Origin of the sequence: Nocardioides sp. cx-169 (assembly GCF_021083605.1) — a bacterium.
Taxonomy (GTDB): domain Bacteria; phylum Actinomycetota; class Actinomycetes; order Propionibacteriales; family Nocardioidaceae; genus Nocardioides.
The window spans coordinates 672487-729480 of the sequence record NZ_JAJNRO010000004.1; the positions used below are offsets into that span (position 1 = coordinate 672487).

The window sequence follows — 56994 nt, forward strand, 5'->3', positions numbered from 1 at the left end:
CGCCTCACCGTCGGCTTCGCGATGAGCGAGACCCTGCTGCCCGAGGACATCGGCCGGGTGGCCATGGTGACCAAGGTGGCCGACGCCGTGAAGGTCGCGATGGAGCGCGCCGGCATCACCGACGTCGCCGACGTCCACTACGTCCAGACCAAGACCCCCCTGCTGACGGTGCACACCATCCGCGACGCCAAGTCGCGCGGCAAGACGGTGTGGACCGAGCACACCCACGAGTCGATGGACCTCTCCAACGGCGGTACGGCGCTCGGGGTCGCGGTGGCGCTCGGTGAGATCGACATGCCCACCGACGCCGACGTCATGCACAACCGCGACCTGTTCTCGGCGGTGGCGTCCTGCTCGTCGGGCGTCGAGCTCGACCAGGCGCAGGTGGTGGTCGTCGGCAACGCGACCGGCGTCGGCGGGCGCTACCGGGTGGGCCACTCGGTGATGAAGGACGCGCTGGACCAGGACGGCATCTGGGAGGCGATCCGCTCCGCCGGCCTCGACCTGCCCGAGCGCCCCCGCACCGAGGACCTCGACGGCCGGCTGGTCAACGTCTTCCTCAAGTGCGAGGTCTCGCAGGACGGCCAGGTCCGCGGGCGTCGCAACGCGATGCTCGACGACTCCGACGTCCACTGGCACCGCCAGATCAAGGCCGCGGTCGGCGGTGTCACCGCCGCGGTGACGGGGGATCCGGCGGTCTTCGTGTCGGTGTCGGCGGCCCACCAGGGACCCGACGGCGGCGGTCCGGTCGCCGCGATCGTCGACCTCGGCTAGCCCGGTCGCGGCGCGCCGCGACCGGCGGGTGGCCTCGCGCTCGTCAAAGTGTGGTGATTCAGTATGATTACCCAACAATGAGGCGGGATCGTCCCGGCCGGACCCGAGGAGCACCGTCGTGACCGAGCGCAAGATCAAGCTGGGCGTCATTCCCTACGGCGTCGGTGGCCCCGGCTCCTACGAGCTCTGGCGCGACCCGGAGATCCCGGGCGACGCCTCGGTCGACATCGACTGGTTCGCACGGGTGGCGCGGGAGGCGGAGGACGCGCGGTTCGACCTGGTCTTCATCGTCGACAGCCAGTTCATCACCCCGAGCTCCCCGCCCCACTACCTCAACCGGCTGGAGCCGCTCACACTGCTCTCGGCACTGTCCGCGACCACCACGCACCTCGGCCTGGTCGGCACCGCGACGACGTCGTTCAACTCCCCGTTCAACCTGGCCCGCCGGTTCGCCTCGCTCGACCTGATCAGCCGCGGCCGCGCCGGGTGGAACGTCGTGACCAGCGGCGACCCCGGCGCCGCCGGCAACTTCGGGCTCGAGGAGCACTTCGACTACGCCACTCGTTACGGCCGGGCCCAGGAGTACGTCGACCTGCTGCGCGGCCTGTGGGACTCCTACGAGGACGACGCGTTCGTGCGCGACCGGGAGTCCGGGGTGTTCCTGGACGAGACCAAGCAGCACCCGCTGCACCACGAGGGGGAGTACTTCAAGGTCGCCGGGCCGCTCAACATCTCCCGCTCGCCGCAGGGTCAGCCCGTGGTGTTCCAGGCCGGCGACTCCGACGCCGGTCGTGACCTGGGAGCGCGCATCGGCGAGGGCATCTTCACGTTCGCTCCCAGCGTCCAGGCCGGTCAGGCGTTCTACGAGGACCTCAAGGGCCGGGCGCGACGCCTCGGCCGGCGCGACGAGGACGTCGTCGTCATGCCCGGGATCACGACCGTGGTCGCGGACACCGACGCGGAGGCCCGCGAGCTCGAGCAGCACTACCGCGAGACCGACCACGGCTTCGACCACTCGCTCTCGGACATGTCGCGCTCCTTCGGCTGGTACGACTTCCGCGCCCACGACCTCGACGCGCCGTTCCCCGCCGAGGCGCTCAAGCACGCCGAGCGCAGCTTCTTCACCCAGGCGCAGAAGGTCACCCAGCTGGCCCAGGAGCAGGGTCTGACGCTGCGCGAGACGGTGCTGGCCAGCCGGCGGCGCCCCACCGGTGAGTTCGTCGGCTCCGCGGCGACGGTGGCCGACCTGCTGCAGGAGTGGTTCGAGACCCGCGCGGCCGACGGCTTCAACATCGACTACTCCCACCCCGCGACGTTTCGCCGCTTCACCCAGGAGGTGGTCCCGATCCTCCAGGAGCGCGGCCTGTTCCGCGTCGAGTACGAGGCCGACACGCTGCGCGGCAACCTGGGGCTGTCGGTCCCGGAGAACCGGCACACGGCGGCCCGCCGCGAGGCCGAGCGTCCGGCCGAGGACGCGGTCTGAACGGCGCCGCCGGCGGCGTCGCCGGGCTCGGCACCCATGGAGGGCTCCTCGCCCGCGGCGGCCGGTGCGCCGCGCTCCTCGCCGGCCGGCCAGGTCGGTCCGACCCGGTGTCGGTGGCCCCTGGTTAGGTGGTCCCGTGAGCGCGCCGACCTACCACCTCGTCCGGCCGGAGGTGCGCGTCGACGTGCCCCGCCTGGACGAGCAGCAGCAGCGCGTGGTCGACCACCCCGGCGGGCCCCTGCTGGTCCTCGCCGGCCCCGGCACCGGCAAGACCACGACCCTGGTCGAGGCGATCGTGCGCCGGGTCGAGGACGGCGCCCGCCCCGACGAGCTCCTGGCTCTGACGTTCTCCCGCAAGGCCGCCGAGCAGCTGCGCGACCGGGTCACCGCGCGCCTGGGCCGCACCATGGCGACCAGCCTGTGCGCGACGTTCCACTCCTTCGCCTACGGCCTGGTGCGCCGCTACGCGCCGGCCGAGATCTACGCCGCCCCGCTGCGGCTGCTCTCCGCCCCCGAGCAGGACGTGGTGCTCCGCGAGCTGCTCCGCGACCACCCCGAGTCGGTGGCCTGGCCCGACTCGCTGCACCGCGCGCTCGGCACCCGCGGCTTCGCCCGCGAGGTCAACGCGGTGCTCTCCCGCGCCCGCGAGAAGGGCAAGGACGGCGCCGAGCTGCAGGCGCTGGGGGAGGAGCACGAGCTGCCGGAGCTCGTGGCCGCCGGCCTCTTCCTCGAGCAGTACCTCACCAACCTCGACTACGTCGGCGCCACGGACTACTCCGACCTGATCCGGCGCGCGACCATCGAGGCGGCCGAGCACCGCGACGAGCTGCGCGCGGCCTACCGGCACGTCTTCGTCGACGAGTACCAGGACACCGACCCCGGCCAGGTCGCGCTGCTGCGCCAGCTCGCCGGCGACGGCCGCGACCTCACCGTCGTGGGCGATCCGCACCAGTCCATCTACGGCTTCCGGGGCGCCGAGGTGCGCGGCATCCTCGACTTCCCGGCCGCCTTCCCCCACGCCGACGGCAGACCGGCCGACGTCGTCGCGCTGCGCACCACCCGCCGCTTCGGACCGCACCTGCTGCTCGCGTCCCAGCGCGTCGCCTCCCGGCTGGCACTGCCGGGCTCGATCCCCGACACCGCCAAGCAGGCGTTCCTGGAGCCCCTCGCGGACGCGCCGGGGCTGGGCAACGGCAAGGTCGTGGTCCGCACCTTCGACACCGACCGCGCCGAGGCCGAGCACCTCGCCGATCTGCTGCGGCGCGCCCACCTCGAGGACGGCATCGCCTGGGACGACATGGCGGTCCTGGTGCGCTCGGGCCGCACCTCGATCCCGCCGCTGCGCCGCGCCCTCGGCGCCGCCGGCGTGCCCGTGGAGGTCGCCAGCGACGAGGTGCCCCTGGTCCGCGACCCCGCGGTGCTGCCGCTGCTCGACGCCATGCTGGCCGTGGTCAACCTCGACAACGACGACCCCGACCACGTCGACTACCTCCACCCCACCCGCGCCGAGGCGCTGCTGCTGGGCCCGCTCGGCGGCCTCGACTCCGGCGACGTGCGCCGCCTGGCCCGTGCGCTGCGGGTCCGCGCCAAGGAGCGGGCCCACGCGGACGCCACCTCGCCGGCGCCCTCGCGCGACCTGGTGCGTCGCGCGGTCGTCGACCCGTCGTGCCTCGACGGGCTGCACGGACCCGAGATCACCCGGGCCCGGGCGCTCGGCGAGCTGCTCGCGGGGGCGCGGGCCACACTCGACGCGGGCGCGTCCGCGGAGGAGGTGCTGTGGCATCTGTGGGCCGGGACCTCCTGGCCGGCGCGGTTGCGGCGATCCGTGGAGGCCGGCGGCGGTGCCGCGCGACGCGCCCACCGGGACCTGGACTCGATCTGCGCGCTGTTCGAGGTCGTCGCCCGGGCAGAGGAGCAGCGGGTCCACCTCGGCGTCGCCGACCTGCTGGCGACGCTGACCGCCCAGCAGATCCCGGCCGACACGCTGGCCGAGCGCGGCGCCCGCGGTGCCGCAGTGCGGCTGCTGACCGCCCACCGCGCCAAGGGGCTCGAGTGGCGCCTGGTGGTCGTCGCCCACGTCCAGCAGGACGCCTGGCCCGACCTGCGCCGGCGCACGACGCTCCTCCAGGCCGACCGCATCGGCACCGACGGGCTGGTGCCGCCCGTGACCGCCCGCGAGCTGCTGCTCGAGGAGCGCCGCCTGTTCTACGTCGCGTGCACCCGCGCCCGCGAGCGACTGGTCGTCACGGCGGTCCAGTCTCCCGAGGACGAGGGGGAGCAGCCGTCGCGCTTCCTCGAGGAGCTGGGCGTCAACGACGTCGCCCACGTCGTGGGGCGTCCGGCGCGGCCGCTCTCGATGGGCGGCCTCGTCGGCGAGCTGCGCCGTACCCTCGCCGACCCGGAGACGCCGGAGCCGCTGCGCGACGCCGCGGCGCGCCGGCTGGCCCGGCTCTCCGCCGAGACCGCCGGCCCCCGGCCGCTCGTGCCCCAGGCCGACCCCGGCTCCTGGTGGGGCACCCGCGCGCGCTCGCGGTCCCCGGAGCCCGTGCGCGACCCCGACCTGCCCGTCCCGGTCTCCGCGAGCGTGCTCGAGTCGCTGATGGTGTGCCCGACCCAATGGTTCCTCGAGCGGGAGGCCGGCGGGGTCGCCCGCGCCCACCAGTCCGCCAACCTCGGCCAGCTGCTCCACGCGCTCGCCGAGCGGGTCGCCTCGGGCGAGATCGACGCGGGGCCCGGCGACGTCGATGCGCTGATGTCGCACGTCGACGACGTGTGGGACCGCCTGGACTTCCGCACGCCCTGGTCGAAGGCCCGCGAGCACGAGCGGGTGCGCGCGGCGCTGGCGCGCTTCTTGCAGTGGCACCACGCCAACACCCGCACGCTGCTCGCGACGGAGCACCCGTTCTCCGCGGTCGTCACCCTGGGGGGCGAGGACGAGGAGCCGGTCGAGGTGCAGCTCACCGGCTACGCCGACCGGGTCGAGCTGGCCTCCGACGGGTCCGTGGTCGTGGTCGACCTCAAGACCGGGCGTGCCAAGCCGAGCGACAAATCGGTCGAGCAGCACGTCCAGCTCGGCCTGTACCAGTACGCCGTCGACCGTGGCGCCGTCGAGGACCTGCTCCCCGAGGGCATCGAGGCACGGGCCGGGGGAGCCGAGCTGGTCCAGCTCGGCATCCTCGACGACTCGACGGCGGCCGCGGTGCAGACCCAGGACGCCCAGGCCGACGACGGGCCCTACCGCGGCGCCCTGCGCTCCGAGCTCGTGCGCGCCGCCGACCTGCTGCGCACCGAGCGGTTCCCGGCGATCGCCGGGAGCCACTGCCGCGACTGCTCGTTCGTGCCGATCTGCCCGATCAAGAGCGCCGGGTCGGTGACCGACCAGTGACGACGACCTCGCAGCCACTGCGCATCGAGACGCCCGAGGACCTGCAACGGGTGATGCGGACGCCCTACGCACCCAGTGACCAGCAGTGGGCGGCGATCTCCGCGCCGCTGAGTCCCGCGGTCGTCATCGCTGGCGCCGGCTCGGGCAAGACCACGCTGATGGCGGCCCGGGTCGTCTACCTGGTCGTGACCGGCCAGGTCCGTCCCGAGGAGGTCCTGGGCCTCACGTTCACCACCAAGGCCGCCAGCGAGCTGCGCCGCAAGATCCGCGAGGCCCTCGTGGCGGCGGGCGCACTGGACGCCTCGGTCCGCGACGGCGACGAGGAGCCGATCGAGCCCACCGTCCTGACCTACAACGCCTACGCCGCCAACCTGCTCACCGAGCACGGCCTACGCATCGGGCACGAGCCGGACACCCGGGTCGTCACCGACGCCGCGCGCTACCAGCTGGGCGCGCGGGTGGTCGACCGCTTCACCGGGGAGGTGCGCCACCTCACCGACCACCCGGCCACCGCCATCCAGAACCTCCTCGCGCTCGACGGCGCCATGAGCGAGCACCTGCGCAGCGCCGCCGACGTGCGCGCCGTCGACGAGGAAGCGCGGCGCGGCTTCGAGCGCGCGATCGTCGAGGAGCGGGCCGGCAAGGACCGCAAGGGGCACCGCGAGGCGTGCGAGAAGGCGATCTCCGCGATCGCCCGCCGCGCCGAGCTCCTCCAGCTGGTCGCCGGCTACCGCCGGCTCAAGCGCGACCTGGGGCTCATGGACTTCTCCGACCAGATCGAGCTCGGCGCCAGGCTCGCCGAGGACCAGCCCGACGTCGGCGCCGCAGAGCGGGCGAAGTTCAAGGTGGTGCTGCTCGACGAGTACCAGGACACCTCGGTGGCCCAGGCGACGATGCTCTCGCGGCTCTTCTCCGGACCGACCCCCGACACCGGGCTGGGTCACGCCGTCACCGCCGTGGGCGACCCCAACCAGGCCATCTACGGCTGGCGCGGCGCCTCGGTGTCCAACATCCTCAACTTCGCCGAGACCTTCCCGGCCGCCGCCGGCACCTGTCCGACGTACCACCTGACGGTGAGCCGGCGCTCCGACGAGCGGATCCTCGAGGTGGCCAACCGGCTGGCGGCGCCGCTCTACGAGGCCTACGACCAGGTGCAGCCGCTGCTGGCCAAGCCCGGCGCCGAGCGGGGCACGGTCCGGACCGCCGTCTTCGAGACCCACGCCGAGGAGCTCGAGCACCTGGTCTCGGCCGTGCAACTCGCCCACACCGGCGCCTGGTCGGACATCGGGGTGCTCAGCCGCGACAACGCGCACGCCGAGGACGTCTTCGACGCCCTGACCCGGGCGTCGATCCCCGTCGAGATCGTCGGGCTCTCCGGACTGCTGCGCCTGCCCGAGGTCGCGGAGGTGGTGGCGACCCTGCACCTGCTGCACGACGTGACGTCCAACGCCTCGATGCTCACGCTGCTCACCGGGCCGCGCTGGGCCATCGGCCCGCGCGACCTGCGCCTGCTCAGCCGGCGCGCGCAGGAGCTCGCCGGGCGCCACTTACGACGAGCAGAGTCACCATCGATCGGCGAGCAGCTCGTCGAGATCGCCGACGGCATCGACCCCGCCGAGATCCCGGCCCTCGACGACGCGATCGCCGACCCGGGCGAGGCGCCGTACTCCCCGGAGGCGCGCGAGCGCTTCGCCCTGCTCGCCGCCGAGCTGCGGCAGCTGCGCACCCACGTCGGCGAGCCGCTGCTGGACGTCGTACGCCGGATCCTGGAGACCACCGGCGTCGACGTCGAGCTGGCCTCGGCGGTCAGCCCGGCCGCGGCGGCGCGGCGCGACAACCTCGACCTGTTCGTCAAGGCCGTGGCGGACTTCCAGGCCGTGGACGGCGACGTGACGCTGCCGGCGCTGCTGGCCTACCTCACCGCGGAGGACGACCAGGGCAACGGCCTCGACATCGCGACCCCGAGCGAGGCCGACTCGGTCAAGCTGCTGACCGTCCACCGCGCCAAGGGCCTGGAGTGGGCGTCGGTCTTCCTGGTCGGGGTGTGCGAGTCCCGCTTCCCCTCCAACCGCTCGCGGACCCTGTGGACCTCCTCGCCCTCGGTGCTACCGGCGCCGCTGCGCGGCGACGCGGCGGACCTGCCGCAGCTGCAGGGCTCCGACAAGGCGGCGCTCGACGCCTACCGGGCCGCGACCCGCGCCCACGACGCGGAGGAGGAGCTGCGACTGGGCTACGTCGCCTTCACCCGCGCAGCGCACCTGCTCTCGGTGACCTCCTACTGCTGGGGCACGCGGGCCACGCCCTACGGCCCCTCGGACTACCAGCGCGTGGTGCGCGAGCAGCTCGCCGCGTGGGGCGAGCCGGTCGAGACCTGGCGCGACAAGCCTGTCAAGGGCGATCCCAACCCCTACGACGCGCTCGACCCGGCCCGGCCCTGGCCGCCGACCGACCGCGGCATCGAGGCGCGGCTGCGTCTCGACGCGGCGGCGCGCGTGCGAGCCGCCGAGGCCGACGCGCCCGACGAGGGCCTGGACATGGTCCAGGCCGCGCAGGTCGCCGACTGGGACGCCGAGATCGACCGGCTGCTGACCGAGGCCCGGCAGGACCGGGCCGCCGACGTCTCGGTGCCGCTGCCCTCCAGCCTGTCGGCCACGGCGCTGGCCAGGCTGCGCGACGACCCCGAGGCCTTCGCCCGCGACCTGGCACGCCCGATGCCGCGCCAGCCATCGCCCGCCGCCCGCTTCGGCACCCGCTTCCACGCGTGGGTCGAGGCCCGCTTCGGCCAGCAGTCGCTGCTGGACCCCGACGAGCTCTCGGGGCGCGGCGACGCCGACGTGGCCGACGACGCCGAGCTGGCCGAGCTCGTCGAGCTGTTCGAGAAGGGCAGCTTCGCCGACCGGGTGCCGCACGTGGTCGAGCCGGCGTTCGCGCTGGTGCTCGACGGCCAGGTGGTGCGCGGGCGCATCGATGCCGTCTATGACGAGCCCGGCGGTGGCTTCCTGGTGGTCGACTGGAAGACCAGCCGCAGCCACGACGCTGACCCCCTGCAGCTTGCGGTCTATCGGCTGGCCTGGGCCGAGCTGCACGGCGTGCCGCTCGAGAAGGTCCGGGCCGGCTTCTACTACGTGCGCAGCGACCGACTCGTGGAGCCCGACGACCTGCCGGGTCGTGACGAGCTGGAGCGGCTGCTCAGGCCGTAGCCTGCGCGCGCTCGACCCAGGCCACCACGCCTCGCGCCGCGGTACGGCCGGCCCGGTTGGCGCCGATGGTGCTGGCCGAGGGACCGTAGCCCACGAGCTGCACCCGCGGGTCCGCGACCGCGGTGGTGCCGTCCAGCCGGATCCCGCCGTGCTCGCTGCGCAGGTGCAGCGGCCCGAGGTGGGTCACCGCCGGGCGGAAGCCGGTCGCCCACAAGATGACCTCGGCCGGCTCGAAGGCGCCGTCGGCGAAGCGGACGCCGTCGGGCTGGACCGAGGCGAACATCGGGTGGCGCTCGTACGCGCCGAGCCGGGCGGCCTCCTGCTCCTGCTCGCGCAGGGCCAGGCCGGTGACGCTGACGACGCTCGCGGGCGGCAGGCCGCGGCGTACCCGGTCCTCGACCAGTGCGACCGCGGCCCGTCCGGCCTCGGGGGTGAAGTCGTCGGTGCGCCAGACCGGGGGGCGCCGGGTGACCCAGAGGGTGTCGGTGACCAGGGCGATCTCGCCCAGCAGCTGGACCGCGGAGGCGCCGCCGCCGACCACCACCGTGCGGCGGCCGCGGAAGTGCTCGGGGCCGGGGTAGTCGGCGGTGTGGAGCTGCTCGCCGGCGAAGGTCTGCATGCCGGGGTAGCGGGGCACGAAGGGGTGGCTCCAGGTGCCGGTCGCGTTGACCACGGTCCGGCTGGTCCAGGTGCGCTCGCCGGCGTGGGTGACGAGCAGGCCGTGGTCGTCGGTGACCCGGTCGACGCGGACCGGGCGCAGCACCGGGATGTCGTGGGCGGCCTCGTAGGCGCCGAAGTACGCCGGCAGCACGTCGCTCGCGCGGCGCTCGGACCCACCCGGGGCGGCCGAGTCCGGGAGTGCGGCGATGCCGTGGACGTCGCGCATCGTCAACGAGTCCCAGCGATGCTGCCAGGCGCCGCCCGGGCCCCCGTCGGCGTCGAGCACCACGTGGGACATGCCGTGGCGGCCCAGGTGGTAGGCCGTCGACAGCCCGGCCTGCCCGGCTCCGATCACCACCGCGTCGAGGATCTCCACACCGGGAGAACGCGCGGGCCCGGCCGGATATTGCCGCTAGTGCTCCGGTGCGGCGAGGCCGGCCGTGAGGGCGATCTCCACCATGTCGCCGAAGGTCTGCTCTCGCTCCTGGGAGGTGGTCTCCTCGCCGGTGACGACGTGGTCCGACACCGTGCAGATGGCCAGCGCCCTGCGGCCGTGCTTGGCGGCGAGGGTGTAGAGCGCGGCCGCCTCCATCTCGACGGCGAGCACGCCGTACTCCACCATCCGCGCCGACAGCTCGGGACGGGCGGGGTAGAACGAGTCGCTGCTGAAGACCAGCCCGACGTGGACCGATGCCTCGGTCTCGAGGGCCTCGGCCGCGGCGGCCGCGTCGCGCAGCAGCGAGAAGTCCGCGACCGGGGCGTAGTCCAGGCCACCGAACGCGATCCGGTTCATCGCGGAGTCGGTGCACGCGCCGGAGGCGATCACCAGGTCGCGCACGGCCAGGCTCTCGGTCAGCGCGCCGCAGGAGCCGACCCGGATGACCGACTGCACGTCGTACTCGGTGAGCAGCTCGTTGAGGTAGATCGCCATCGACGGCTGGCCCATGCCGGAGCCCTGCACCGAGACCCGCTGCCCGCGCCAGGTGCCGGTGAAGCCGTACATACCCCGCACCTCGCTGTAGCACCGGGCGCCCTCGAGGAACGTCTCGGCGATCCACTTCGCGCGAAGCGGGTCGCCGGGCATCAGGACGACGGGCGCGATCTCGCCGGGCTGCGCGCCGATGTGGGTGCTCATGGGCATGGACCCTAGGACTAACTTCGGGGTCGTGACATATCCCCACCTGCGCCTCGCCTCACCCGCCCACGACCGCCTCGGGCAGCAGCGCAAGGACGACAGCTGGCTGGCGGAGCGCTGGGGGGAGCCGGGGACCCGGGTGCTGGTGGTGGCCGGGACCCGCGTGCGGCCCCGCAACGGCACGCTGGAGTGGGTGTCCCCGGCCGAGGCGCCCGAGGGCACCCGGGTGCTGCTCGGGCAGCGCGACGCGACGACGTGGTGGGCGGTCATCGCCGACGGCGCCCTGGCCGCCGAGGAGAAGGACGCCTGGGTCCCGCTGCGAGGGCTGCTGCCGGCGCTCGCGGGGAGCTCGACGGACGAGGCGCCGCTGGTCTTCCACGCGCTCGGCCTCGCCGAGTGGCTCTGGGCGACCCGGTTCTGCCCGCGCTGCGGCGGCGCCCTCGAGCCCCAGGCGGCCGGACACGAGTTGCGCTGCACCGCGTGCGGGCGCCCGCAGTTCCCGCGCACCGACCCGGCCGTGATCATGCTGATCACCCACGGCGAGCCGGGCGCGGCCGACGAGCGGTGCCTGCTGGGCCGTCAGGCCGTCTGGCCGGAGGGACGCTTCTCGACGCTCGCCGGCTTCTGCGAGCCGGGCGAGACCCTCGAGGACGCCGTACGGCGTGAGGTCGCCGAGGAGGTCGGCGTGCGCGTCGGCGAGGTGACCTACTTCGGCAACCAGCCCTGGCCGCTGCCGGCCAGCCTGATGCTCGGCATGGTGGGGCGCGCGGAGACCACCGAGATCGTCGTCGACCGGGACGAGATCGAGGAGGCCCGCTGGTTCACCCGGGCCGCGATGCGCGAGCAGGCCGAGGCTGGCACCGTCCTGCTCCCCAGCGGCGTCTCGATCAGTCGCAGCCTCGTCGAGCACTGGTGCGGCGCCCCGCTCCCCGGCAGCCACTGGTGACCCCGTCACCCACTGCACGGTGGGTCAGGCGAGCGAGGCGACCTTCTCCTTGACCTGGGCCAGGGAGGGGTTGGTCTGGGCGGTGCCGTCGGAGTAGACCAGCGTGGGGACGGTCTGGTTGCCGTCGTTGGCAGCCTCGACGATCTTGACGGCGTCGGGCTGCTGCTCGATGTCGACCACGTCATAGGTGATGCCCTCGCGGTCGAGCTGGCTCTTCAGCCGGTGGCAGTAGCCGCACCAGGGGGTCGTGTACATCGTGAAGCTGCTCATCTGGGGTTGTCGCCTCCGGCGTCTAGGGTCGTGACTGCAACCGATACAACCATCTCGACGCAGGAGTTGTTCCTTTGTCCCACGACCTGCTCGCCGCGCTCGACCCCGAGCAGCGGCGTGTGGCGGAGGCGCTGCGCGGCCCCGTGCGGGTGCTCGCGGGCGCCGGCACCGGCAAGACCCGCGCGATCACCCACCGCATCGCGCATGGCGTGGCCACCGGCGTCTACGCGCCCTCGGAAGTGCTCGCGGTGACGTTCACGACGCGTGCCGCCGGGGAGATGCGCGGGCGCCTTCGCGGGCTGGGCGCGGGCGGGGTCCAGGCCCGCACGTTCCACTCCGCGGCGCTGCGCCAGCTGCGCTACTTCTGGCCCCACGTCCACGGCACCGAGTTGCCCACGCTCATCGAGTCCAAGATCGGGATGCTCGCCTCGGCCGCCCGCCGGCAGCGACTCAGCTCGGACCAGGCGCTGCTGCGCGACCTCGCCTCGGAGATCGAGTGGGCCAAGGTCAGCAACGTGCACCCCGACGACTACGCCCGCCTCGCCGAGGCGCGCGGGCGCGCGGTGTCTGGCCAGGACCCCGAGACCGTGGGCCGGGTCTTCGCCGCCTATGAGGAGGTCAAGCGCGCCCAAGGCCGCATGGACATGGAGGACGTGCTGCTGCTGACCGCCGGCATCCTGGCCGAGGACGAGCGAGTGGCGGCGCAGGTGCGCCGCCAGTACAAGTGGTTCGTCGTCGACGAGTTCCAGGACGTCTCGCCCCTGCAGTCGGCGCTGCTGGACCTGTGGCTGGGCGGGCGCGACGAGATCTGTGTGGTCGGCGACCCGGCGCAGACCATCTACTCCTTCGCCGGCGCCAACGCCGACTACCTCACCGGCTTCACCACCAAGTTCCCCGGCGCGACCTCGGTCGAGCTGGTGCGCAACTACCGCTCCACGCCGCAGGTCGTCGAGGCCGCCAACACGCTGCTCGCGGGCTCCGCCACCCAGTCGGTCCAGCTGCGGGCCCAGCGTCCGGCCGGTCCCGCGGTCACCTTCACCCCCGCGCCCGACGAGGTTGCCGAGGCCCACCAGGTGGCCCGGCGAATCCAGGCCCTGCGGGGGAGTGGACGCGCGCTGTCGGAGATCGCGGTGCTGTTCCGCATCAACGCCCAGTCCGAGGCCTACGAGGAGGCCCTGTCCGACCTCGCCATCCCGTACGTCGTCCGCGGCGCCGCCCGCTTCTTCGACCGGCCCGAGGTGCGTGAGGCGGTGACCCGGCTGCGCGGCGCCGCCCGCTCGGGCAGCTCGGAGGTCGACGGGGGAGTGGGCGAGCTGGTCGACGTCGTCCGCGCCACCCTGGCCGGCATGGGCTGGACCGCGGAGCCGCCCACCGGGCGCGGCCAGACCCGCGACCGCTGGGAGTCCTGGCAGGCGCTGGTCAGCCAGGCCGAGGAGTTCGCCCGGGGCGAGGGCGCCACGCTGGGGACGTTCGTGGACGACCTCGACCGCCGCGCCGCCGAGCAGCACGCGCCGGTCGCCGAGGGGGTCACCCTCGCCACCTTCCACGCGGCCAAGGGCCTGGAGTGGGACACGGTGTTCCTGTGCGGTCTGCAGGACGGCACGCTCCCGATCGTCTACGCCGACACCCCGGCCGCGATCGAGGAGGAGCGCCGCCTGCTCTACGTCGGCATGACCCGCGCCCGCGTGGACCTCGCCCTCTCCTGGGCGCAGGCGCGCAACCCCGGCCAGGCCGCCCGCCGCAAGCCCTCGCGCTTCCTCGACCCCCTGCTTCCCGACGCCGTCCGCAGCGAGCCCGCGACCGCCCGCCGGAGCAGGGTGGCCAACTGCCGCGAGTGCGGCAAGCCGCTGCGCACCGGTGCGGAGAAGAAGCGCGGACGCTGCACCGACTGCCCGGCGTCCTACGACGAGGCGCTGTTCGACCGCCTGCGGGAGTGGCGCAAGGAGCGCGCCGGCGAGGACGAGGTGCCGGCGTTCGTCATCTTCACCGACGCGACGCTGCAGCTCATCGCGGAGCACCGGCCCCAGTCCCCGCAGGCGCTGCTGCGCATCAGCGGGGTCGGCGAGAGCAAGCTCGAGCGCTACGGCGAGGAGCTCCTGGAGCTGCTGGTCTAGAGCGGTTCGCAGGAAATGCCGGAAATAGCCATAAAATCGTTTGCTCATTACATCGCGGTGGCGGTAACTTCGTCGTCATCGAATAAGCCGCGCACCACGGTCCTGACAAGGCCGGCGCCCGAAGCACCGAAGGAGGTGGCCCGCATGATCACCAACACCATCACGATGACGACCCCGTCCAACCCGGGGATGGCGTCCGGCTTTGGCATGCCCATGTGCGGCCACGCCGCCTTCGCCACCCCGGCGACGGGCCGGTGGTCCGTCGATCTTCGAGGTCTGGAGATCGTCCGCGATCGCGCCGTCGTCAAGGGACAGGTGGCTCGCGTCGCCGCCGCCTACGTCCCGGGGACCCACGCCTGGAGTTCGCCACCCTGTTGAGATAACAGACTGGCTCACCTCCAGGCCGCGGAACCCACCAAGGGATCCGCGGCCTTTGTGTTTGTCAAAGGCCTCGATCCCCCGCCACACCGCACCACCCACCGCGATCAGGTCACCGACAGGAGGTGAGATGGATGACCATCAGCGTTCTCGACCGCACCGCCGGGCAGCAGGAGCCGGGCCCCGAGCTCTCCTCGGAGACGTCCCTGGGCCACCTGCACGACCAGGCCGGTCACGTCGACCACGAGCGGCTGCCCTGCCGGGTCAACAACCCCGAGCTGTGGTTCGCAGAGCTGCCGTCCGACGTGGAGTTCGCCAAGGCCCTGTGCCAGGACTGCCCCGTCCAGGCACTGTGCCTCAGCGGAGCCCTCGACCGGCGTGAGCCCTGGGGCGTCTGGGGAGGCGAGCTGTTCCTGCAGGGAGCAGTGATCCCTCGCAAGCGTCCGCGCGGCCGACCCCGCAAGAACGAGGCGGCCGCCTAGGCGGCCGCCTGTCCCGACCAGAGCACCGCCCTCGGAGAAGCACCACCCACATCCATGAACCTGGACCAGAACCGGAGTACCGACATGAACCACCTCCTGACCGAAGACCTGGCGCGCGCGCATATGGCCGCGCGCCTGGGAGAGGCGCAATCGCTGCGCATGGGCAGTCGTCTTGCCCGTGCGCGCCGGCTCAGCCGCAAGGCCGAGCTGGCCGCGCAGCAGGCACGCCTCGCCCTCGCTCGCGCTCTGTAGGACCCGGGTGATCGTCTCGATCACCTCCACCCTGATCGCGGGTGAACCCGGAGCCGGGTACGACGCACCGCGTCGTGCCCGGCTCCTCCCATGCCCGGGCATCTCTGGCCAGGTCCGGCCGGCTCCGGGCCGGCGGCGCTAGCCTCGCATCCATGGTGACGTGCGACTTCTGCGGGCGTCAGGAGCCCGACGCCTCCGCCAGCCCGACCTGGACCACCTCCGTCGAGGGCCGGGTCACCCGCCGCTACTGCGACACGTGCTCGCGCGAGCACCTGCGCGCGATGGAGGCGAAGCTGGACCGCGAGCACTGGTGAGCGGGGCCGCCGATCCTCAGATCGCGACGGTGAGCAGGTCGTCCCAGGCGCAGCCGCAGTGCGGGTGGCGCGGCCAGCGGCGCGGCTGCGGTGCGGCGAGCGGGCCGAGGTCGTAGGTGGTCGACCAGGTGGAGGGGCACTCGCCCTCGACGTAGCGCAGCAGGTCGCGCACCGCCCAGCCGACGGCCAGGTGGGTGAGGGCCGGGTCGCGCGGGGGACCGGGGACGCCGGGGTCGAGGGTGGTCTGCGCGACCACCAGCGCGCGGCGCGGATCGCTCTCGGCCAGCGCCGCGTCCACGCAGCGCAGGCACGCGGTGGTGCCGGGCGCCACGAACGGGCCGAGCCGCACCGCGCCCAGCGACGAGGCCATCGCGAGGTGCGGGACGCCGTCGCGCACGAGGTCGTCCAGCGCGCCCCGGCTCAGCTCGCCCTCGGACGCCACCAGCCAGACGTCGGCCTCCTCGCCGGGCTCGCGCACGCCGACACCGGCGTCGCGCAGCAGTCGTGCCGCCGGCTCACGGACCTCCGGCGCGGCCCAGACCCCGACCCGTGCGACGGCACGAGCCTCGAGGCGCTCGGCGGCCGATGCGCCGAACTGCGTCCAGGCCACCAGTGCGGGGTCCTCGGGGCGCAGCCGGTGCAGGACGTCGGCGTCCACGAGCAGCCCGGCGTCGTGCAGCCCGCGCAGCACCAGCCACGCGGCGCCGTCGAGGTCGGGGAGCGGGCGGCCCTCGGTCAGCGCGTCCAGCAGGCGGCGTACGACGGCCCGGTCAGCGACGACGAGGCGGTGCGGCGGATCGGTCCCGACGCGCAGGTGCTGGTCGTCGTGGCGCGCGATCGCGATCCCTGGGCGCAGGACGGGGCGGGCGGGCAGACCGGGCAGGGGCGGAGAGACGGCCATGTGCCGAGCCTCGCACCGAGGCGGGCCCGCTCGCCGTGTCCCTCCACAGGCCCTACCTCCCGAGCCGATCGGTGGCCGAAATGCCAGGCGGCGGTGCCGCCCCCGAGGGGGTGGCACCGCCGCGCAGCGTGTGGGGCGTGTCAGTCGTGGATCACGCCTTGCCGAGGATGCGGTTCAGGTTGGTGCTGCAGACGGGGCACACGGCCTTCGCCATGCGGGTGCCCTTGTCGTTCACCTTCACCTCGCCCTCAGCCTCGCGCTTCTCCTTGCACTTCACGCAGTAGAACTCGCCGCTCCAGGTCTCCGCCATGACGGCCTCCTTGCCTAGTTACTCACTCGGTCGTCGCGGCGGGGATGATGGGGAAGCCCGCCGGAAGCTCGGCGGCGGGTGCCACCGAACCGACTCGACCCTACGGCACAAGCGAGCGAGGGCGTGACAGGCGCCCCGCGCGCCTGGAGTCCGCCGTGGCGCGCCGCACCGCTCCGGACGCGCTCAGTAGGGTGCGGTCATGCCCGATCTCACCCATCTGCGCCTCGAGCGACCCGCTCCTGGTGTCGCCCTCCTGGTCCTCGACAACCCCGACCAGCGCAACGCGATGTCGGAGGAGATGACCTCCTCCTGGGTCGCCGCTGTCGACGAGCTCGCCGCCGACCGCACGGTGCGCGCCGTCGTCGTGACCGGGGAGGGGAGCGCGTTCTGCTCCGGCGGAGACACCTCCTGGATCGCCGGCGAGCCCGACGCGACCGTCGACGAGCTGCGCGAGCGGATGCTGCCCTTCTACCGCGCCTGGCTCTCGGTGCGGCGCCTGGAGGTCCCGACGATCGCCGCGATCAACGGCGCCGCGATCGGGGCGGGGCTGTGCCTGGCGGTGGCCTGCGACCTGCGGTACGCCGCGTCGGGCGCCAAGCTGGGCGTGCCCTTCGTCAAGCTCGGCATGCATCCCGGCATGGCGGCGACGTACCTGCTGCCCGACGCCGTCGGACCCGCGATCGCCCGGGACCTGCTGCTCACCGGCCGGGTGGTCGAGGCCGAGGAGGCGCTCGGCCTGGGCCTGGTCTCGCGGGTGCACGGGCGCGAGACGTTCCTCGAGGAGGTGCTGGAGACCGCCGCCGGGATCGCGGCGACCGCCCCGATCGCGAGCCGGCTCACCACCCTCGCGCTGCGCCACGGCCACGCCGACCTGGAGGCCGGTCTGCAGTGGGAGGCCATGGCCCAGCCGCTCACGCTCGCGACGGCGGACCTGCAAGAGGGCATCCGGGCCAGCCGCGAGCGGCGCCCGGCGGAGTTCACCGGGCGCTGAGCCGAGACGGGGAGAGGCCCCCGCGCTGCGTTGCGCCACTCGCCTTCCCCTTGCGAGTGCCGGTTCGCGGCGCGGGGGCCTCGTCCGTCCCGAACGCTAGAGAGCGGGCCGGCCCGGGTCAACGCGTCCCGGCCCCCGCCTGTGGACAAGGTTGTGGACAACTCTGTGGACAACCCGCGCGCACCGGTGGACACGGGGCCGACAGGCGGGAGTGGCCTGTGGAGGACACGCCCGGGAGCTGCCGCCGTGGGCATTCTGACCTGCGACGATGGTCCTCCACCGGGTGTGGACGGAAAGTTCTCGGGAAATACCTCGGAGAGGGAGCGCCTGGATGACCTCGTACGACGCCGGGCCGGTCGCCGCGCTGCGCCGGATCTCGTTCCTGCTGGAGCGCGCCCGGGAGGACACCTACAAGGTCAAGGCGTTCCGCGGCGCGGCCGCGGCCATCTTGCCGCTGCCCGAGGAGGAGCTGGTCCGCCGGGTGGCGGCCGGCACGCTGACCGACCTGCCCGGCGTGGGCGCCAGCTCGGCGAAGGTGATCGCTGCGGCCGTGCGCGGAGAGCTGCCCGATCGCCTGGCGAGGGCCGAGGCGGAGCTGTCCGGCCCGCTGACCGACGGCGGCGCCGCGCTGCGCTCACTGCTGCGGGGCGACCTGCACTCGCACTCCGACTGGTCCGACGGCGGCTCGCCGCTCGAGGAGATGGCGATCACCGCGATGGAGCTCGGCCACGACTACCTGGTGCTCACCGATCACTCGCCGCGGCTCACGATCGCCCACGGGCTCAGCGCTGAGCGGCTCACCCGCCAGCTGGGGGTCGTGGAGGCGGTCAACGACCACCTGGCCGGGGGGTTCACGCTGCTCAAGGGCATCGAGGTGGACATCCTCGACAACGGCTCCCTGGACCAGGACGACGAGCTGCTGGCCCGCCTCGACGTCCGCGTTGCGAGCGTCCACTCCAAGCTCAAGATGGACGCCACCGCGATGACCCGGCGGATGATCGGCGCCGTCCGCAACCCCCGCACCAACGTCCTGGGCCACTGCACCGGCCGCCTGGTCACCGGCGGGCGCGGCATCCGCGGCCAGTCGCAGTTCGATGCGAAGGCGGTCTTCGAGGCCTGCGCGGAGCACGACGTCGCAGTGGAGATCAACTCCCGTCCCGAGCGCCGCGACCCGCCGACGGCGCTCCTCGAGCTCGCCCGCGACAGCGGCTGCCTGTTCTCGATCGACAGCGACGCCCACGCTCCCGGGCAGCTCGACTTCCTGGTCCTCGGCTGCGAGCGGGCCGAGGCGGCGGGCATCGACCCCGACCGGATCGTCAACACCTGGTCGAAAGAGCGCCTACTGGAGTGGGCGCGGAAGTAGATTCGGCCCATGACCGGGGCCGAGGTGGAGGTACGCCGCAGCAAGCGGCGCCGCCGCACGGTCTCCGCCTACCGCGAGGGCGACCGGATCGTGGTCCTCGTGCCGGCCTCGCTGACCCGGGCCGAGGAGACCGAGTGGGTCCGCACGATGGTGGAGCGGATCGAGCGGGCCGAGAAGCGGCGGCAGCTCACCGACGAGGACCTGTTGACCCGGTCCAGGAGCCTGAGCGACGAGTACCTCGGCGGGCTGGCCGCACCCAGCTCGGTGCGCTGGGTGGACAACCAGCTGACCCGGTGGGGTTCCTGCACGCCCGGCGACCGGACGATCCGGGTCTCCGAGCGGCTGCAGGGGATGCCGGGCTGGGTGGTCGACTACGTGCTGGTCCACGAGCTCGCGCACCTCATCGAGCCGGGCCACGACGCGGCGTTCTGGGGCTGGGTCGACCGCTACCCGCAAGCCGACAAGGCCAAGGGCTACCTCGAGGGCTGGACGGCCGCGGCCCAGCTCGAGGCCCCGTTCGATGCACTCCCCGGCGCCGAGGACGCCTGAGCCCGTGACACCGCCAGCTCGACCAGCTCGACCAGGTCGGGTCCGGGGTCGGGCAGCGCGTCCACCGGCCACCACGCGACGTCCAGCGACTCGTCGCTGACCGCCGGTGTGGCATCAGGGCGCGCCAGCGCCAGGAACCGTACGTCGAGATGGTGCACCGGCCCGCCGGGCAGGTCCGGCCCGCAGAACGGCACGGCGTGCTCGCTGAGCTGCACCGGGACGGGGTCGAGGCGCAGGTCCGCGAGGCCACCCTCCTCGGCGGCCTCGCGCAGCGCCGCGCCGGCGAGGGTGGCGTCGCCGGCCTCGCAGTGGCCGCCCAGCTGGAACCAGCGCCGGGCCTTGGCGTGCAGGGTCAGCAGCACCCGGTCGAGCCCGGCGCTCAGGACCAGGGTGCTGGCGGTCAGGTGGTCGGGACGGCACTCGCGGCGCAGGCCGTCGGGGTGGGCCTCGAGATGCGCGAGGTAGCGCTGGCGCAGCGCCTCCTGCGCCGTCGAGGGAGCAGGCCAGCCGCGCAGGCTCGCCAGCGCGTCGGCGTGCAGGGTCACTCGCCGTCGAGCAGCTTGCGCAGCTCGGCGTCGAAGTCGTCCTCGGTGAGGGACTTCGGGGCGGCGGCGTCCTCGCGGAAGCCCAGCGGATCGTCGAGGTCCGCCGCCGTCGGCAGCAGGTCCGGGTGCAGCCACACGCCGTCGCGGGCCTCCTGGCCCTGGCGCTGGCGCAGGGAGCCCCACAGGGTGGACGCGTCGCGCAGCCGGCGCGGGCGCAGCTCCAGCCCGACCAGCGCGGCGAAGGTCTCCTCGGCCGGCCCGCCGGCGGCGCGGCGCCGGCGTACGGCCTCCTGCAGGCGCGATGCCGTGGGCATCCGCTCGGCGGTGGCCTGGCCGACGACCTCGTCGACCCACCCCTCGACCAGGGCGAGCGCGATCTCCAGGCGCTCGAGTGCCGCCTTCTGGGCCGGCGACGGCGGCAGGTCGAACAGCCCGCCCTCGAGCAGCTGCTGCAGCGACTCGGGGTTGCTCGGGTCCAGGCCGCTCATCTGCTCCTGGATGCGGCTCTGCAGTCCCTCGACGTTGATCTCGACGCCGCCCGCGACCTGGGTGACCGCACCCACGAGGTGCTCGCGCAGCCACGGGGCGTGGGCGAACAGGCGCTGGTGGGCGGCCTCGCGCAGCGCGAGGTAGAGCAGGACGTCGTCCTCGCCGACGTCCAGCCCCTCGGCGAACGCCGTGATGTTGGCCGGGATCAGGGCGGCGTGGCCGCGAGCCGACAGTGGCAGGCCGATGTCGGAGGCCGTGAGCACCTCGCCGGCGAGACTGCCGAGCCCCGAGCCGACCTGGTTGGCCAGCATCGCGCCGATGGCCTTGCCGAGGATGCCGATGATCGGCCCGGCGGCGGCCTGTGCCTCCGGCGGGAGGGCCTTGGCCATACCCGTCACGGACTGCTCGGCGACGGGCTCGACCAGCACCTTCCACGAGTCGAGCGTCGAGACGACCCACTCGGCGCGGCTCCAGGCCGCGGTCGAGGTGACCGCGGAGGGGATGTCGGTGACCCCGTCGAGCCAGTGGTCGGCCAGGCGCACGGCGTCGGCGACGGCGTCCTTCTGGCGCTGGGTCGGGGAGGGGTCCGGGCTCTGCGCGACCGTCTTGCGGGCGACGTCCTCGGCCACCTGCCAGTTGAGGGCGCCGTCGTAGGGCTGCATCATCGCCTGGATCTGGCCGAACACCTGGCTCAGGTCGGGCATCCCCCCGAGGCCGGGGCCGCCCGGCCCGCCGGTCATGCCGCTGAAGAACTGCTCGAACGGCGTGCCCTTGAAGGGGTTCTGGCCCTCGTCTGGTCCTTCGCCGGAGCCATCTCCGGATCCTGTGCTCATGAGCCCACGGTACTGCTGTCGGCAACCCGTAGGGTCGGTGTGTGGCCCATCCCGCTGTCCGCCTCGTCGACCTCCGTGAGACGCCGCTGAGCGTCGAGGAGGTCACCGGCGTGCTCGACGACCCGACCGACGGCGGCGTCACCGTGTTCATCGGCCGGGTGCGCGACCACGACGGCGGCAAGGGGGTCTCCGGCCTGGATTACTCCGCGCATCCCAGCGCCCTCGACCGGCTCCGCGAGGTGTGCGACCGGGTCGCGGGGCGCCACGAGGTGCACGGGCTCGCCGCGGTGCACCGCGTCGGCCACCTCGACATCGGCGACATCGCCGTCGTCGTCGCCACGGCCGCCGCGCACCGGGGTCAGGCGTTCGACGCGTCGCGAGACCTGATCGACACGCTCAAGGACGAGGTGCCGATCTGGAAGCACCAGGTCTTCGACGACGGCACCCAGGAGTGGGTGGGCGCGCCGTAGGTCTCGCCAGGTGTCGACACGGACTCGCTGGCGCTCGCCCGGCTCGACCACCGAGCCCCTGCGCAGGACGAGCGTGTCGAGACCCGGTGGTCGAGCCGTGAGCGCAGCGAGCGTGTCGAGACCCGGTGACCCCCGCGCGGCGTCGTAGGCTCGAACGCGTGGAGATCCTGCTCTGGCTCGTGCCGCCCGCCGTGGTCACGGTGCTGGCGATGCTCTGGGTGAGCTGGCTCGGCCGGGAGGGGCGGGGCGAGGTCGACCGGGAGGTCGCCGTACGCCGCCTGGGGCAGGCGCTGGAGAGGCCGTCGCGCGTCCCGCGCTACGTCGCCCGCACCCGCGAACGCGACCGCAGCACCGGGATCGCCGTACGACCGTCGCGCACGAGCGCGCCGGTGCGCCACCTGCCGCCGGCCGAGGAGCCCCCGCAGCGCCGCGTGTCCTGAGCCTGATCCCGGCGCCGCTCGCACCTTGGCCGGGATGAGAGGGTTGGCGCCATGAGCCAGCGCCTGATGGCCGCGTTGATCGCGGGACCACTGGTGCTCGTGCTGCTCGTACTCGCGGCGTTCCTGCCGCTCGACTACGTCACCTACCGGCCCGGCCAGACCGTGGACGTGCTCGCCGAGACCGACGGCTCGGAGATCATCCAGGTCGACGGTCACGAGGCCTACCGCGACGACGGCGAGCTGCGGATGACCACGGTCCTGGTGTCGCTTCCGAAGGACGACGCCGGCGACTGCGGCAGCGGCTGCCGCAAGAACCTCTTCGACCTGATGGCCGCGTGGATCAGCCCCGACGACGCCGTCTACCCCTACGACGCCGTCTACGACGACGACGAGACGCAGGAGTCCAACGACCGCGAGGGAGCCGTGTCGATGGTGACCTCGCAGGACGCCGCGATCGCGGCCGCGCTGCGCGAGCTCGGGGTGAAGTTCACCAGCGCCGTGGAGGTCAGCTTCGTGGAGGAGGGGATGCCCGCGGAGGGCAAGCTCCTGGTGGGCGACGTCCTGCTCGAGGTGAACGGCGAGAAGGTCACCTCGGCCCAGCAGATCCAGGACGCCGTGAAGGCGACCAAGCCCGGGGAGAGCGTTGACCTCCGGATCCGGCGCGACCGCACGGAGCTGGACGTGAAGATCGTGCCGCGCATGGTCAAGGGCCAGAAGATGATCGGGATCACCCCCGGCAACGGGTTCGTCTTCCCCTTCGACGTGAAGGTCAACATCGATCCCAACATCGGCGGCCCCAGCGCGGGGCTGATGTTCGCCCTGTCGATCTACGACACCCTGACGCCCGGCTCCCTGACCGGCGGCCACGTCGTCGCCGGGAGCGGCGAGATCGACCCGGCCGGCAAGGTGGGGCCCATCGGCGGGATCCAGCAGAAGATCGCCGGCGCGCGCGACGACGGGGCCGAGCTGTTCCTGGTGCCCGCCGACAACTGTGACGAGGCCCTCGGCGCCGACCCCGGCGACATGAGGCTGGTGCGCGCCACGACGATGCATGAGGCCCGCGAGGCCATTGAGGACTGGGTCGCCGATCCCGGCGCGGACCTTCCCTCCTGCGAGGATGCCGCATGACCGAGACCAACCCGCCGGCCGACCCGCTCGACGCGGACCCGGCACTCGCCTCCGCGATCCTCGAGATCGAGAGCCACCTCGCCCAGGACGGCTGGGACCAGCCGGCCCGCCTCTACGCGCTGGTCGACACCGCCCGCCTGGTCTCGCACGAGCCGGCTCTGGCTGCGGCGATGGGCCTCGACCACGCCTCCGAGCAGGGCTCGCTGACCGCGATCGAGCAGGACCAGCTGAGCCCCGAGGTCGAGCTGGAGCGGGCGCTGGAGACGATCAGCTGGCCCCCCGAGGTGTTAGGCTGCGCGGCGGTCGTGGAGCGGCTGGTGCTACCGCCGGACGCCGACGCGCAGATCCCCGAGGACGAGACCGAGGCCCAGCGCTACGCCCGCGAGCATCCCGACCGGCAGGAAGTGCGCATCGTTGCGGGCGCCACCCGCCACGGCGCGACGTACTGTGCGCTGCGCCTGCGCGCCCACGATGACGACCAGTCGGTCGTCGGGGGCGTCGACCTGGTGCCGGGGCTGCTCGCGCTGCTCGGCGCCACCCTGACCGACGAGCCAGATACCGCAGAATCCGCAGAACCCGAGGAGAACCCGTGAGTGAGCTGTTCGACGACGACCCCCGAGACCCGGCCCCTGCGCCGTCGCGTCGTTCGCGGGCGCTGATCATCTCGGCGGTCGTGCTCATCGTCGCGTTCTTCGGGCTGACCACGTTCGCGGCGATCTACACCGATCGGCTGTGGTTCCGCTCGTCGGGCTACGGCAACGTCTTCAACACGCTGTTCTGGACCCGGACCGGGCTGTTCATCGCGTTCGGCGCGTTCATGGGTCTCGTGGTGGCGGTCAACGTGGTGCTCGCCTACCGCTACCGGCCGCTGTTCCGCCCGACGTCGCCTGAGCAGGGTGGTCTCGACCGCTACCGCGACGCCGTCACCCCGATCCGCACCTGGATCGTCGTGGGGGTCGCGCTGCTGCTCGGGCTGTTCGCCGGCACCTCGGGCGCGGGGGAGTGGCGCAACTACCTGCTGTGGCGCAACTCCCAGGAGTTCGGCAGCGAGGACGCCTACTTCAACCGCGACATCGGCTTCTACGTCTTCGACCTGCCCTTCCTGCATTACCTCGTCGACTTCATGATGGCGACGATCGTGATCGCGCTGCTCGCGGCGGCGGTCACCCACTACCTGTACGGCGGCGTGCGCCTGCAGGCGCGCCGGGACCGCCTCTCCGGCGCGGCGCAGGTTCAGCTGTCGGTCCTGCTCGGGCTGTTCGTCCTGGTCAAGGCCGGGGACTACTACCTCGACCGCTTCGACCTGGTGAACCAGTCGGGCCGTCTCATCACCGGAATCACCTACACCGACGACCACGCGGTCCTGCCCGCCAAGAGCATCCTCATGGGCATCGCGCTGATCTGCGCCGTCCTGTTCTTCCTCAACGTCTGGCGTCGCACCTGGACGCTGCCGTCGGTGGGCCTCGCGCTGCTGGCGCTGTCGGCGGTGCTCCTGGGCATGATCTGGCCCGGCATCGTGCAGCAGTTCCAGGTCAAGCCCTCCGAGGCGGACAAGGAGGCCGAGTACATCGCCGCCAACATCGAGGCCACCCGGGCGGCGTACGACCTCACCGACGTGGAGAGCGAGCCCTACACGAGCAACTCCAGCGCCGATCCGGAGCTGGCCTCCGCGCTGAGCAGCCAGACCGCATCGGTGCCGCTCGTCGACCCCCAGCTGGTGCGGGCGACCTTCCAGCAGAACCAGCAGGGCCGCGCCTACTACTCGGTCGCGCCGGTGCTCGACGTCGACCGCTACGAGATGAACGGAGTCGAGCGGGCCCTCGTCCTCGGCGTGCGCGAGCTCGACCAGGACGAGATCAACGACGCCGACAAGAACTGGTCGAACCTGCACACCGTCTACACGCACGGCAACGGCGTCATCGCCGCCTACGCCAACCAGCGGGGGACCGACGACAACAGCCCTGGCACCGACATCCAGTGGGCCGAAGGCAACCAGGAGGACCGCGACGGCAGCCGCCAGGACGACCTCACCCAGGCGACCGGTGGCTACGAGAGCCGCATCTACTTCGGTGAGGACAGCCCGGACTACTCCGTCGTGGGCAAGGCCTCCGAGGACGCCGGCAGCGTCGAGCTGAGCCTGTCCAGCGGCACCGAGGACGAGGACCAGACCACGACGTACGACGGCGCGGGCGGGGTCGACATCGGCTCCACCTTCAACCAGCTCATGTACGCCGTGAAGTTCGGCGAGCCCAACTTCCTGCTGTCGGGGCGTGTGCACGAGAACAGCCAGGTGCTCTACAACCGCACCCCGCGCGAGCGCGTCGAGAAGGTCGCGCCCTGGCTGACCGTCGACGAGGACGCCTACCCCGCCATCGTCGACGGCAAGGTCGTGTGGATCCTCGACGGCTACACCACGACGGACCGCTACCCCAGCGCCGAGCGCGAGTCCTTCGAGGAGATGACGACCGACTCGCTGCAGGACGACGACGGCCTGGCCACGCTGCCCACCGACGAGATCAACTACATGCGCAACGCGGTCAAGGCGACCGTCGATGCCTACGACGGCACGGTGACGCTCTACGAGTGGGACGAGCAGGACCCGCTGCTCAAGGCGTGGATGGGCGCCTTCCCGGACACGGTGGAGGACAAGTCGGAGATCTCCGACGAGCTCCTGAAGCACCTTCGCTACCCCGAGGACCTGTTCAAGGTGCAGCGCTACCAGTACGCGCGCTACCACATCACGGATGCCAACGACTGGTACCAGGGCAACGACCGCTGGGAGGTCCCGCAGGACCCCAACACCAAGGGCGACCTGTTGCAGCCGCCGTACCGTCTGTTCGTGGACGAGGCACCCGCCGAGGGCGAGGGCGCCACCAAGGAGACCTGGTCGCTGACCTCGACCTTCGTGCCGTACCGCAAGGAGAACCTCGCGTCCTTCGTGTCGGTCAACTCCGACGCGACATCGCCGGACTACGGCAAGATCACGGTGCGCGAGCTCACGGACCAGAACACCCAGGGTCCAGGCCTCATCGCCAACGAGTTCAGCAACGACGAGAAGGTCCGCGAAGCGCTGCTGCCCTACACCTCGGGCGACTCCCCGCCGAAGTTCGGCAACCTGCTCACGCTGCCGGTCGACCAGGGCCTGATCTACGTCGAGCCGGTCTACGCCGTCCGCTCGTCGACGTCGGGCTACCCGATCCTGCGCTTCGTCCTCGTCTCCTACGGCGGCGAAGTGGGCATCGGCGGCACCATGACCGACGCGCTCAAGGACGTGCTCGACGTGGACGAGATCGCCGGTCAGGAGCCCAACCCGAGCCCCGGCCCTGACTCCCCGCCGGATCCGAGCCTCTCGGTGGACCAGCGGATCCGCAACCTGCTCGACCAGGCGCAGGCGGCGTTCGACCGGGCCAACGAGGCCCTCGCCGCCAACGACCTGGGCACCTACCAGGAGCAGAACGAGCGCGCCTCGGAGCTCGTCCAGCAGGCCATCGACCTCGCCGAGCAGCGCGACGCGGCGGCCGAGGAGGCAAGCCCCAAGGAGGAGCAGGCCGCGGAGTGACCCGATTTGGAGCCGCTGACCCCGTCCGGTAACGTTCTTCCTACCGACGCGGGGTGGAGCAGCTCGGTAGCTCGCTGGGCTCATAACCCAGAGGTCGCAGGTTCAAATCCTGCCCCCGCTACAAAAGAATCGAAAGATTCGCACCTTGGCCCCTACGCCGTGTGGGGGCCATGGTCATTTCCGGGCATATCTAGTGCCTCCCGCCTCGATCTGAGGCCGCTTTATCGACGCGATTGTCGACGCAGGTCCCCTGGTGAGCCAGGTTGCACCTGGTGTGCACCGGGTTCGACGGCCGCGCTGTGGCCGGTCGCGTCCCATCTAGACCAGGGGCGTCCTGGGGCGACCAGGGGATCCTGACTGCGGTCGTCTGCGGGCGTGAGCCAGCTTTCCCAGGTCATCCGTCGCGCGCCGAACTCGTCACCGCCTTCAGCGCCGCCACCACCATCGCCGCGACCTGCACGCAAAGAACCCGCGCCGGGGAACGCGGCGGGGAACGCGGCGGGTTCTCAGGTCCCGCGACGGAGCGCGAAAGTGAGCGCGGCCGGTCGCAGTCCACGGGGTCTGTCTCCAAGAGATCTACGACGTTTGGGGGAGGGAACTTCCCGCTACATGTCCCAAGTGCGCCAGGGGTCTGCTCTCGCATGCACGGGGCAACGTTTGCGGCGTACGACCTACAGCAGATCGGCCGACAGGCGAGCGGCTGAGAGTGCGAGTCGAAGGACGCTGTCGCGTCGCGGCACCCTCGGGTCCACATGGGCGCGGCATCAGCCGTCTCACGATCGACGGCTCGACGGCAGACGGCCATCTCCACACCGTCGACTGGCGAAGACGCCAGTAGTAAAATTGCGCGGCCGTGGGTGTCGCTGCTGCGAACACGAGAGCCCGATCGTTGTGATCCTTGCCACAACCACTAGATCGAGTTAGCCTCGCCCGCAGCGACGCCACGCGGTCGCTACAGATTCCCGGGGCGGTGACGACTGATGAATCTCACGTTAGACGATCCGCTGTGGAAGAAGTCCACGTCCACCGTCGGGCTTGTGGTAACTACCGACGGATCACGGGTCAACGTGCTGTCGGCAGAGTGGACCTATTTCGTCGCAAAGGCCCCGATCTCCGTTGCCGTCGTATTACACGAGTCGAACTGGACGACCGACCGAATTTCCGACTTATCAGAGTTCAGCGTCACCCTGTGCAGTGACACCCAGGCGCATTTGGCCGACTTCTGCGGGAGCTTCTCCGGTAGGGACATTCCCAAAACCTCCTCGGATGATCTTTCGCTCAGGGAACCGGTCGTCATCTCTACCCCCTGGGTCGGCGACGGGGTAATGGCACTGGAGTGTGTAGTCGCGCAGCGGGTCGAGCTCCCTCATTACACGATGGTCATCGGGTTGGTGGAGCACGTGCATGGCGATCGCGAGTTCAAGGCCCCGCTCGTGAAGCACGACGCGATGTACTCCCTCGGGAAGGCGGTGCCGCGGAACCAAGTCACCGTCGGCGCCGCGAATGTGGGCGCCGCACTGCGCGTGTTCGCCGTCTGCGCCCCCGACGCCTCACGTGAGTCCGTCTACGAGGTTGCCCTGCTCGGAGATAGTGGCGAGGTACTGGCGAAGCAGTCGATCGCCCCGAACGAGTACGGCGACCTTGACTGCTTTATGCCGGTGCCCTCGGACGGTCGCGGTCCGGTACGCCGCGTCGCCGTTAGCCGAATCGGCTATGACACCGGATTCGCGACACCCCAGTCGGACTAGTCCTGAGCAATGCCGGAGGCCGACACCCGCAAAGACCCGTAGTCAACGAGTAGGAAGGGAGGATCGCCATGCGTAAGCCCAAGCGTCGCTTCATCGTGTCTAGCCGATGAATATCGGGGGTGGCGGCGCCATAGTGCGTCGCCACCCCTTCAATCCGATTCCTCCTGATCCTCCAACACGCGAGGTGATAAGCATGCTGGTACGAGCGCGACTCTGCCGGATTCTCCGCACGCCCGGGGGAAATATTGTGGCTTCTGACGCGGTCGGCAGGATTCACCTCCTCGACTCCGACCTGCAGGTGCTGCTGAGTTCTCCGGTCAACCGATCGACGACGCCCTTCTATGCCCTGCTGTTGTCCGGCGACTGGGTGGTCGGGCGCGACAAACTCGGGAACATCGCGCGCTGGGATGCGCGCACCTTGGAAATGACCCACTGGCTCGAGACGAGGTCCACCAGTGACGAGGCCTTTCTCTGGGAGGACGAGGAGCCATCTCTCACTATCTCGCGAGGCATTGTCGAGCTCGACGGCAAAGTCTATGTCAACAACGGCTTCATGCAGCTTGTCGTTCTCGACCTCGAGTCGTTCTCGGTAGTCGACGTACGTTCCTCACCTAGTGGTGACACTCCCATCGAATGGATGTGCGTCGACCTTCCCGACGTTCACGCCGTAACCGACAAGCACGGCAACCTTTACTTAGGGGACCTTCGTACCAACAGTTTCCCGACGACTCTCAGCCTCGATGAGGACGCCAACCTCCATCGTGTCCGCTACGACCGACTGCATCATCGGTTCTGGGTCATCCAAGATGAGGGCAGCGGCGAGACCGCCCTCATCTCCAACGGCGTGGTCACCGTCAGTCCGGACGGTCGAGTCGATCAGGAGGAGCGGTTTGCACTCGACGACATCGAGTGCCTGGAGATCTCCGAGGACGGGACCAGGGTGTACGCCGCGGGCTTCGACGGCGTTATCGAAGAGTTCGACAACACGGGCCCCGTGCTGCGACGGGCCCGAAGCATCGGTCCCTTCTCGCACCAGGTATCAGACCTGGCCCTGGCAGACGACGGCTGCATCTACGTGCTCTGTCAGAACGGCGTTCTTACCAAGATCGACAACGCTGGCAGGGTTGTGGCCAAGCTCGACTTCACGCCTCAGTGCATGTGGGACGTCGACCACGTCACAACGGGGACCGATGAGCACGCGGTCCTCCATTTTGCGTCCGATCACGGCATCGTGTCCGTCGTTCCGGCATCGTCCAAGGTGGGACCGCCGACCTTCTCCATAGTCTCCACTGTCCAGACAGGACTGGGGTTCAGTCGCCGTATCCGCAGCTTCGCCGACGGTGACGGCGTCGTCATCGGGCGTAGCGGCACGGTAGCTCGCTACGGCGACGCCGGCGTGACGTGGGCGCACGCCATAGGCGGAATCGTCCACGACCTGTCGGTCTCGACCGAGGAGGATCGGGTTGCCGTGGCGGCCAACTGCGGTGCGTTCGAACTCCGGACCGCCGATGGGGAGCAGTTGGCGCGCCACGGCCTCGACGGTTCTCCCGTCTGGGCATGCTCCTACCTCGCCGGGGGGGAGCTCGTGCTCAGCACGAGAGCGGGGCGTTCGGTGATCCTGACTCAGGACCGACAAGTCCGCCTCCGCTTCGAGATCGGAGACTTCCCGAAGCGGATGTGGCAGCAGTCCGAGCGAACCCTCACCGTGACCGGGGGAGGCGGCATCCGCCAGTTCGACCTCGCCACGGGCGAACTCATCGGTCACTTCAAGGAGTCACTGTCCAACACGGCGGAAAATGCGATCTTCCATCACGGGTTCGTATATGTCGTCACCTACGACTCGCAGCTTGCGGTGTTTCGCGAGGAGGGGGAGTTCTTGGGGGTCATCGAGGGAGTGCTGCCGGACTTTCCGAAGGCCCTCACGATCCTCCCTAACCCATCGGGGGCCGATCACTTAGTGGTCGGGGGACGGGGAGGCTACCTGTCCACGTTCCACCTCTTGGAGGACGGCACCCCGGTGCCGTCGTCCACTACATGGTTGCGAGACGCTGGTGCTCCTCTTCCCGAGAGCTACCCCGTCAAGCATCATGGCTCCTGACGACGCGCCCTCCGGCGACACCGGCGGCGCCGCGCCCAGCCCCTGGCGCAGCCCGCGGTTCCGCTGGTTCGCCACGGGCAACACAGTCAACAACGTCGGGGAGGGGATCTACGACATCGCGCTGCCCCTCCTCGTGTATGGCGAGACGGGCTCCATCGTCGTCATGGGTGTCGTGGCCGCCCTGACCCCGGGTACGTTGCTTCTGGGGCCGGTCCTGGGGGCCCTAGCGGATAAGGGCGGTGCTGGACGGCTCGTGGTGAGTGGACTGATAGTCCAGCTAGCAGCCGCCGTCATCCTCAGCATTATGGTGGCATTGGACCAGTTGAGCTTGGGCCCTTTCCTCGCGCTTGCCGTCGTCCTGCAGTTGGCCGGCGCGGTCTATCGCGTCGGCTGGATGACCGGTGTACCCGAGATGTTCCCAGAGTCACCGGTTCGGGCACGCGGCACCTTATCAAGCCTCTTCATCGCCACCACGATCGTGGGACCGGTCTTTGTCGCCGTCCTTCTACCGCTCGTCGGCTATGCCGGCCTGCTGTGGATCAACTGCTTGACGTTCGTGGCGCCGCTGCTCGTGCACGCCTTCGGCATCCGCCCAACTCGACGCCCTTGGCAGGCAGGTACTCGAAGGATCGTCTCCAATGGGCTTAGAGTGGGGTTCGCCACTCTGCGCGATGACGCCAGGTTGCGCAAACTCACGCTGTTGATGCTCCCGTTCGACTTCGTCGAGTCAGCAGCCGTACCGGCACTCGCTTTATATCATTTGCGCGACACGCTTGACGTGTCAGCGAGTCGAGTGGCGACTCTTTTCGCCGTGATGAACGTTGCCGCGCTGGTCGGTTCGCTGGCCGTGTCTGAGCGGCGCGTTTTCGACCCCGTCCGAGTGGTCGGCGTCATCACAGTGGCGTCCGCATTCGCCCTCGTCGGCGCGTCCGTGCCAGTTGTGGCAGTCGCCGTCGCAGCTTTGACCATCCTCATGCTCCTGGGCGGTGCGGCGGGTTCTGCCCAATCGATGATGGTGGTGCACTTCGTGCCACAGGAGGTCTTCGGGCGAGCGTCGGGCGTGCTCCGAATGGTGCACGGCGTGCCCGCTGTGCTCGGACCGCTGGCTGTGGCGGCCATGGTGCCGGTACTCGGCACCACGTCCGTCTTCGCGATCTTGGCCCTGATAGCCGTCGCGAGCGCCGCCGCCGTGGTCTTCGCGCGCCCGTCGAACAAGAACCTGTCGCAAGAAAGGGAAGCCACTTCGCATGAAGTCGATCGAACTTGACCTTCCGTCAGTCGGACATACTGCCCCGATCACGAGTGTCGCGCTCAGGCGCGACGGCAGACTGGCCACCGGATCCTACGACGGCACCATCGTCGTGTGGCCGGACGACAAGGCGGCCGCGTCGTCTCGTCTCGTCCTGAGGCACCGGCGGTTGGTAAACTCCGTGGCCTGGAACCCAATCTCTCCCAGCATTTTGGCCTCCGGCTCCGCCGACAAGACGGTGGGGATTTGGGATGTCTCCGTGCCGTCCAACCCCTTGTTGGCCGTGCTCTCGCGTCACACAGACGACGTCAACAGCGTGAGTTGGATGCCCGACGGACGGCGACTGGTCTGCGTTTCGGAGGACGGGCACGTGACGATGTGGGACACCACGACATCCAGGCTGCTCGGAAATCTGGGTGCACACCGAGCCCATTGCATGGCTGCCTCCGTCAGCCGCTACGGCGACATCGCCAGCGTGGGGGAGGACGGACTCGTGCGAGTTACGCCGGACCCCTTGGATCTTGGTGGGGAGGAGGGTTTATCCACCTCTCGGCTCTTCGACTCCTCCATCGAGGGCTGCGCTTGGTCTGCTGACGGTGAGTTGCTCGCCCTGGCTCTTGACGACGGGTCTCTCGAGATCGTCGGCCGGGCCGATCTGGAGACCGTGGAGCACTACCCGCTGTCCACGAGCGCCGTGCGATCGGTGGCCTGGGGCCCGGGCGATCGAGACCTGATCGCGGGCACCTACGACGGTGGCGTCTACCAGATCGACCGTGATGCCGCCACGGTTCAACGCAGCTCAAACGACCGCGCGTGGCCACGATCGGTCGCCTTGCACGAGGACCTCGTCGCGGTGGGAAGCTTCTCCTCCTGTCCCCAGCTCTACTCGCGGGCTGGGGCGGCGGACACCATCGCCCCGCAGGGGAGAGGGGTGCGAGGCCCCAACGCTGTCGTGGTGTCGGGTGATCTGGTCGCCATCGGGACAGACTCCGGTGAGGTGGTCGTCCTCAGGCTCGACGACCTCACCGAGGTCAGGGTCGTGAAGGTCGGTGACAGTCCCGTTCTTGGTCTGGCCGCGGACGGCGGATGGATCTTCGGAACGACGTACTCGGGGCACGTATTTCGGCTGTCGGAGTCGGAGTTGTCGATCACTCCGGAGAGACTGGGGGCACCCCTCCCATCGGCGGCTGTCGTGGGCCGAAGGGTGCTCGTCGGCAGCTACGGGGGCGAGCTCATTTCCCTCGACGCCGACACGCTCGAGGTCGTGGCACGGGAGGCAGTCCACGAGGGCTCGATCAAGTCGTTGGCCGCGCTCGGTGACGGTCGCCTTCTTGCCGCCTCCACAGATCACTGTGTGTCCCTCTTGGACGGTCGCGCCCACGCTCGGCAGGACCTTTGGCGGCACGGGAACCTCGTCAACGCGGTGGCACATCTCGACGGCTCAGTCGTCGCGAGTGCCTCGCGCGACCGCACGGTGCGGGTCGGAAAACTCCCTCCCTTGGGCGAGGCCGCCCGACCCCAGGTGCTGCTTGGGCCAGATGAGTCCATCAAGGCTGTCGCGGTGATCGGCACCGCCGGAGAGCCGGTCGTGATCGCCGGGTCGTACGACTTCGGTCTTTACGCGTGGCGGGTCAATCTCGGCGGCGGTCAGCCCGGACAGCTCACGACAGGCACACGATTCGACAGCCTGCGTCAGGCTGTCTCCGCGATCGCCGCTGCTGGACCCGACCAGTTCGTCGTGGCGGGGTGGGACCGCCAGATCCGTCGCTACGAAATGGCAGTCGACGGGATGCCTCACGTGGTCGCCTCCACGACTCTCGGGTACGAGACGTGACCACCCCGTCAGTCGGGGTGCGAACCCGCGTGCCGTTCCGGTTGCAGCCCAGGCCCTGGCTGTGTGTCGAGGCCGAGATGGTGAGTTTCAACAACCTGCCCTCCGGAGCTGAGCACGTCGCTATCCTGCACGGCAGCCCCCAACCAGGCTGCCTCGTTCGCGTTCACTCGGAGTGCCTGACCGGGGATGTCTTCGGCTCGACCCGCTGCGACTGCGGCGACCAGTTGAGAGAGTCCCTGGAACTAATTGCCAAAGAAGGCGGCGTGATTCTCTACATGCGACAGGAGGGGCGGGGTATCGGCCTGTACAAGAAGTTAGAGGCCTACGTGATCCAGGACGCGGGGGCTGACACGTTCGCCGCGAACGAGGCACTCGGTCGTCGCGCTGACGAGCGCGACTACGGGGAGTGCGCGACCATGCTGCGAGCCCTTGGCCTGGAGGAGATCGAGCTGATGACCAACAATCCGTCGAAGATCGAGTCCCTGCGCCAGTCCGGTCTCACCATCGCTGCTGTTCGGTCGACCGGGCTCCACATCACTCCGGAGAACGCCGACTACCTTCAGCAGAAGGCTTCAATCGGTGGTCACAGCCTCGCCCTTGGAAAGGAGACCGTGTGACCAGTGCTGCGGACGAAGCCCACTTCTCCGTCGTGCTCCCCTTGGCCCTGAATCCACTCCTCAGACCTCCTTCGACCGTCGACCAGTGCCGAACGCTGCTCGAATCGGACGAGGGAACGCCTAGCTCACGGATCGCTGCGGGCGCGGTGTTTGGCCTCCACGGTGACACCCGAGCGCCCCGGATCCCGCGCTTCACTCGGGTGCCCGGCGGATCGTTGCGAATGGGGACACCGGACTCCAAGGTCGACTCTGTCGTGGATTCGTGGAGACACGTCGGGGTCGAACGGGCGTGGATCGCGAAGGAGGCGCCCGCACACTCAGCGGACGTGGCCACATTCTGGCTCGGGACGTATCCGGTCACAAACCACCAGTACGCATGCTTCCTCCAGGAGAGCGGACAGTCCGGTGTGCGCCCCTCCACCTGGCTTCTCGGTGCGTACCCCTGGGATCGCTCGAACCATCCTGTTGCCGGTGTGGGTCCCCGGGATGCGGAGGCCTACTGCGACTGGCTGACCGAGCAGACGGATGTCGCGATCCGCCTTCCCACGGAGGAAGAGTGGGAGTACGCGGCACGCGGATCGGACGGCAGAGAGTTCCCTTGGGGTGAGCAGTTCCGTGCTGATGCGGGAAACGTACGCGAGTTCGGGCTGACCACCACCAGCCCGATCGGATCGTTCCCGGCTGGTCGGTCCTGGTGTGGCGTTTGGGATCTTGCGGGCAACGTCGAGGAGTTCACATCCACCCTGTATCACGCCTACGACCACGGGGGCTGGGTCGCGGACGACCTGACCGAGTTGCTCGGCGACTACCCGGTCACCAGGGGAGGGAGTTTCTCTCGCTTTGGCGATCTCGCCCGTTGCGCACGGCGTCACGGCCCGCATCCGGGCGAGTTGTATCCCTGCGGCTTCCGGGTGGCTGCGGACACCGACCCCTGTGCCTAGAGCCGCTCCACCTGCGCCGGCTGCTGGTCGAGGCGGCCTGGCGCCACCCCGCCCACTACGTCGTGGGCAAGACCATGCGTGATCGTTGGGACCTGGCGCCTGCAGCGGCCCGGGCCCGCGGCGACGAAGGCAACCGGCGGCCAGCGGTGGGTGAGGTTCATCGACCGCAGGAAGAAGCCCACCATCGCAAGCCATGGAGGGTTGCCCGATTCGGTGATCGCCGGCATCGAGATGACCGCCGCCACGATCATCGCGAGCATGACGGAGACCGACGTGTACACGTCGACGAGTCGAAGACCACCCAGCGCCTCGTCCGGCTCCCGGGAGCTCGGGATCGCGCCGAGGATGGCGAGCACCAGGGACGGGAACAACAAGATCCAAACACAGATCCGAGCTCGCGACTGAACAGACGGGCCTCGGTGCGGATGACGGCAGTGGTGGCGTTCATGCGGGGTCCTCCTGGGAGGCCCTGAGCGTGAGGTCGAGGTAGGCGCTGTCGAGGGAGCCGTCGGTGACCCGCAGCCGGCGGGGGGCGATGCCCTGGTCGGCGAGGTGTGCCAGCACCCGGAGCGCGGCGTCTTCGGCTCCCTCCACCACGACGCGGCCGGCATCGGTGCGGACTGCTTCCACGCCGTCGAGCTCACGCAATGCCTCGAGGTCGATGTGGGTCACCAGCAGGACGGTCGTGCCCGCCTCGCGGATGTCGCGGACCAGCTGCCAGACCTCGCGGCGGGCGCGCCGGTCGAGTCCGGTGCTGAGCTCGTCGAGGATCGCCACTTTCGGCCGTCCGATCAGCGCGAGGGCAATCGAGAGTCGCTGCTGCTGACCGCCGCTGAGGGCGGCGAACCGCTGGCCGAGGTACTCGGCAAGGCCCAGTCGCTCGGCGAGGGGCTGCCACGGCTCCGGGTCGCCGTAGAAGGCCCCCACAGCGCCAGGGCTTCGCGGACGGTGATCTTCGGCTGCAGTGCGCTCTTCTGGAGTTGTATGCCGACCAGCCGGGTGGTCGCGGCCCGATCGACCCACGGGTCCACGCCATGAACCCGGACTCCGCCGGAGTCGCCGACGCGCAGTCCGGCCACCGACTCGACCGTGGTGGACTTGCCGGAACCGTTGGGTCCGAGGATCCCGAAGATCTCACCGGGATGCACCTCGAAGGAGACATCGTCGACCTCGACCTTGGTGCCATAGGTCTTGCGCAGGCCCACGACACGCACTGCTGGTTCCGTCACGCCCCCAGCATGTTCGCGCCAGGGCGCGCCCGACATCGCCCAGCCGGCCACGATCGGGTCCACCAATCGGTGGATGCGATGGCGCAGCGAGTGCGGAACGGCTGGCTGGGCCCCGAGGCAGGGGACCGTTCGCGCGTGCCGCAGGAGCGTGGCGCACGATCCGCCGCAACCACGGCGGCTGCCAGGGTGGCTATGACGCCTCGCCCCGGAATGCGAGCAGCTCGAGGGCGTGGTTGAGCCACGCGCGCTCGGCCGGCGGCACCGGCTCCGCGGTCTGTGCCTGCACCCGCTCTGCTCGGGGGAGGGCCGCCTCATTCAGGGTGCGTCCGGCGTCCGTGAGTGCCACGAGACGGCTTCGTCGGTCGCCCGGGTCCGGTCTGCTCGCCACCAGGCCCCGGCGCGCCAGCCTGTCGATGACGCCGGACAGCGTCGCCTTGTCCAGCGCGATCAGCTCGACGAGCCGGGTCTGCCTGCACTCGCCCACCGCCCTCAGCGTCCGCAGCACCGCAAACTGAGGACCCGTGAGCTCCTGGCCGAACTCGGCCGACCACTGCGAGGTGTGCACCTGCTGGGCCCTGCGGATGAGGTGACCGGGGGAGTTCCCCACCCTGGCCCAGGCCGCCTGCACGCCGATCGTCAGGTGCGGCGGTACCTCGTCGGCCCGGGCCAGCCTGCGTAGGCATGGGGTCAACCGGGCTCGGTCCTCGGTCGGCACCGGAGCAAGCAGCTCCTCGTGCGCGGCCGTGACCAGGTCGCGGGTCTGACTCAGGGCGAGCGTCGCCGAGGGCGTCAGTGCGAGCGTCTGACGCCGTCCGTCGTCGGGGTGCCGGGTGCGGCGGATCCAGCCTCCGGCCCCGAGCCGTCGCACGACGCCGGTCATGGTGGCCTTGTCGAGCGCCGCGATGGTGGCGACGGTCTGCATGTCGTGGGACTCCGACTCCGCGACCACCGAGAGGACGGCGTACTGGGGTGCGGTCAGCGTGGGGCCGAAGGTCCTGGTCCAGATGGCGATGTTGACCTGGTGGCAGCGGTGGAGCAACTGGCCGAGCGTCCGCTCGTTGGTCATGGCGCCGAGCCTCCGTTCGATGATCGTCTGCACCGGCGGCGCTCAATCCCCCGCTGAGTGAGGCTTGGTGTTGTCGGGCTGGTGGGAGACGCATAGTGTCGCGAAAACTAGTATGCACACAAACTAATCACGCAGGCGGTGCTCGACATGCAGATCCACCTCAACGGCTTCCACCACGGTGACCCCGACCTGAAGCCCGATGCGCAGATCGCACATGACACGGACGTCGTCGACGTCCTCGTGGTCGGCTCGGGCCCGGCCGGGTCGATCCTGGCGGCCCAGCTCGCCGACTTCCCGGAGATCTCGACCCGCTTCATCGAGCGGCGCGAGACCCCGATGACGCTCGGCCAGGCCGACGGTGTGGCCTGCCGCACGGTCGAGATGTTCAACGCCTTCGACCTTGCCCACAAGCTGCTGCGCGAGGCCTACCAGATCACCGAGACCGTCTTCTGGGGTCCGGACGAGAAGGGCGACATCCACCGCACGGGCCGCGTGCCCGACACCGAGGCCGGCCTCTCGGAGTTCCCCCATGTCATCGTCAACCAGGCCCGCCTGCAGCAGTACCTCGTCGACCGCGCAGCCGCCTCCCCGAGCCGGCTCCAGTGCGAGTACGGCATGGAGGTCGTCGGCATCGACGTGCCCGCCGACCACGACCAGCCCCTCGAGGTGAAGGTGCGCCGGGCCGGGATGTCGGAGTCCGAGCCGGACCTGGTCATCAAGGCCAGGTACGTCGTGGGCTGCGACGGCGCGCGCAGCTCCATCCGCCGCGGGCTGGGACTCGAGCTCAAGGGCGACTCGATGAACCACGCCTACGGGGTGCTCGACGTCTTGGCCGTCACCGACTTCCCCGACATCCGGCACAAGGCGATCATCCGCACCGACGGTGCCGGCGGCATCGGCATCATCCCGCGCGAGGGCGGCTTCCTCTCGCGTCTGTACGTCGACCTCGGCCCGATCGAGCCGGGCGACCGGACCTTCCGCACCACGGCGAGCAAGGAGCTGATTGTCGAGGCCGCGCAGAAGTACTTCACCCCCTACACCTTCGAGCCGAAGGAGATCCCGTGGTGGTCGATCTACGAGGTGGCGCAGCGCCTGACCGACCGCATGGACGACGTGCCCGAGGACGAGCGGGGTAGCCGTTCCCCGCGCGTGTTCATCGCCGGCGACGCCAGCCACACGCACAGCGCCAAGGCCGGCCAAGGCATGAACGTCTCCATGCAGGACACCTTCAACCTCGGCTGGAAGCTCGTCTCCGTGCTGCTCGGCCGCAGCCCGGAGAGCCTGCTCGACACCTACAACGAGGAGCGGCGCCCAGTCGCCAAGGAGCTCATCGAGTTCGACCGCTACTTCGCCGCGGCTATGGGGGGCAAGCGACCCGAGACCACGGACGAGAAGGAAGGGCGACCCGACCTGGCCGGGGTCAAGGAGATCTTCCAGCAGGCGGGGCGCTACACCGCCGGCGTGGCGACCCACTACCCGATCGGGTCCACCCTGATCGGCGACGACGCCCACCAGAAGCTCGCCAACGGCTACCCGATCGGCTACCGCTTCCACTCGGCGCCGGTGGTCCGCCTGGCCGACGCCAAGCCCTACCACCTCGGCCACGTGCACAAGGCCGACGCCCGCTGGCGCCTCTTCGCCTTCGCTGACCAGGCGCCCGCCACGTCGGCCGAGTCCAAGCTGGGTGCGCTGGGCGAGTGGCTGATGACCGACCCCGAGTCGCCGGTGGTCAAGTACACTCCGCAGGGCGCGGACATCGACGCGGTGTTCGACGCGCACGCGGTCTACCAGCAGGGCTTCCAGGACTTCGACGTCGAGGACGTGCCGAGGATCTTCCTGCCGAACAAGGGCGCGCTCGGCCTCAAGGACTACGAGAAGATCTTCACGCCCGACCTCGACAACGAGGACATCTTCGACCTGCGGGAGATCGACCGCAGCGGCGCCCTGGTCATCGTGCGCCCGGACCAGTACGTCGCCCATGTGCTGCCGCTCGACGCGTACGACGAGATCACGGCGTACTTCGCCCGGTTCATGACGCCCGTGTCTCAGGGCGCGGCCCAGGGCTGACGGGCCAGCCTGGTGCTCCACGCCCGCGAGGGCGTGGAGCACCAGGCCCGCCGTCGGGTCATTCCCGGGCGGCGGAGCTGGTGGCGCGAAGAAGACGGGTAGCGACACGTACCTCGGGGCCGAGCCCGGTCAGATGGGTGAGGAGGTCGTCCCCGGCGGCAGTGAGGGCGGCGTCGGTCATGGGGGCGAGGGCATCGAGGATGAACAGCGCGGCCGTGGTGTCGGGCCTGAGCTGGGTGCGACGTCCTTGGCGCCAGTTCCAGCGACGGCAGGTGGCGCCGGCGTCGTCGCACCACACGACCTCACCCGGCTCGGGGTGCTCCACCACCGGCTGCCCGTCGGCGACGACGTCGAACGCCTCCGTGCCCGCCGCGCGGAGCAGGCGCGGTGCGCCGACGTAGGCGGTGAGGTCCTCCCCGCCGAGGGGGACCTGGTGGATGACGCTGACGGCGTTGTAGATGTCGGTGAGCGGGTTCACCCGAGGCAGCCCAGAGCCGGCGACGGCGCGGCGCAGCAGGGCCTCGAGGCTGTTGCGGGTGCGTTGCGGCTTCGCACCGAACTGCCGGTACGCCTCGCGCCACGCGGCGACGTGCGGCGTCTCCTCCACCGCCATGGTGGTGAGCAGCTCGGCTGCCGACTGCTCGGCGCGGACCAGCAGGCCCTCGGCCGTCCGGCCGGTCGCGTCGCTGGCGGTGCCGGCATCGCTGGTGGACGCGGGCAGCCCGTCGACGGCGATGAGGAGGGCCCGGTAGTCCGGACGTAGAGCGGCCACGGCGTCGTCGACCTGTGCACCGGAGAGGAACGCCTCCAGGTCAGTCATCGCTGGCCTCCACCTTGGGGCCCGCATCCACGCCGGGCCCGATGGCGGCCGAGAGCTCGCTCGCACTGGTGCTCATCAGTGCATCGTGCCTCACCGGTGCAACTGCACGATCGCTGCCGCTGGGCGGGGTCCGGCCCGCCCGGCTAGACCGGGAGCTGGCCGCCGTCGATGGTCAGGGTCACTCCGGTCACCCACTGCTGTAGGCGTTGAGCGCAGCCTTGGCGGCGCTGTAGTGGGCCAGCAGCGGCACCGGCATCAGCGCCGCCACCGAGGAGATGTCGACGATCGCGCTGCCCGCGCCGGCGGCCGCAGCGCCGGCAGCAGTGCGTGCGCGACCCGGATGGTGGAGAGGTAGTTGACGTCCAGGGCGTGGAGCCATTCCTCGTCGGGGATGGAGGAGATGCCGCCGAGGTGGGTGCGGGCGGCCCCCGCGTTGTTGACGACGATGTCGACGCCGCCGAGCCGGTCGAGTGCTGTCGCCGCGAGCTCCTGCACGGCCGCCGAGGAAGGCGCGGCCGCGCTTGTCCCGGGCCCCGAGAACGAGGCCCGCGATCGGATCCGCACGTGGCTGGCTGCCCCCGTGGCCGGGCCCGACCCCCGGGGCTGCCTGCTGGCCAGGGGCACCGCCGAGCTGGCGTGGGAGAACGACGCCATCGCCGCCCGCTCGCACGCCGCGTTCGAGTCGCTGTTCGCCAGCTGTCGGCAGCTTGTCGAGCAGGCGCAGGCCGCCGGGCACATCGACGCCCACGCTGACGCGGCCGTGCTCGGCGGACTGATCGTGGCGACGCATCGGGGACTCGAGGCGCTCGCCAAGGCGGGTGTCGACCCCGCGACCCTGCAACACATCGCTACCGCCGCAGTCGACAGCTTCGCTCGTAACCCCACCTCAGTGCAGACACGACGGTCAGCGCGATCGGTGTGATCTATCCCCACCCGCCCCGGTTCCTACCAGGCCGATCCGCGTGTGCGACCGGTCGTGGACCGTGGTGCGGATGCATGATGCCGCCCCGGAAGGTGCATCCGCCCGAAGCGCGGACTGTGCCGGTTCCCGCTGGCAGACTTGCGGTGTGCCCAGGAAGATTCTCGTCACCGGTGGGGTTGACGGCCCCATTCACTTGGTGGAGCATCCCGCTGACAGCGAGCACGAACTCCAGACGGTGCTCCTCGCCAACCCGCACTTGATGCCAGCCGAGGATCTCGGCATCGACGACGAGCTGCTCGTCGTGGGACGCGAGACGACGCTGGCCTCCGGCAGCGTCGACCTTCTATGCCTCTCGAAGGCCGGAGAGGTGGTGATCATCGAGTTCAAGACTGGACCAAAGAATCCGGACTTCCGCCATGCACTCGCCCAGGTGATCGACTATGGCTCCGACCTGTGGAAGCTCAACGGCTGGAATGAGTTCGATGAGGGGGTCGTCCACCGCCACCTGGCTAGCAGGTACGTCGACGCCAAGTTCGCTCAGGCCGCCACACTCCGCGAGGCGGCGGTGCTCGCGTGGGACCTGAGCGAGGAGGAGTGGGAGGCCCTGGTGTCCCGGCTGGGACGGGTCCTCTCGACCGGTGACTTCGTCTTCGTCGTCTCTGCGCAACGGTTCACCGACTCGATGCACGATTCAGTCCGATACCTCAACGAGACAACCCGATACGGCAAATACTTCTTGGTCGAGCTCATCCGTCTCGACGGCGCGAACCGCACCGGCTACGCAGCCCAGGTCGTCGAGAAGCCCTCCACAAGGTCAGGTGCGGCGGAAGCCGCCGGCAAGGCGAATGAGAACGACTTTCTCGCCGCAATTGCCGACGTGCGGTATCGGGAGGCCATGAGTGAGCTGTTCTCGACCGTCTCGGCGCTCGGCCTCGTCGTCGCCTGGTATAGCAAGGGGGCGTCCATCCGACTGAAGTCGCCCGACCGCGCGGCACCGATCTCGATCGGATGGGTCTTCCTTGAAGGTGGGCAGTGGTACACCGCCAAGCACGTCACCTTCGGCGTCGACCCCTCGACGCTCAAGAATCACCCAACCGTCGCACCGGCGATCACGGCTTTCTGTGAGCGTCTCAAGGAGGTGCCAGGGGGCAAGCCCGCGACAGGAACGCTGAATGCTGTCATCTTCGAGCCGGACGTCTTCCCTTCAGTGAAGGCGCAGACGTTCGAACTGCTCGCCGGGTTGAAGTCATCTGCCGAATCCGCAGAGACCGTGACTCAATGAAGCGGATGAAGATGTGCCGGGGCGTGCGCCGGAGGTGACGTCGAGCGGGCCCAGGCCTACTGGGCCCCGGGCCGGATGAGTCCGCTCTGGTAGGCGGCGACCACCAGCTGGGCTCGATCGCGTGCGCCCACCTTCATCATCGCTCGGTTGACATGGGTCTTGGCGGTGAGCGGGGAAACGAAGAGGCGCTCGGCGATGTCGTCGTTGGTCAGGCCGTGGGCCACCAGCGCGACCACCTCGCGCTCCCGATCGGTCAGCGCGGGCAGGAGCGTCGAGTCGACGGCGCCGGGGGGCTCGGCCTCGACGGGCCTGGCGTAGCGGTTGATCAGGGCTCTCGTCGCCTTGGGGGAGAGCAGGGCGTCACCGGCCGCGAGCGTCCTGATCGCCTGCACCAGGTCCTCGGGATCGACGCTCTTGCCGAGGAACCCGCTGGCGCCGGCCTCGATCGCTTCGAGGACGTACTCGTCGAGCTCGAAGGTGGTCAGGATGAGCACCCGCACGCCGGCCAGGTCCTCGTCGGCGCAGATCAGGCGCGTCGCGCCGAGGCCGTCCAGCTCGGGCATGCGGATGTCCATCACCACGACGTCGGCTCGGGTCTCGCGGACCAGGTCGACCGCCTCCTGTCCGTTGGCGGCCTCTCCCACGACACTCATGTCCGGAGCGGAGTCGATCAGCGACCTGAAGCCCACCCGGATGAGCCCCTGGTCGTCCGCGATGACCACCCGGATGCTCACCGCTCCGCCCCCGCTCGGTCAGGCAGCCGGACCGAGACCCGGAAGTGTCCGTCGGGATCGTGTCGTGCCGCCATCTCCCCACCGACCGCGGCGACGCGCTCACGCATCCCGATGAGGCCGAAGCCGGCGCCCTCGGAGGAGAGGGCTGCGGCGGCTGCGGCGGCATGGTCGTCGCCGACGGGGTTGGTGACCTCCAGTCCGATCTCGGTGGGCTCGTAGCAGATGGTCATGGTCGCCTGTCCGGTTCCGTGTTTGTGGGCGTTCGTGAGGGCCTCCTGGAGGATCCGGTACGCCACCAGATCTGCTCCACCGGCGACCGCGCGAGGGCTCCCCGACACCGACTGCCTGATGGCCAGGCCCACGGACTGGAAGGAGGCCACCAGGTGGTGCACCTCGTCCAGACCCGGCGCGGGGGAGTGGGGGTTCACCGCTTCATCCGGCTGGCGCAGGACGTTCAACACGTCACCCAGCTCATCGAGGATCGCGCGCCCCGCCTCCCGCACGTGCTCGATCGCCGCAAGTGCCGCCGGCGGGTCGACGAGCACGTGATGACGAGCCACCGAGGCCTGGACGTTCACGATCGCGACGCGATGCGCGACCACGTCGTGCAGCTCGCGCGCGATGCGCAGCCGCTCCTCCGCGACGCGCCGAGCGGCCTCCTCCTCGCGCATGCGCTCAGCCCGCTCGGCGCGCTCCTCGACGGCCACGACGAAGGCGCGACGAGATCGGACCGCCACTCCGACGGCGGTGGCGACAGCGAACGACGAGATGTACTGGAAGGCCGCGGGGTCGAGTGGCCACGGGCCGGTCACCAGTGCGACTGCGGCCGACACCGTCGCCAGTGACCCTGCCAAGGCCAGGATGGCGCTGCGTCGGTCGCGCAGGACCGCGAACGTGTACAGGGCTACCACCGTCGCCAGGACGATCCACGACGCTCCCCCCGCGAGCAGGATGACGACCGCGGCGCCCACGGTGGTGCCCGCCAGGACGAGGCCGGGCCACCGGTGGCGTAGTGCCAGACCGGCGCAGGTCAGGATCGCGATGGCCGCCGCCGCGCCGGAGAGCGACGAGCCGCCTGGGTGGTCGGGATCGGGGACGAGCACCGCGATCGGCATGAGCCCCACCGCCACCAGCACATCGAGCACCACAGGGTGTCTCTCCTGGAGTGCGCGCAGGTCGCTGAGGACGGTCACACCCGGAGCCTACGAATCACACCGGGTCCGTGGCGTCCTCCGGCGGCAGTACACCGACGTACCGCCGGGGCGGTACCTGGACCGTCTCCGACCTGTGCGCTGCTGCGCGTGCAGCAGGCACAGGTGTCTGCGGCTGCACGACGCGGGAAAGCACCCCCGCCGAGCAGGCTTCTCTCAACCCCGGAAGCCCCGGTCTCACAAGGAGAACACCATGATCGAACTACAGCACCTGACCAAGCAGTACGGCTCCAAGACCGTCGTCGACGACCTCACCGTCACCGTGCAGCCCGGTGTCGTCACCGGCTTCCTGGGGCCCAACGGTGCGGGCAAGTCGACCACGATGCGGATGTTGGTCGGTCTCGAGGACCCGACCAGCGGCCGCGCCACCGTCAACGGCCGTCCGTACCGCGACCACCCCACGCCCATCCGCGAGCTCGGGGTCCTGCTGGACGCCGGCGCCCGGCACCCCGGCCGCTCCGCCCGCAACCACCTCCTGGCCCAGGCCCACACGCACGGACTGCCGGCGAGTCGCGTCGACGAGATGCTCGAGCTGGTCGGGCTCGCCGACGTCGCCAAGGACCGGGTCGGAGGATTCTCCCTCGGCATGGGCCAGCGGCTCGGGATCGCCGGCGCCCTGCTCGGAGATCCCCAGACGGTCGTGCTGGACGAGCCGGTCAACGGGCTCGACCCCGACGGCATCCGCTGGATCCGTGAGCTGCTTCGCAGCCTCGCCGCCGAGGGCCGCACGGTGTTCGTCTCCTCGCACCTGATGACGGAGATGGCGATGACCGCCGAGCATCTCGTCATCCTGGGTCGCGGGAAGCTCATCGCGGACCTGCCGGTGGCCGAGCTGATGAGCAGGTCCATCCGCAGCGTCCGGGTCCGCAGCCCCCAGGCGGCTCTGCTGCAGCCGCTCCTCACCGGCGAGGGCGTCACCGTGACGACGGAGCCGGACGGCTCCCTCGACGTCATCGGCCTCACGCCCGAGCAGATCGGCGCCCGAGCCAGCGAGGCCTCCATCCCCGTGCACGAGCTCAGCAGCAAGCAGGCGTCTCTCGAAGAGGCGTTCATGGAGCTCACCCGAGACGCCGTCGAGTACGCCGGCGAGACCACCACCACCGTTCGCCCCGCAGACGAGAGGACAGTCCGATGAGTACCCAGGCAACCGCACCCGTAGGTCTTCCGGCCGCTCCAGGCCGCATCACCATGAGCAACGTGATGCGCTCGGAGTGGACCAAGCTCCGGTCGGTGAGGAGCAACGTCGTCACGCTCGCCGCTTCGGCAGGCGCGCTGCTGTTCATCGGCCTGATCTTCTCCGCCATGATCGGTGGGGTGGTCGGGAACCCGCCGGAGGACGCCGGGGAGGACCCCGCCGGGGCAGCGCTCGCCGGGGTCCAGGTCGCGCAGCTCATCATCGGCGTGCTCGGCGTCCTCGCCATCACCAGCGAGTACAGCACCGGGACGATCCGGACCACGCTGACGGCGGTGCCGTCCCGGCTCCCCGTGCTCTGGGCCAAGGTCGCGGTCGTGGCCCTCGCGACGTTCTCGGTGCTCGGGGTGACCGCCTTCGTCACCTTCTTCGCCGGCCAAGCCTTGATCGGCAGCGGCGACGTCGACACCGCGACGCTGAGCGACCCCGGCGTGCTGCGAGCCGTCATCGGCTCGGCTGCCTTCCTCATGGGCACGGCGCTGCTGGGGCTCGCTCTGGGCGGCATCCTGCGCAGCACGGCGGGAGCGATCTCGACGCTGTTCGGGATCATCTTCGTCCTCCCCGGTCTGGGCTTCATCCTGCTCCCTGAGAGCGTGCGGGAGGACCTCCTGCAGTACCTGCCGACCACGGCCGGAAGCTCCTTCACCTCGGTGGCGCCGGACACCTCCCAGCTCAGCCCGGGCATGGGGGCGGGGGTGTTCGCGGCCTGGATCCTGGTGCCCCTCCTGGGAGCCGCGGTCGCGTTCGTGCGTCGGCCTGCCTGACCGCGTCGTTCCACCCACTGCCGCGCGTTGCCTCTGTGAGGCAGCGGGCGGCAGTGGGCTGCGGGTCGTGTCGACCGTCGCCACCTCCGCCATGAGACCGCGTCTTCCCACGGGGCCCGCCAGGTGCCTAGCGTCGTCCTGGCACCAGGGCACCGACCGCGCGACAGGGGAGATGTCATGCAGACACGCACGCTCGGCACGCGAGGGGCTGGAGGTCTCCGCCGTCGGCCTCGGGTGCATGGGGATGAGCCAGTCGTTCGGGCCGCGGCTCCGAGGGAGGAGATGCTGACCGACTGGGCCCGCCCGCCGAGCCTCAGGGCAGGTCGAGGCGGGGCGGGGAGGACCAGGTGCCGTAGCCCTGCCCCTTGGCTCCGGGCGGATTGGCGCCGATCGTGGGCCATAGCAGCCCTTCGGTGTAGGACGCGGGGGAGACCACGTGGGTGGCGTCGGGCGCCCGGGTGGCGTGGGCGTCGCGCCACTCCTGGGGCAGCTGGTACCAGGTGCCGACGAACCACATCTTGATGACGTTGCGCGCGACCGGGCCGAGCCGGTCGTCGCTGAGGATGCGCGCGCGCAGCCCTCGGTCGAGGACGCCCTCGTCGCCGGCCGCGGCCGCATGGACCTGCGTCGAGGTGGCGAGCAGGTCGGCGAGGACGCCGTCGCCGCTCGCGTCACGGGTGGTCTCGAGGTAGGGCTCGGCCTGGCCGGTGCCGCGCAGCCGGAAGCGGGAGTAGCCGGTGAGGGTGGCCGAGAGCTCGAGGAACGCCTCGAGGACGTCGTGGTCGCCGGTCATGGTCAGGACACCTCCACAGGAGCGGGGCCACGGAAGACCGGGGCCGCGTTGACGCCGGGCTCGCCGGGCATCGGGTTGCGCATGATCTGGGAGGCAAGCTCCTTGATGTGGAACATGTCGCCGACCGCCGGGACCAGCAGGTCGGGACGCCCGGAGAAGGCCCGGTCGAGGCAGTCCAGGAACTCCCCGTACGCCGTGCTGTAGGCGAGGACCGCGTCGCGCAGCTCGCCAGGCTCTGCGTAGTCGGCGAGCTGGGCGTCGGCCTTGACCGGGTAGACCGCGTCCCAGTCGATCGCGAGCTCCGGTCCGGTGGGGCTGCCGCCGGTGTCCCCGGGCTGGTAGTAGCGACCGAGGAGCAGCTGCTCGAAGCGGTAGTAGTGCGCCAGCTCGCCCTCCTCGTCGAAGATCGCGCCGCCCATGCCCTCGCCCTGCTCGCTGATCGTGCGCATCGCCTCGGCCGCGGAGTCCAGGTCGGTGACCTTGGTGATCGCGCCGCCGCCGGAGTAGTAGTACTCCGGCCCGACCTGGCGTGCGGGGTCGCCGCAGAACAGCGCGTCGCCCATCTCGTCGTGGAGTCGGCGGATGCCGTCGCCGATCTCGGCGTAGAACTCGCCGATGCTGTAGAAGTGCAAGTCGTCCTCGTGCGCGTCGACGGCCGGCAGCAGGGCGCGCGGCGAGCGGTCGCGGGTCACGAGCCGGCCCTGGCCCTCGGCCGCGGCCGGGCGCTCGATCTGGAGGAACGTCTCGATGGTCTCCCGCGAGAACGCGCGGGTGCCGACCTCGAAGTCGGTCTCCCCGTCGGGCAGGTGGGTCGGGTACGTCGGCACGAACCCCTCGGCGGCGAGGGCGGTGTCGCCCCCGACGGCGTTGAGCAGGTTGGCGGCCAGGGTCAGGTGGAGCATCTCCTCGACCGCGACGACCCGGATTACCCGGTAGGCGTCCGCGTTGGTCGTCGGGTGCATCGAGTAGAGGGCGGTGAGGTACGGCGGGATCGTGGCGTGCTCCAGCTGCATCGCGATGTGCAGGTAGGAGTGCAGGTCCTCGACGGTGGCGATGCGGCGCAGGGTCATCTGGTCAGCCCCCGATGGTGACGGTCGGTCGGATGGTCAGCTCGGCGGCGATGCTCTCGGCGGTCTTGAACGACAGGGCCGCCAGCGTGAGCGTCGTGTTGGAGGTGCCGATGCTCGGCATGCTGCCGGGCCCGACGAGGTAGAGGTTCGCGTGGTCCCACGAGCGCTGGTTCACGTCCACGACCGAGTCGTGGCTGCTCTCGCCCATGATGTGGGTGCCGGCCCAGTGGTTGCCGCCGCGGATGACGAAGCCCTCACCCTGGTAGGCGACGTAGCCGGGATCCAGCGGGTCGTAGTGGGTCCGGTCCTCGGCGCCCAGGCGCTGGAAGATCCGCCGCGAGATCCGCCGGGAGGCGGCGACGCCGTCCATCGTGTACTCCGGCAGCGAATAGGACAGCACGGGGCGCAGGTTGCCCATCGCGTCGACGTAGCGGCTGTCGACGGTGATCCGGTTGCTGGGCTCCGGCATCAGCTCGACCATGAAGGAGAGCATCAGCTGGCGCGAGATCCGGTCCACCGCGCCCCGCCGCAGCGCGGCGCCGTACAGGTTGGCGTCGTCGACCAGCTCGACCAGGTCCGTGTACGGCGAGCCCGTGGGCCAGGCCCAGCCGTCGTTGTGGATGCTCACGCGCATCGCGGCGTGGTCCTTGCGGAAGCCGCCGCCGCGCAGGTCCTCGATGCCCGAGGTGCACTGCGAGCCGCGCATGGTGCCGGCGATCTCGGGCAGCAGCGCCCAGGTGAGCAGGTAGGCGTGGTCCATCAGGTTGCGCCCGACCAGGCCGTTGCTGCCGGGCAGGCCCGAGGCCAGCAGCAGCCGGGCGTTCTCGACCGGGTTGGCGGCGAGCACGTAGGCGCGCGCCCGCAGCGACCCGGTGACGTGCTCGGGCGACGTCGTCGACCCGTAGGCCTGGTAGTCGATGTGGCTGATGAGCCCGTCCTCGCCGACGTGCACCTGCGAGGCGATGGTCTGGCTCAGGATGTCGACGCGGCCGGTCTCCAGGCCGAAGGCGAGCGTCTTGCGCGCGTTGTACTTCGCCTGGACGGGGCACAGCGGGACGCAGTTGATGTTGCCCTGACAGCGACCGCCCTCCTCGACCTGGTGGGTGCTCACGGCGCCGACGGGGACGTAGCCCTTGCCGCCGTCGTACGCCGCGTTGGGGACGCTGTTGCGGGCCTGCGCGGTGGGGCGCACCGTGAGCGTGCACGTGGTGTCGCCGAGCGTGATCTCGGTGCCGTCGAGGTCGCGGGCGACGATCTGGTCGAGGTAGGACTTCGGCAGGCCGTGCATCGGGAACTCGTAGCCCGCAGGGAACGTGATCCCGTAGAAGGTCTGGTCCGCCACGTCCGCGGAGACGCCGAGCTCGAACTCGGCCTGGCGGTAGTAGGGCTCCAGGTCGTCATAGCCGAGGGGCCAGTCCCGGCCCTGCCCGAAGCGGCTGCGCATCTCGAAGTCCTCGGGGAGCATGCGCAGCGCCTTGCCCTCCCAGTGCATCGTCGTGCCGCCGAGCACCCGGGTGTAGGTGCTGTCCATCTCGTAGGGGCCGTTCTGGATCAGGTATCCCGTGGAGTCCGGGTGCCCCGGCTGGAGACGGCGCACGTCGGGCGAGCGCGGCATCGGCGCGTTCGGGTTGACCTCGTAGGCGGAGTTGTTGTCCTTGGCGGCCGCTCCGTAGAACCGGGTCAGGTAGCTCTCGTAGTCGGCCACCGAGAGCTCGTCGCCGGGCCCGGCCTCGACGACGAGGACCCGCAGGCCCTTCTCGGCCGAGGCGCGGGCGACGATGGCGCCGCTGACACCGGAGCCGACGACGAGCACGTCGTACTCGGTGCGCGCGGCGGTCGCGTGGTCGATCTGAGCTGGCATGGTCGAACTCTCCCGGAGGGTCAGTGAGGCTGGACGGCTACGACCTCGAAAAGCACTCGCGGGTGAGCGCGACGCCCTACGGTGGCCATGCTCGCACCTCTGAAGCCCCGTGTCTGGAGACTGCAATGAACCCGCTGCTCTATCAGGTGAACACCCGGGTGCTGCTGCACGAGATCGCAGGCGGGCTTGGCCGTCCGGCCACCTTCGACGACGTCACCGACGCCTTCCTGGACCAGATCGCTGCGCGAGGGTTCGACTGGGTCTGGATGCTCGGCGTGTGGCAGACCGGGGACGCGGCACGGGCCGTATCCGCGGCGAACCCCGAGTGGCAGGCGGAGTACCACGAGGCTCTGCCCGACTTCACTCCCGAGGACGTCACGGGCTCGCCGTTCGCGATCGTCGACTACGGCGTGCACCGCGACTTCGGGGGCGACGCCGCCCTCGCCCGGCTCCGGACCCGGCTGTCCGAGCGCGGGCTGAGGCTGCTGCTGGACTTCGTGCCCAACCACACCGCGCTAGACCACCCGTGGCTCCGCGACGCCCCCCAGCGCTACGTCGGTGGGACCGAGGACGACCTGTCGGCCCAGCCCCAGAACTACTTCCGCGTGGGCGACCACATCGTCGCGCACGGGCGGGACCCCTACTTCGACGGCTGGCCGGACACCGCCCAGCTCAACTACCGCCACCTCGACCTGCGGGCCGCGATGACCGCCGAGCTGGCCCGCGTTGCGGCGCGCTGCGACGGCGTCCGCTGCGACATGGCGATGCTGCTCGAGCCGGAGGTGTTCGCCCAGACCTGGGGCGACCGGTCGCTCCCCGCCGACGGCACGCCCGCCGCCGACTCGCCGTTCTGGCCCGAGGCGATCGCCGCCGTGCGCGCCCAGCACCCTGGCTTCCTGCTCATGGCGGAGGTCTACTGGGACCTGGAGTGGCAGCTGCAGCAGCACGGCTTCGACTACACCTACGACAAGCGGCTCTACGACCGGCTGCGCAGCGGCGACGCGGCCGCGGTCCGCGGGCACCTCGCGGCCGACGCGGACTTCCAGGCGCGCTCGGCGCGCTTCCTCGAGAACCACGACGAGCCTCGCGCGGCCGCGACCTTCCGCGATCCGGCCGTGCACCGGGCGGCCGCGGTGGTCACGTTCCTGTGCACGGGCCTGCGGTTCTTCCACGAGGGTCAGCTCGAGGGCCGCCGGGTCAAGGCGCCGCTGCACCTGCGGCGGCGCCCCGACGAGCGGCCGGACCCGGCCCTCGCGGAGTTCTACGACCGGCTGCTCGGCGTGCTGGCGGACCCGGTCCTGCGCGAGGGCCACTGGCAGCTGCTCCAGGTGGGTCCGGCCTGGGACGGCAACGGCTCCCACGACGCGTACGTCGTGGCGGGGTGGTCGCCGGCTGCCGATGCGCCGCTGCGCTGGCTGGTGGCGGTCAACCTGAGCGAGCACCAGGCCCAGTGCCGTGTCGCGGTCGCCACCGTCCTGCCCGCGGGCGAGAGCGTGTGTCTGGTCGACCGCATGGACGACGACGTCGCGTACGTCCGCGACGTCGCCGCGACCGCGGCCGAGGGGTTGTTCCTCGACCTCGGCCCGCACGGCCACCACGTCTTCGAGGTCTCCTAGCCGCCCGTCGGTGGTCGAGGTGCGAGCGAAGCGAGCCTCGAGACCCGGTGGGGTCGGGGGGTCTCGAGGCTCAGGCGTGGGACGCCTTCGCACCTCGACCACCCCGGGGGGGGGGGGGGGGGGGCGCCTGCCCTAGGCGTCTCGGTGGAACAGCGTGGTCGAGGGGTGCGGACGCTCGTCGGCCAGCACCGCGGCCGGGTCGAGGGTGCCGAAGAGCTGGATCAGCTTCGCGACCAGGCCGGTCCAGCCGGTCTGGTGCGAGGCGCCGATGCCGGCTCCGTTGTCGCCGTGGAAGTACTCGTAGAACAGCACGTTGTCGCGCCAGTGCTCGTCGGTCTGGAACAGCTCGACCCCGCCGAACACCGCGCGCCGGCCCTCGTCGTCGGTCACGAAGATGCTCACCAGGCGCTCGGAGATCTCCTGCGCCACCTCGAAGAGCGTGTGCTGCTGCCCTGACCCCGTCGGCATCTCCACGGTGAACTCGTCGCCGTAGTAGAGGTAGTACTGCAGCAGCGCGCGGACGATCATGAAGTTGACCGGCATCCACACCGGCCCGCGCCAGTTGGAGTTGCCCCCGAACATGCCGCTGTCGGACTCGCCCGGCAGGTAGCCCACCCCGAACGACTGGCCGTTGACCTCCATGGAGAACGGGTGGTCGCGGTGGTGGCGCGACAGGGCCCGGATGCCGTAGGGGCTGAGGAACTCCTCCTCGTCGAGCAGGTAGCCCAGGACGCTGCGCAGCCGCTCCTCGTTGAGCAGGGTGAGCAGTCGCCGGTCCTGAACTCCCGGGACCATGGGGTCGGCCAGCTGGCCGAGCAGGTCGGGGTGGCGGTCCATGAACTCCGCGAGGCGGTCGCTCAGCCCGGCGAAGGCCGCGGCCGGCACGACGGTGACCGCGCACAGCGGGATCAGCCCCACCATCGAGCGCACCCGCAGCCGCTCGGAGGAGCCGTCGGGCAGGCGCAGCTGGTCGTAGAAGAACCCGTCCTCGTCGTCCCACATGCCGTCGCCGCGCTCCATGGCGGCGGCGATGTAGAGGAAGTGCTCGACGAACTTGAGCGCCATGCCGTCGTACTGAGGGTCGGTGGCGGCGAGCTCGAGCGAGAGCTCCAGCATGGTCTGGCAGTACAGCGCCATCCAGGCCGTGCCGTCGGCCTGCTCGAGGCGGCCGCCGGTCGGCAGCTGGGCGGCGCTGCGGTCGAAGACCGCGATGTTGTCGAGCCCGAGGAACCCGCCCTCGAACGCGTTGGCGCCGACGGCGTCCTTGCGGTTGACCCACCACGTGAAGTTAAGGACGAGCTTGCCGAAGACGTCGCTGAGGAAGGCGTGGTCCCGCTCACCGCTGATGTCGGCGTCCTCGACGTGGCTGAACAGCGTCGCCAGCGCGTGGACCGGTGGGTTGACGTCGGAGAAGTTCCACTCGTACGCCGGGATCTGCCCGGACGGGTGCAGGTAGCGCTCGCCCAGGAGCAGGCGGATCTGGTCGCGGGCGAACGCGGTGTCGACCATGGCGAGGGTCATCGTGTGGAACGCGAGGTCCCAGGCGGCGAACCAGGGATACTCCCAGCAGTCCGGCATCGAGATGATGTCGCCGGCCACCATGTGGAACCAGCGGGCGTTGCGGTTGTCGAGGCTGGTGTCGCTGCGCAGGGGGTGCACGTCGCGCTCGCTCAGCCATCGGTCGAGGTCGTAGCAGTAGAACTGCTTGGACCACAGCATCCCGGCCAGCGCCTGGCGCATCACCAGCGCCGAGTCGGCCGAGACCGAGGGCGGCGTGATGTTGGCGTAGAAGTCGTCGGCCTCGGCACGACGCAGGGCCACGACCTTGTCGGACTTGGCGTCGAAGGGGGAGCGCGGCATCGAGGCCGCGAGCCGCAGCCGCATGGTGACCGACTCGCCGGGAGGGAGCTCGACGCGCCGGCGTACGGCGGCCTTGGTGCCGCTCAGCTCGGGGTTGACCGTGTCGGCGCGGCCCTCGACGACCGCGTCGTTGATGCCGTCCTTGACGTACGGCGTGGGGTTGCTGCCGCCGCTGATGCGCGCCCAGTTGGTCTCGTTCTCGGTGACCAGGACGTCGGCGTCGTCCTCCCAGGCGAGCGTGTAGGGCTCCAGCCCCGGGCAGTCGACGGTGATCCGCTTGGCCTTCGCGTCGGCGCTCAGCCGCGGGCGCGGGTCGTCGCGGTCGCGCTCGTGCCACCAGGTGTTGCGCAGCCACAGGGTCGGGAGCAGGTGGAGGGCCGCGGTGTCGGGGCCGCGGTTGGTGGCGGTGACGCGGATCAGTAGGTCGTCGGGCCCGGCCTTGGCGTAGACCATCTCGACGTCGAAGTAGCGCTGGTCGTCGAAGACGCCGGTGTCGACGAGCTCGTACTCGGCCTCGCCCTTGCCGCGCGCGGCGTTCGTGCGCAGCAGGTCCTCGTAGGGGTAGGCGGCCTGGGGGTACTTGTAGAGACCCCGCATGTAGGAGTGGGTCGGGGTCGAGTCCTGGTGGAAGTAGTACTCCTTGACGTCCTCGCCGTGGTTGCCCTCTCCGTTGGTGAGCCCGAAGAGCCGCTCCTTGACGATCGGGTCGGCCTCGTTCCAGACGGCGATCGCGAAACACAGGCGCTGGGTGTCGTCGCTGATGCCGAGCAGGCCGTCTTCGCCCCAGCCGTAGGCCCGGGACCGGGCGTGGTCGTGGGGGAAGGAGTTCCAGGCGTCGCCGCCGGGAGAGGTGTCCTCGCGGACCGTGCCCCACTGCCGGTCGGAGAGGTAGGGGCCCCACTGGCGCCACGGGACCCCGTCGACGTTGGCGGCGCGCAGGCGGTCGTCCTCGGCGGTAGCCATCTCTACAGCCCGGTCAGGTCGGCGATGTGGCGCCGGGCGGTGCGGAACGCCTCCAGCGGATGGGCCAGAGCCGGGTCCTGCTCGGCCTCGACGACCAGCCAGCCGGTCCAGCCGTCGTCGGCGAGTTTGCGCAGCAGGGGCGCGAAGTCGATGCAGCCCTCGTCGTCGCCGGGGACCGTGAAGATGCCGTGGCGCAGCGCGTCCCAGAAGCTCAGCGACTCCTGGTGCATCCGGTCGAGCACCGGCTGACGCAGGTTCTTGAGGTGGACGTGGCCGATCCGGCCCTCGTGCTTGGTGAGGACCGCCATCGGGTCGCCTCCGCCGACCATCAGGTGCGCGGTGTCCAGCAGCAGCCAGGTCTCGCCGGCGACGGTGTCGGCCATGAGCCGGTCGATGTCCTCGGAGGACTGCACGCCGGTCCCGGTGTGGTGGTGGTAGTTGATCCGCAGCCCGTGGTCGCTCGCGATGCGGCCCATCTCGCCGAGCCCGCGCACCATCGCGTCCCACTGCTCGTCGTCGAAGACCGGCCGGTTGGCCAGCGCCGGCACCGGCTGCTGGTGCACCGCGCCGGTGACCTCGGCGACGTACACGTCCTGCAGGCCGATCGCGGTGAAGAACGGGATCTGGTCGCGGAAGGTCTGCAGGGTCTGCTCGTAGGCGCCGCCCTGGGACGCGAACCAGGTCGACACCCAGCCGCCCGACGGCACCAGGCCCCGGACGTCCAGCGCCGCCTTGAGGGTCGCCGCGTCGGTCGGGTAGGTGCTGCCCAGCTCGGTGCCGGCGTAGCCGGCGAGAGCCATCTCGCTGACGATCTGCTCGAACGACGTGCCGGCGCCGAGCTCGGGGAGGTCGTCGTTGATCCAGGCGTTGGGCACGGCGGCGATGCGGACTGATCCTGCGGCGAACATGGGGGTCCCTTCGGGGAGTGCATGCCAGGGGGCGTCCCTCCGGCTGCTCGGAGCCCGAGCGTAGGACCCGCAGGACCGGCGCGTGGCGGCTTCGCCGGTTTCCCCCGCACCATGGGAGAAGTGCGCGTAGCCTCCGAGGCCCACCCCACCCCCCTGCCAAGGAGCCGACATGGCTGACACCGTCGAGATCGTGACCATGCGTCTCAAGGAGGGTGTCGACCTCGACACCTTCAAGGCCGAGAACGCCAAGATGGAGCACGCCTTCCTGGGCCACCTCCACGGGTTCAAGAACCGCAGCACCTCGGCCAACGCCGACGGTCAGATCGTCGTGGTGCTCCACTGGGAGAGCGCCGCGGACGCCCAGTCCTCGATGGACAAGTTCGTGGGCAACCCCGACACCTCGCCGTTCCTGGACCTCATCGACATGGACACCTTCGTGATGACGCGCTATGAGGAGTTCGACACGATGACCCTCGAGGACGTCTGATCCTCAGGTCAGCTCGCGCGTCGTGAAGTCGGCGGTCACGGGGTAGTCGACCTCGTGCCGCGTGATCCGCTGGATCTCGATGCGCAGGTCGCGGCCCTGCTGGAAGTCGATGACGTGCCCGCCGATGGTGCGCGCGTCGTCGACGACGTGCAGGTGGAAGCCGCCCGGCGCGATCTTGCCGGCGTACGACGGCGCCGAGAAGCCCACCATCAGGCCGGACACGTCGGTGTAGTGGTACTCCGGCTGCGTGTGCTCCACCTCCTCCAGTCGGGGGTACGGCGGGTCCTGGCGCGGGATGGAGCGCGTGTGCAGGTGGCCGAAGGTGCCGTGCAGGCGGAACGCGACGAACAGGTTGGCGGTGCCGGCGATCTCGGCGACGAGGGCGCCGATGTCGCCGGTGGTCGTGGAGTCCGGCAGCTCGCGGCTGAGCTCGGGCTCGAACGGGATCACCATGCAGAACGCCAGCGTGTCGGTGTCGTCGGCCACCTGGGCACTGGAGTCGGCGTGCATCCGGTAGACGACGCCGTCGACCATCACCATCTCGCCGTCGAGGTGGTCGAACGCGCCGACTCCCAGGTTGCCGTGCGCCTTGGCGTCGGCGACGCTGGTCAGTCCGTCGAAGCAGCCGTTCTGCAGGGACACGGCGGGAGCGTTCTGCCACAGGATGCTCATCGGGCGGCCTCGGTGGCGA

The 56994-nt window shown here is 70.7% G+C and carries 53 protein-coding genes and 1 tRNA gene (2 of these 54 cut by a window edge); 32 read left to right on the top strand and 22 right to left on the bottom strand.

Going from position 1 to position 56994, the window contains the following annotated elements; all coding sequences use genetic code 11:
- The 4 genes from LRP67_RS09030 to LRP67_RS09045 all read left to right on the top strand — a co-directional run.
- Positions 1–774 carry the 3' portion of a ring-opening amidohydrolase gene (locus LRP67_RS09030; protein WP_231269830.1) on the top strand. 330 nt of this gene lie to the left of the window's left edge, so the window shows 774 of its 1104 coding nt (coding positions 331–1104); the start codon falls outside the window, past its left edge; the stop codon is at positions 772–774.
- 118 nt (positions 775–892) lie between these two features.
- Positions 893–2257, top strand: coding sequence for an LLM class flavin-dependent oxidoreductase (locus LRP67_RS09035; RefSeq protein WP_231269831.1), 1365 nt, complete (start codon positions 893–895; stop codon positions 2255–2257).
- Between the two features lie 136 nt (positions 2258–2393).
- On the top strand, positions 2394–5642 hold the full coding sequence (locus LRP67_RS09040) for an ATP-dependent DNA helicase (RefSeq protein WP_231269832.1): 3249 nt from the start codon (positions 2394–2396) through the stop codon (positions 5640–5642).
- The gene (locus LRP67_RS09045) at positions 5639–8842 is read left to right on the top strand and encodes an ATP-dependent DNA helicase (protein ID WP_231269833.1); all 3204 of its coding nucleotides are present in this window, start codon (positions 5639–5641) and stop codon (positions 8840–8842) included. Before LRP67_RS09040 ends, LRP67_RS09045 begins: the two co-directional genes overlap by 4 nt.
- On the opposite strand, the gene LRP67_RS09050 is transcribed toward LRP67_RS09045, so the two are convergent.
- Positions 8832–9878 (bottom strand): FAD-dependent oxidoreductase, encoded by a 1047-nt coding sequence (locus LRP67_RS09050; RefSeq protein ID WP_231269834.1) that lies wholly within the window; start codon positions 9876–9878, stop codon positions 8832–8834. The two genes, LRP67_RS09045 and LRP67_RS09050, sit on opposite strands and share 11 nt — an antisense overlap.
- Before the next feature lie 36 nt (positions 9879–9914).
- Positions 9915–10637 carry a purine-nucleoside phosphorylase gene (deoD, locus tag LRP67_RS09055; protein ID WP_231269835.1) on the bottom strand — a complete coding sequence of 241 codons (723 nt, stop codon included), beginning with the start codon at positions 10635–10637 and terminating at the stop codon, positions 9915–9917.
- A gap of 31 nt (positions 10638–10668) precedes the next feature.
- Between deoD and nudC the strand changes: the two genes are divergently transcribed.
- Entirely contained in the window at positions 10669–11583 is a 915-nt protein-coding gene (gene nudC / locus LRP67_RS09060; RefSeq protein WP_231269836.1) for an NAD(+) diphosphatase, read from the top strand.
- 24 nt (positions 11584–11607) lie between these two features.
- Here the strand turns inward: nudC and LRP67_RS09065 are convergent, their stop codons facing one another.
- Positions 11608–11853 (bottom strand): mycoredoxin, encoded by a 246-nt coding sequence (locus LRP67_RS09065; RefSeq protein WP_231269837.1) that lies wholly within the window; start codon positions 11851–11853, stop codon positions 11608–11610.
- A 74-nt stretch (positions 11854–11927) separates the two neighbouring features.
- On the opposite strand from LRP67_RS09065, the gene LRP67_RS09070 reads away from it, so the two are divergent.
- The 5 genes from LRP67_RS09070 (at position 11928) to LRP67_RS09090 (ending at position 15393) form a co-directional block, all read left to right on the top strand.
- Positions 11928–13967, top strand: a complete 2040-nt coding sequence (locus LRP67_RS09070) for an ATP-dependent DNA helicase UvrD2 (RefSeq protein WP_231269838.1) — start codon at positions 11928–11930, stop codon at positions 13965–13967.
- A gap of 144 nt (positions 13968–14111) precedes the next feature.
- Positions 14112–14345, top strand: coding sequence for a hypothetical protein (locus tag LRP67_RS09075; protein WP_231269839.1), 234 nt, complete (start codon positions 14112–14114; stop codon positions 14343–14345).
- Positions 14346–14479: 134 nt separating this feature from the next.
- Entirely contained in the window at positions 14480–14827 is a 348-nt protein-coding gene (locus tag LRP67_RS09080) for a WhiB family transcriptional regulator (protein WP_231269840.1), read from the top strand.
- 54 nt (positions 14828–14881) lie between these two features.
- Positions 14882–15079 (top strand): hypothetical protein, encoded by a 198-nt coding sequence (locus tag LRP67_RS09085; RefSeq protein ID WP_231269841.1) that lies wholly within the window; start codon positions 14882–14884, stop codon positions 15077–15079.
- Positions 15080–15231: 152 nt separating this feature from the next.
- Positions 15232–15393 (top strand): hypothetical protein, encoded by a 162-nt coding sequence (locus tag LRP67_RS09090; protein WP_231269842.1) that lies wholly within the window; start codon positions 15232–15234, stop codon positions 15391–15393.
- 16 nt (positions 15394–15409) lie between these two features.
- Here the strand turns inward: LRP67_RS09090 and LRP67_RS09095 are convergent, their stop codons facing one another.
- Positions 15410–16294 (bottom strand): hypothetical protein, encoded by an 885-nt coding sequence (locus tag LRP67_RS09095; protein ID WP_231269843.1) that lies wholly within the window; start codon positions 16292–16294, stop codon positions 15410–15412.
- A gap of 151 nt (positions 16295–16445) precedes the next feature.
- Positions 16446–16604, bottom strand: a complete 159-nt coding sequence (locus LRP67_RS09100) for a DUF5679 domain-containing protein (protein WP_091115022.1) — start codon at positions 16602–16604, stop codon at positions 16446–16448.
- 199 nt (positions 16605–16803) lie between these two features.
- Between LRP67_RS09100 and LRP67_RS09105 the strand changes: the two genes are divergently transcribed.
- The 3 genes from LRP67_RS09105 to LRP67_RS09115 all read left to right on the top strand — a co-directional run bounded on the left by LRP67_RS09105 (position 16804) and on the right by LRP67_RS09115 (position 19507).
- Positions 16804–17595 (top strand): enoyl-CoA hydratase/isomerase family protein, encoded by a 792-nt coding sequence (locus LRP67_RS09105; protein ID WP_231269844.1) that lies wholly within the window; start codon positions 16804–16806, stop codon positions 17593–17595.
- A gap of 331 nt (positions 17596–17926) precedes the next feature.
- Complete coding sequence (locus tag LRP67_RS09110) at positions 17927–18958, top strand: PHP domain-containing protein (protein ID WP_231269845.1); 1032 nt, start codon at positions 17927–17929, stop codon at positions 18956–18958.
- 9 nt (positions 18959–18967) lie between these two features.
- Positions 18968–19507 (top strand): M48 family metallopeptidase, encoded by a 540-nt coding sequence (locus LRP67_RS09115; RefSeq protein ID WP_231269846.1) that lies wholly within the window; start codon positions 18968–18970, stop codon positions 19505–19507.
- Here the strand turns inward: LRP67_RS09115 and LRP67_RS09120 are convergent.
- Positions 19432–20052, bottom strand: a complete 621-nt coding sequence (locus tag LRP67_RS09120) for an NUDIX hydrolase (RefSeq protein WP_231269847.1) — start codon at positions 20050–20052, stop codon at positions 19432–19434. The two genes, LRP67_RS09115 and LRP67_RS09120, sit on opposite strands and share 76 nt — an antisense overlap.
- The gene (locus LRP67_RS09125) at positions 20049–21374 is read right to left on the bottom strand and encodes a zinc-dependent metalloprotease (protein WP_231269848.1); all 1326 of its coding nucleotides are present in this window, start codon (positions 21372–21374) and stop codon (positions 20049–20051) included. The genes LRP67_RS09120 and LRP67_RS09125 overlap by 4 nt, the downstream gene beginning before the upstream one ends.
- Positions 21375–21415: 41 nt before the next feature.
- On the opposite strand from LRP67_RS09125, the gene LRP67_RS09130 reads away from it, so the two are divergent.
- The 12 genes from LRP67_RS09130 to LRP67_RS09185 all read left to right on the top strand — a co-directional run bounded on the left by LRP67_RS09130 (position 21416) and on the right by LRP67_RS09185 (position 35458).
- The gene (locus tag LRP67_RS09130; RefSeq protein ID WP_231243172.1) at positions 21416–21844 is read left to right on the top strand and encodes a molybdenum cofactor biosynthesis protein MoaE; all 429 of its coding nucleotides are present in this window, start codon (positions 21416–21418) and stop codon (positions 21842–21844) included.
- A gap of 158 nt (positions 21845–22002) precedes the next feature.
- The gene (locus LRP67_RS09135) at positions 22003–22284 is read left to right on the top strand and encodes a hypothetical protein (RefSeq protein ID WP_231269849.1); all 282 of its coding nucleotides are present in this window, start codon (positions 22003–22005) and stop codon (positions 22282–22284) included.
- 51 nt (positions 22285–22335) lie between these two features.
- Complete coding sequence (locus LRP67_RS09140) at positions 22336–23412, top strand: PDZ domain-containing protein (protein WP_231269850.1); 1077 nt, start codon at positions 22336–22338, stop codon at positions 23410–23412.
- The gene (locus tag LRP67_RS09145; RefSeq protein WP_231269851.1) at positions 23409–24005 is read left to right on the top strand and encodes a PPA1309 family protein; all 597 of its coding nucleotides are present in this window, start codon (positions 23409–23411) and stop codon (positions 24003–24005) included. Before LRP67_RS09140 ends, LRP67_RS09145 begins: the two co-directional genes overlap by 4 nt.
- Positions 24002–26971 carry a UPF0182 family protein gene (locus LRP67_RS09150; protein WP_231269852.1) on the top strand — a complete coding sequence of 990 codons (2970 nt, stop codon included), beginning with the start codon at positions 24002–24004 and terminating at the stop codon, positions 26969–26971. Before LRP67_RS09145 ends, LRP67_RS09150 begins: the two co-directional genes overlap by 4 nt.
- Before the next feature lie 47 nt (positions 26972–27018).
- Positions 27019–27092, top strand: a tRNA-Met gene (locus LRP67_RS09155).
- A gap of 859 nt (positions 27093–27951) precedes the next feature.
- Positions 27952–28719, top strand: coding sequence for a flavin reductase family protein (locus tag LRP67_RS09160; protein WP_231269853.1), 768 nt, complete (start codon positions 27952–27954; stop codon positions 28717–28719).
- 193 nt (positions 28720–28912) lie between these two features.
- Entirely contained in the window at positions 28913–30817 is a 1905-nt protein-coding gene (locus LRP67_RS09165) for a hypothetical protein (protein WP_231269854.1), read from the top strand.
- A complete protein-coding gene (locus LRP67_RS09170) occupies positions 30807–32084 on the top strand; it encodes an MFS transporter (protein ID WP_231269855.1) in 1278 nt (425 codons plus the stop codon). The genes LRP67_RS09165 and LRP67_RS09170 overlap by 11 nt, the downstream gene beginning before the upstream one ends.
- Complete coding sequence (locus LRP67_RS09175; RefSeq protein WP_231269856.1) at positions 32065–33900, top strand: WD40 repeat domain-containing protein; 1836 nt, start codon at positions 32065–32067, stop codon at positions 33898–33900. The genes LRP67_RS09170 and LRP67_RS09175 overlap by 20 nt, the downstream gene beginning before the upstream one ends.
- Complete coding sequence (gene ribA, locus LRP67_RS09180; RefSeq protein ID WP_231269857.1) at positions 33897–34517, top strand: GTP cyclohydrolase II RibA; 621 nt, start codon at positions 33897–33899, stop codon at positions 34515–34517. The genes LRP67_RS09175 and ribA overlap by 4 nt, the downstream gene beginning before the upstream one ends.
- Positions 34514–35458: an SUMF1/EgtB/PvdO family nonheme iron enzyme gene (locus tag LRP67_RS09185; protein WP_231269858.1), complete on the top strand. Its 945-nt coding sequence runs from the start codon at positions 34514–34516 to the stop codon at positions 35456–35458. The genes ribA and LRP67_RS09185 overlap by 4 nt, the downstream gene beginning before the upstream one ends.
- Here LRP67_RS09185 and LRP67_RS09190 read toward each other — a convergent pair.
- From LRP67_RS09190 to LRP67_RS09205, 4 genes are all read right to left on the bottom strand, one after another.
- Positions 35455–35829, bottom strand: coding sequence for a hypothetical protein (locus LRP67_RS09190; RefSeq protein WP_231269859.1), 375 nt, complete (start codon positions 35827–35829; stop codon positions 35455–35457). The genes LRP67_RS09185 and LRP67_RS09190 overlap by 4 nt on opposite strands.
- Before the next feature lie 73 nt (positions 35830–35902).
- Entirely contained in the window at positions 35903–36334 is a 432-nt protein-coding gene (locus tag LRP67_RS09195; RefSeq protein ID WP_269211380.1) for an ATP-binding cassette domain-containing protein, read from the bottom strand.
- Complete coding sequence (locus tag LRP67_RS09200; protein WP_231269861.1) at positions 36250–36750, bottom strand: ATP-binding cassette domain-containing protein; 501 nt, start codon at positions 36748–36750, stop codon at positions 36250–36252. Before LRP67_RS09200 ends, LRP67_RS09195 begins: the two co-directional genes overlap by 85 nt.
- A 127-nt stretch (positions 36751–36877) precedes the next feature.
- On the bottom strand, positions 36878–37753 hold the full coding sequence (locus LRP67_RS09205; RefSeq protein WP_231269862.1) for a MarR family winged helix-turn-helix transcriptional regulator: 876 nt from the start codon (positions 37751–37753) through the stop codon (positions 36878–36880).
- A gap of 147 nt (positions 37754–37900) precedes the next feature.
- On the opposite strand from LRP67_RS09205, the gene LRP67_RS09210 reads away from it, so the two are divergent.
- Complete coding sequence (locus tag LRP67_RS09210) at positions 37901–39820, top strand: FAD-dependent monooxygenase (RefSeq protein ID WP_231269863.1); 1920 nt, start codon at positions 37901–37903, stop codon at positions 39818–39820.
- Positions 39821–39878: 58 nt separating this feature from the next.
- Here LRP67_RS09210 and LRP67_RS09215 read toward each other — a convergent pair whose 3' ends face one another.
- Positions 39879–40640, bottom strand: coding sequence for a B3/4 domain-containing protein (locus LRP67_RS09215; RefSeq protein ID WP_231269864.1), 762 nt, complete (start codon positions 40638–40640; stop codon positions 39879–39881).
- A gap of 255 nt (positions 40641–40895) precedes the next feature.
- On the bottom strand, positions 40896–41135 hold the full coding sequence (locus LRP67_RS21835) for an SDR family oxidoreductase (RefSeq protein ID WP_231269865.1): 240 nt from the start codon (positions 41133–41135) through the stop codon (positions 40896–40898).
- On the opposite strand from LRP67_RS21835, the gene LRP67_RS09225 reads away from it, so the two are divergent.
- Both LRP67_RS09225 and LRP67_RS09230 read left to right on the top strand, forming a co-directional pair.
- Positions 41086–41562: a TetR family transcriptional regulator C-terminal domain-containing protein gene (locus LRP67_RS09225; protein WP_374107403.1), complete on the top strand. Its 477-nt coding sequence runs from the start codon at positions 41086–41088 to the stop codon at positions 41560–41562. The genes LRP67_RS21835 and LRP67_RS09225 overlap by 50 nt on opposite strands.
- 145 nt (positions 41563–41707) lie before the next feature.
- Positions 41708–42844 carry an endonuclease NucS domain-containing protein gene (locus tag LRP67_RS09230; RefSeq protein WP_231269867.1) on the top strand — a complete coding sequence of 379 codons (1137 nt, stop codon included), beginning with the start codon at positions 41708–41710 and terminating at the stop codon, positions 42842–42844.
- A 56-nt stretch (positions 42845–42900) separates the two neighbouring features.
- Here the strand turns inward: LRP67_RS09230 and LRP67_RS09235 are convergent, their stop codons facing one another.
- Both LRP67_RS09235 and LRP67_RS21840 read right to left on the bottom strand, forming a co-directional pair.
- Positions 42901–43578 (bottom strand): response regulator transcription factor, encoded by a 678-nt coding sequence (locus LRP67_RS09235; RefSeq protein ID WP_231269868.1) that lies wholly within the window; start codon positions 43576–43578, stop codon positions 42901–42903.
- Entirely contained in the window at positions 43575–44771 is a 1197-nt protein-coding gene (locus LRP67_RS21840) for a sensor histidine kinase (protein WP_231269869.1), read from the bottom strand. The genes LRP67_RS09235 and LRP67_RS21840 overlap by 4 nt, the downstream gene beginning before the upstream one ends.
- Positions 44772–44982: 211 nt before the next feature.
- On the opposite strand from LRP67_RS21840, the gene LRP67_RS09245 reads away from it, so the two are divergent.
- A complete protein-coding gene (locus LRP67_RS09245; RefSeq protein WP_231269870.1) occupies positions 44983–45924 on the top strand; it encodes an ABC transporter ATP-binding protein in 942 nt (313 codons plus the stop codon).
- Positions 45925–45977: 53 nt separating this feature from the next.
- Positions 45978–46745, top strand: coding sequence for an ABC transporter permease subunit (locus tag LRP67_RS09250; protein ID WP_231269871.1), 768 nt, complete (start codon positions 45978–45980; stop codon positions 46743–46745).
- Positions 46746–47058: 313 nt separating this feature from the next.
- On the opposite strand, the gene LRP67_RS09255 is transcribed toward LRP67_RS09250, so the two are convergent.
- From LRP67_RS09255 to LRP67_RS09265, 3 genes are read right to left on the bottom strand one after another with little or no spacing between them, the layout of a single operon-like run.
- Positions 47059–47538, bottom strand: coding sequence for a hypothetical protein (locus tag LRP67_RS09255; RefSeq protein WP_231269872.1), 480 nt, complete (start codon positions 47536–47538; stop codon positions 47059–47061).
- A gap of 2 nt (positions 47539–47540) precedes the next feature.
- Entirely contained in the window at positions 47541–48608 is a 1068-nt protein-coding gene (locus tag LRP67_RS09260) for a ferritin-like protein (RefSeq protein WP_231269873.1), read from the bottom strand.
- Between the two features lie 4 nt (positions 48609–48612).
- Positions 48613–50469: a GMC family oxidoreductase gene (locus tag LRP67_RS09265; protein WP_231269874.1), complete on the bottom strand. Its 1857-nt coding sequence runs from the start codon at positions 50467–50469 to the stop codon at positions 48613–48615.
- A 125-nt stretch (positions 50470–50594) separates the two neighbouring features.
- Here LRP67_RS09265 and LRP67_RS09270 point away from each other — a divergent pair, with 125 nt between their 5' ends.
- Positions 50595–52085: an alpha-amylase family glycosyl hydrolase gene (locus tag LRP67_RS09270; RefSeq protein ID WP_231269875.1), complete on the top strand. Its 1491-nt coding sequence runs from the start codon at positions 50595–50597 to the stop codon at positions 52083–52085.
- A 132-nt stretch (positions 52086–52217) separates the two neighbouring features.
- Here the strand turns inward: LRP67_RS09270 and LRP67_RS09275 are convergent, their stop codons facing one another.
- Positions 52218–54908 (bottom strand): hypothetical protein, encoded by a 2691-nt coding sequence (locus LRP67_RS09275; RefSeq protein ID WP_231269876.1) that lies wholly within the window; start codon positions 54906–54908, stop codon positions 52218–52220.
- A 2-nt stretch (positions 54909–54910) separates the two neighbouring features.
- Positions 54911–55816, bottom strand: a complete 906-nt coding sequence (gene iolE, locus LRP67_RS09280; RefSeq protein WP_231269877.1) for a myo-inosose-2 dehydratase — start codon at positions 55814–55816, stop codon at positions 54911–54913.
- A gap of 169 nt (positions 55817–55985) precedes the next feature.
- Between iolE and LRP67_RS09285 the strand changes: the two genes are divergently transcribed.
- Complete coding sequence (locus tag LRP67_RS09285; RefSeq protein ID WP_231269878.1) at positions 55986–56303, top strand: hypothetical protein; 318 nt, start codon at positions 55986–55988, stop codon at positions 56301–56303.
- A 3-nt stretch (positions 56304–56306) separates the two neighbouring features.
- Here the strand turns inward: LRP67_RS09285 and budA are convergent, their stop codons facing one another.
- Complete coding sequence (gene budA / locus LRP67_RS09290) at positions 56307–56975, bottom strand: acetolactate decarboxylase (RefSeq protein ID WP_231269879.1); 669 nt, start codon at positions 56973–56975, stop codon at positions 56307–56309.
- Positions 56972–56994, bottom strand: partial view of a sugar phosphate isomerase/epimerase gene (locus LRP67_RS09295; protein WP_231269880.1) — the final stretch only. It continues 832 nt past the right edge of the window; the window shows 23 of its 855 coding nt (coding positions 833–855); the start codon falls outside the window, past its right edge; its stop codon occupies positions 56972–56974. The genes budA and LRP67_RS09295 overlap by 4 nt, the downstream gene beginning before the upstream one ends.

Bases quoted from the DNA above. Each gene is read 5' to 3' on its own strand.
- LRP67_RS09275 (WP_231269876.1), bottom strand. From the start codon at position 54,908: ATGGCTACCGCCGAGGACGACCGCCTGCGCGCCGCCAACGTCGACGGG.
- LRP67_RS09140 (WP_231269850.1), top strand. From the start codon at position 22,336: ATGAGCCAGCGCCTGATGGCCGCGTTGATCGCGGGACCACTGGTGCTC.
- LRP67_RS09265 (WP_231269874.1), bottom strand. From the start codon at position 50,469: ATGCCAGCTCAGATCGACCACGCGACCGCCGCGCGCACCGAGTACGAC.
- LRP67_RS09145 (WP_231269851.1), top strand. From the start codon at position 23,409: ATGACCGAGACCAACCCGCCGGCCGACCCGCTCGACGCGGACCCGGCA.
- LRP67_RS09125 (WP_231269848.1), bottom strand. From the start codon at position 21,374: ATGAGCACAGGATCCGGAGATGGCTCCGGCGAAGGACCAGACGAGGGC.
- LRP67_RS09215 (WP_231269864.1), bottom strand. From the start codon at position 40,640: ATGACTGACCTGGAGGCGTTCCTCTCCGGTGCACAGGTCGACGACGCC.
- LRP67_RS09255 (WP_231269872.1), bottom strand. From the start codon at position 47,538: ATGACCGGCGACCACGACGTCCTCGAGGCGTTCCTCGAGCTCTCGGCC.
- LRP67_RS09250 (WP_231269871.1), top strand. From the start codon at position 45,978: ATGAGCAACGTGATGCGCTCGGAGTGGACCAAGCTCCGGTCGGTGAGG.
- LRP67_RS09115 (WP_231269846.1), top strand. From the start codon at position 18,968: ATGACCGGGGCCGAGGTGGAGGTACGCCGCAGCAAGCGGCGCCGCCGC.
- LRP67_RS09100 (WP_091115022.1), bottom strand. From the start codon at position 16,604: ATGGCGGAGACCTGGAGCGGCGAGTTCTACTGCGTGAAGTGCAAGGAG.
- LRP67_RS09225 (WP_374107403.1), top strand. From the start codon at position 41,086: ATGTCGACGCCGCCGAGCCGGTCGAGTGCTGTCGCCGCGAGCTCCTGC.
- LRP67_RS09090 (WP_231269842.1), top strand. From the start codon at position 15,232: ATGGTGACGTGCGACTTCTGCGGGCGTCAGGAGCCCGACGCCTCCGCC.
- LRP67_RS09245 (WP_231269870.1), top strand. From the start codon at position 44,983: ATGATCGAACTACAGCACCTGACCAAGCAGTACGGCTCCAAGACCGTC.
- LRP67_RS09095 (WP_231269843.1), bottom strand. From the start codon at position 16,294: ATGGCCGTCTCTCCGCCCCTGCCCGGTCTGCCCGCCCGCCCCGTCCTG.
- LRP67_RS09065 (WP_231269837.1), bottom strand. From the start codon at position 11,853: ATGAGCAGCTTCACGATGTACACGACCCCCTGGTGCGGCTACTGCCAC.
- LRP67_RS09205 (WP_231269862.1), bottom strand. From the start codon at position 37,753: ATGACCAACGAGCGGACGCTCGGCCAGTTGCTCCACCGCTGCCACCAG.
- LRP67_RS09085 (WP_231269841.1), top strand. From the start codon at position 14,882: ATGAACCTGGACCAGAACCGGAGTACCGACATGAACCACCTCCTGACC.
- LRP67_RS09175 (WP_231269856.1), top strand. From the start codon at position 32,065: ATGAAGTCGATCGAACTTGACCTTCCGTCAGTCGGACATACTGCCCCG.
- LRP67_RS09260 (WP_231269873.1), bottom strand. From the start codon at position 48,608: ATGACCCTGCGCCGCATCGCCACCGTCGAGGACCTGCACTCCTACCTG.
- LRP67_RS09165 (WP_231269854.1), top strand. From the start codon at position 28,913: ATGCTGGTACGAGCGCGACTCTGCCGGATTCTCCGCACGCCCGGGGGA.
- LRP67_RS09160 (WP_231269853.1), top strand. From the start codon at position 27,952: ATGAATCTCACGTTAGACGATCCGCTGTGGAAGAAGTCCACGTCCACC.
- iolE (WP_231269877.1), bottom strand. From the start codon at position 55,816: ATGTTCGCCGCAGGATCAGTCCGCATCGCCGCCGTGCCCAACGCCTGG.
- LRP67_RS09270 (WP_231269875.1), top strand. From the start codon at position 50,595: ATGAACCCGCTGCTCTATCAGGTGAACACCCGGGTGCTGCTGCACGAG.
- LRP67_RS09110 (WP_231269845.1), top strand. From the start codon at position 17,927: ATGACCTCGTACGACGCCGGGCCGGTCGCCGCGCTGCGCCGGATCTCG.
- budA (WP_231269879.1), bottom strand. From the start codon at position 56,975: ATGAGCATCCTGTGGCAGAACGCTCCCGCCGTGTCCCTGCAGAACGGC.
- LRP67_RS09210 (WP_231269863.1), top strand. From the start codon at position 37,901: ATGCAGATCCACCTCAACGGCTTCCACCACGGTGACCCCGACCTGAAG.
- LRP67_RS09285 (WP_231269878.1), top strand. From the start codon at position 55,986: ATGGCTGACACCGTCGAGATCGTGACCATGCGTCTCAAGGAGGGTGTC.
- LRP67_RS09075 (WP_231269839.1), top strand. From the start codon at position 14,112: ATGATCACCAACACCATCACGATGACGACCCCGTCCAACCCGGGGATG.
- LRP67_RS09080 (WP_231269840.1), top strand. From the start codon at position 14,480: ATGACCATCAGCGTTCTCGACCGCACCGCCGGGCAGCAGGAGCCGGGC.
- LRP67_RS09105 (WP_231269844.1), top strand. From the start codon at position 16,804: ATGCCCGATCTCACCCATCTGCGCCTCGAGCGACCCGCTCCTGGTGTC.
- LRP67_RS09170 (WP_231269855.1), top strand. From the start codon at position 30,807: ATGGCTCCTGACGACGCGCCCTCCGGCGACACCGGCGGCGCCGCGCCC.
- deoD (WP_231269835.1), bottom strand. From the start codon at position 10,637: ATGAGCACCCACATCGGCGCGCAGCCCGGCGAGATCGCGCCCGTCGTC.